Source organism: Phytoamicus setariae (assembly GCF_016722925.1).
GTDB classification, from domain to species: domain Bacteria; phylum Pseudomonadota; class Alphaproteobacteria; order Rhizobiales; family Rhizobiaceae; genus Rhizobium_E; species Rhizobium_E setariae.
In genome coordinates this window covers 282,966-340,636 of record NZ_JAEQNC010000005.1, presented here as the reverse complement: position 1 = coordinate 340,636, position 57,671 = coordinate 282,966, and the positions used below count along the sequence as shown (strand labels likewise).

Annotated in this window: 50 protein-coding genes, 1 tRNA gene and 1 pseudogene (2 of these 52 cut by a window edge); 29 read left to right on the top strand and 23 right to left on the bottom strand. The window is 57.5% G+C overall.

All coding sequences use genetic code 11. From position 1 onward, the window contains the following. The 3 genes in view from JJB09_RS11455 to JJB09_RS11445 are tightly spaced (at most 18 nt apart) and all read left to right on the top strand, a layout consistent with a single transcriptional unit that may run on beyond the window. Positions 1–317: the final stretch of a DUF3108 domain-containing protein gene (locus tag JJB09_RS11455; protein ID WP_201657704.1), read on the top strand. The gene continues 454 nt to the left of window position 1, outside the view; only the last 317 of its 771 coding nucleotides appear in the window; its start codon lies beyond the left edge, outside the window; its stop codon occupies positions 315–317. Between the two features lie 18 nt (positions 318–335). Continuing rightward, positions 336–1,220: an aromatic amino acid exporter YddG gene (yddG, locus tag JJB09_RS11450; RefSeq protein ID WP_201657702.1), complete on the top strand. Its 885-nt coding sequence runs from the start codon at positions 336–338 to the stop codon at positions 1,218–1,220. A gap of 7 nt (positions 1,221–1,227) precedes the next feature. Then, positions 1,228–2,286, top strand: coding sequence for a glutamate--tRNA ligase family protein (locus JJB09_RS11445; protein ID WP_246748672.1), 1,059 nt, complete (start codon positions 1,228–1,230; stop codon positions 2,284–2,286). Here JJB09_RS11445 and JJB09_RS11440 read toward each other — a convergent pair. After that, positions 2,245–3,141 (bottom strand): YihY/virulence factor BrkB family protein, encoded by an 897-nt coding sequence (locus JJB09_RS11440; RefSeq protein WP_201657700.1) that lies wholly within the window; start codon positions 3,139–3,141, stop codon positions 2,245–2,247. The two genes, JJB09_RS11445 and JJB09_RS11440, sit on opposite strands and share 42 nt — an antisense overlap. Positions 3,142–3,218: 77 nt before the next feature. On the opposite strand from JJB09_RS11440, the gene JJB09_RS11435 reads away from it, so the two are divergent. From JJB09_RS11435 to JJB09_RS11400, 8 genes are all read left to right on the top strand, one after another. Further along, positions 3,219–4,052 (top strand): SDR family oxidoreductase, encoded by an 834-nt coding sequence (locus tag JJB09_RS11435; protein ID WP_201657698.1) that lies wholly within the window; start codon positions 3,219–3,221, stop codon positions 4,050–4,052. A gap of 16 nt (positions 4,053–4,068) precedes the next feature. Next, positions 4,069–4,266 carry a twin transmembrane helix small protein gene (locus JJB09_RS11430; RefSeq protein ID WP_201657696.1) on the top strand — a complete coding sequence of 66 codons (198 nt, stop codon included), beginning with the start codon at positions 4,069–4,071 and terminating at the stop codon, positions 4,264–4,266. Further along, complete coding sequence (locus JJB09_RS11425) at positions 4,266–4,844, top strand: cob(I)yrinic acid a,c-diamide adenosyltransferase (RefSeq protein ID WP_201657694.1); 579 nt, start codon at positions 4,266–4,268, stop codon at positions 4,842–4,844. Before JJB09_RS11430 ends, JJB09_RS11425 begins: the two co-directional genes overlap by 1 nt. Before the next feature lie 33 nt (positions 4,845–4,877). Then, entirely contained in the window at positions 4,878–5,645 is a 768-nt protein-coding gene (locus tag JJB09_RS11420) for a rhomboid family intramembrane serine protease (protein ID WP_201657692.1), read from the top strand. Positions 5,646–5,847: 202 nt separating this feature from the next. Then, positions 5,848–6,594: an electron transfer flavoprotein subunit beta/FixA family protein gene (locus JJB09_RS11415; protein WP_201657690.1), complete on the top strand. Its 747-nt coding sequence runs from the start codon at positions 5,848–5,850 to the stop codon at positions 6,592–6,594. Between the two features lie 24 nt (positions 6,595–6,618). Further along, a complete protein-coding gene (locus JJB09_RS11410; protein WP_201657688.1) occupies positions 6,619–7,548 on the top strand; it encodes an electron transfer flavoprotein subunit alpha/FixB family protein in 930 nt (309 codons plus the stop codon). Positions 7,549–7,721: 173 nt separating this feature from the next. Then, positions 7,722–8,603, top strand: coding sequence for a 3-hydroxybutyryl-CoA dehydrogenase (locus tag JJB09_RS11405; protein WP_201657686.1), 882 nt, complete (start codon positions 7,722–7,724; stop codon positions 8,601–8,603). A 133-nt stretch (positions 8,604–8,736) separates the two neighbouring features. Continuing rightward, the gene (locus JJB09_RS11400; protein WP_201657684.1) at positions 8,737–9,759 is read left to right on the top strand and encodes an aldose epimerase family protein; all 1,023 of its coding nucleotides are present in this window, start codon (positions 8,737–8,739) and stop codon (positions 9,757–9,759) included. Positions 9,760–9,863: 104 nt separating this feature from the next. On the opposite strand, the gene JJB09_RS11395 is transcribed toward JJB09_RS11400, so the two are convergent. Next, positions 9,864–10,880, bottom strand: coding sequence for a fumarylacetoacetate hydrolase family protein (locus JJB09_RS11395; protein WP_201657682.1), 1,017 nt, complete (start codon positions 10,878–10,880; stop codon positions 9,864–9,866). Positions 10,881–11,144: 264 nt separating this feature from the next. Further along, complete coding sequence (locus tag JJB09_RS11390) at positions 11,145–12,374, bottom strand: AI-2E family transporter (RefSeq protein WP_201657680.1); 1,230 nt, start codon at positions 12,372–12,374, stop codon at positions 11,145–11,147. 307 nt (positions 12,375–12,681) lie between these two features. Here JJB09_RS11390 and JJB09_RS11385 point away from each other — a divergent pair, with 307 nt between their 5' ends. Next, on the top strand, positions 12,682–13,500 hold the full coding sequence (locus JJB09_RS11385; protein WP_201657678.1) for a chromate resistance protein ChrB domain-containing protein: 819 nt from the start codon (positions 12,682–12,684) through the stop codon (positions 13,498–13,500). Position 13,501: 1 nt separating this feature from the next. Beyond that, positions 13,502–14,914 carry a chromate efflux transporter gene (gene chrA / locus JJB09_RS11380; protein WP_425523708.1) on the top strand — a complete coding sequence of 471 codons (1,413 nt, stop codon included), beginning with the start codon at positions 13,502–13,504 and terminating at the stop codon, positions 14,912–14,914. A 15-nt stretch (positions 14,915–14,929) separates the two neighbouring features. On the opposite strand, the gene JJB09_RS11375 is transcribed toward chrA, so the two are convergent. After that, a complete protein-coding gene (locus tag JJB09_RS11375) occupies positions 14,930–17,560 on the bottom strand; it encodes a DNA translocase FtsK (protein ID WP_201657676.1) in 2,631 nt (876 codons plus the stop codon). Between the two features lie 363 nt (positions 17,561–17,923). On the opposite strand from JJB09_RS11375, the gene JJB09_RS11370 reads away from it, so the two are divergent. The 4 genes from JJB09_RS11370 to JJB09_RS11355 all read left to right on the top strand — a co-directional run bounded on the left by JJB09_RS11370 (position 17,924) and on the right by JJB09_RS11355 (position 21,998). Continuing rightward, on the top strand, positions 17,924–18,538 hold the full coding sequence (locus JJB09_RS11370; protein WP_246748671.1) for a helix-turn-helix transcriptional regulator: 615 nt from the start codon (positions 17,924–17,926) through the stop codon (positions 18,536–18,538). A gap of 219 nt (positions 18,539–18,757) precedes the next feature. Next, positions 18,758–19,948, top strand: a complete 1,191-nt coding sequence (locus JJB09_RS11365) for a nitrilase-related carbon-nitrogen hydrolase (RefSeq protein ID WP_201657672.1) — start codon at positions 18,758–18,760, stop codon at positions 19,946–19,948. Positions 19,949–20,056: 108 nt separating this feature from the next. Next, positions 20,057–20,551 carry a hypothetical protein gene (locus JJB09_RS11360; protein WP_201657670.1) on the top strand — a complete coding sequence of 165 codons (495 nt, stop codon included), beginning with the start codon at positions 20,057–20,059 and terminating at the stop codon, positions 20,549–20,551. A 61-nt stretch (positions 20,552–20,612) separates the two neighbouring features. Next, positions 20,613–21,998 (top strand): APC family permease, encoded by a 1,386-nt coding sequence (locus JJB09_RS11355; RefSeq protein WP_201657666.1) that lies wholly within the window; start codon positions 20,613–20,615, stop codon positions 21,996–21,998. A gap of 108 nt (positions 21,999–22,106) precedes the next feature. Here the strand turns inward: JJB09_RS11355 and JJB09_RS11350 are convergent, their stop codons facing one another. Next, on the bottom strand, positions 22,107–22,778 hold the full coding sequence (locus JJB09_RS11350) for a DedA family protein (RefSeq protein WP_246748670.1): 672 nt from the start codon (positions 22,776–22,778) through the stop codon (positions 22,107–22,109). 353 nt (positions 22,779–23,131) lie between these two features. On the opposite strand from JJB09_RS11350, the gene JJB09_RS11345 reads away from it, so the two are divergent. Together JJB09_RS11345 and JJB09_RS11340 are read left to right on the top strand one after the other, a co-directional pair. Continuing rightward, the gene (locus JJB09_RS11345; protein WP_201657663.1) at positions 23,132–24,865 is read left to right on the top strand and encodes an adenylate/guanylate cyclase domain-containing protein; all 1,734 of its coding nucleotides are present in this window, start codon (positions 23,132–23,134) and stop codon (positions 24,863–24,865) included. A gap of 428 nt (positions 24,866–25,293) precedes the next feature. Further along, complete coding sequence (locus tag JJB09_RS11340) at positions 25,294–26,616, top strand: DUF1214 domain-containing protein (RefSeq protein WP_201657660.1); 1,323 nt, start codon at positions 25,294–25,296, stop codon at positions 26,614–26,616. A gap of 331 nt (positions 26,617–26,947) precedes the next feature. Here the strand turns inward: JJB09_RS11340 and JJB09_RS11335 are convergent, their stop codons facing one another. The 3 genes and pseudogenes from JJB09_RS11335 to JJB09_RS11325 form a co-directional block, all read right to left on the bottom strand. Further along, the gene (locus JJB09_RS11335; RefSeq protein WP_201657657.1) at positions 26,948–27,409 is read right to left on the bottom strand and encodes a calcium-binding protein; all 462 of its coding nucleotides are present in this window, start codon (positions 27,407–27,409) and stop codon (positions 26,948–26,950) included. A gap of 88 nt (positions 27,410–27,497) precedes the next feature. Next, a pseudogene (locus JJB09_RS27115) lies at positions 27,498–27,698 on the bottom strand (BRO-N domain-containing protein); the annotation flags it as partial. A gap of 170 nt (positions 27,699–27,868) precedes the next feature. After that, complete coding sequence (locus tag JJB09_RS11325; protein ID WP_201657943.1) at positions 27,869–28,246, bottom strand: Rha family transcriptional regulator; 378 nt, start codon at positions 28,244–28,246, stop codon at positions 27,869–27,871. Positions 28,247–28,481: 235 nt separating this feature from the next. Between JJB09_RS11325 and JJB09_RS11320 the strand changes: the two genes are divergently transcribed. From JJB09_RS11320 to JJB09_RS11305, 4 genes are all read left to right on the top strand, one after another. Further along, a complete protein-coding gene (locus JJB09_RS11320; protein WP_201657654.1) occupies positions 28,482–28,985 on the top strand; it encodes a hypothetical protein in 504 nt (167 codons plus the stop codon). After that, positions 28,969–29,688, top strand: a complete 720-nt coding sequence (locus JJB09_RS11315) for a hypothetical protein (protein WP_201657651.1) — start codon at positions 28,969–28,971, stop codon at positions 29,686–29,688. Before JJB09_RS11320 ends, JJB09_RS11315 begins: the two co-directional genes overlap by 17 nt. A 1,192-nt stretch (positions 29,689–30,880) precedes the next feature. Continuing rightward, positions 30,881–32,416 carry a site-specific DNA-methyltransferase gene (locus JJB09_RS11310; RefSeq protein WP_201657648.1) on the top strand — a complete coding sequence of 512 codons (1,536 nt, stop codon included), beginning with the start codon at positions 30,881–30,883 and terminating at the stop codon, positions 32,414–32,416. Next, positions 32,416–35,067, top strand: coding sequence for a DEAD/DEAH box helicase (locus tag JJB09_RS11305; RefSeq protein ID WP_201657645.1), 2,652 nt, complete (start codon positions 32,416–32,418; stop codon positions 35,065–35,067). Before JJB09_RS11310 ends, JJB09_RS11305 begins: the two co-directional genes overlap by 1 nt. Before the next feature lie 154 nt (positions 35,068–35,221). Here the strand turns inward: JJB09_RS11305 and JJB09_RS11300 are convergent, their stop codons facing one another. Continuing rightward, on the bottom strand, positions 35,222–36,502 hold the full coding sequence (locus tag JJB09_RS11300; protein WP_201657643.1) for a hypothetical protein: 1,281 nt from the start codon (positions 36,500–36,502) through the stop codon (positions 35,222–35,224). Positions 36,503–37,264: 762 nt separating this feature from the next. Here JJB09_RS11300 and JJB09_RS11295 point away from each other — a divergent pair. Next, positions 37,265–39,793 (top strand): tetratricopeptide repeat protein, encoded by a 2,529-nt coding sequence (locus JJB09_RS11295; RefSeq protein WP_201657640.1) that lies wholly within the window; start codon positions 37,265–37,267, stop codon positions 39,791–39,793. A gap of 193 nt (positions 39,794–39,986) precedes the next feature. Next, positions 39,987–40,226, top strand: a complete 240-nt coding sequence (locus JJB09_RS11290; protein ID WP_201657637.1) for a hypothetical protein — start codon at positions 39,987–39,989, stop codon at positions 40,224–40,226. Here JJB09_RS11290 and JJB09_RS11285 read toward each other — a convergent pair. The 11 genes from JJB09_RS11285 to JJB09_RS11235 all read right to left on the bottom strand — a co-directional run bounded on the left by JJB09_RS11285 (position 40,223) and on the right by JJB09_RS11235 (position 51,633). Then, on the bottom strand, positions 40,223–41,695 hold the full coding sequence (locus JJB09_RS11285; protein WP_201657634.1) for a hypothetical protein: 1,473 nt from the start codon (positions 41,693–41,695) through the stop codon (positions 40,223–40,225). The genes JJB09_RS11290 and JJB09_RS11285 overlap by 4 nt on opposite strands. Further along, complete coding sequence (locus JJB09_RS11280) at positions 41,688–42,617, bottom strand: HTH domain-containing protein (protein ID WP_201657631.1); 930 nt, start codon at positions 42,615–42,617, stop codon at positions 41,688–41,690. The genes JJB09_RS11285 and JJB09_RS11280 overlap by 8 nt, the downstream gene beginning before the upstream one ends. Before the next feature lie 290 nt (positions 42,618–42,907). Continuing rightward, positions 42,908–43,531, bottom strand: coding sequence for a recombinase family protein (locus tag JJB09_RS11275; protein WP_201657628.1), 624 nt, complete (start codon positions 43,529–43,531; stop codon positions 42,908–42,910). Positions 43,532–43,714: 183 nt separating this feature from the next. Further along, positions 43,715–44,959 (bottom strand): DnaB-like helicase C-terminal domain-containing protein, encoded by a 1,245-nt coding sequence (locus JJB09_RS11270; protein WP_201657625.1) that lies wholly within the window; start codon positions 44,957–44,959, stop codon positions 43,715–43,717. Beyond that, positions 44,956–45,543 (bottom strand): hypothetical protein, encoded by a 588-nt coding sequence (locus JJB09_RS11265; RefSeq protein ID WP_201657622.1) that lies wholly within the window; start codon positions 45,541–45,543, stop codon positions 44,956–44,958. Before JJB09_RS11265 ends, JJB09_RS11270 begins: the two co-directional genes overlap by 4 nt. After that, positions 45,544–47,013: a hypothetical protein gene (locus JJB09_RS11260; RefSeq protein ID WP_201657619.1), complete on the bottom strand. Its 1,470-nt coding sequence runs from the start codon at positions 47,011–47,013 to the stop codon at positions 45,544–45,546. It abuts the gene before it with no gap. A gap of 392 nt (positions 47,014–47,405) precedes the next feature. Further along, positions 47,406–47,720, bottom strand: coding sequence for a HigA family addiction module antitoxin (locus tag JJB09_RS11255; RefSeq protein WP_201657616.1), 315 nt, complete (start codon positions 47,718–47,720; stop codon positions 47,406–47,408). Between the two features lie 251 nt (positions 47,721–47,971). After that, positions 47,972–48,442 carry a PH domain-containing protein gene (locus JJB09_RS11250; protein WP_201657613.1) on the bottom strand — a complete coding sequence of 157 codons (471 nt, stop codon included), beginning with the start codon at positions 48,440–48,442 and terminating at the stop codon, positions 47,972–47,974. 589 nt (positions 48,443–49,031) lie between these two features. After that, a complete protein-coding gene (locus JJB09_RS11245; RefSeq protein ID WP_201657610.1) occupies positions 49,032–49,784 on the bottom strand; it encodes a site-specific integrase in 753 nt (250 codons plus the stop codon). Further along, positions 49,765–51,498, bottom strand: a complete 1,734-nt coding sequence (locus JJB09_RS11240; protein ID WP_201657607.1) for a site-specific integrase — start codon at positions 51,496–51,498, stop codon at positions 49,765–49,767. The genes JJB09_RS11245 and JJB09_RS11240 overlap by 20 nt, the downstream gene beginning before the upstream one ends. Positions 51,499–51,557: 59 nt before the next feature. Next, positions 51,558–51,633, bottom strand: a tRNA-Ala gene (locus JJB09_RS11235). A gap of 178 nt (positions 51,634–51,811) precedes the next feature. On the opposite strand from JJB09_RS11235, the gene JJB09_RS11230 reads away from it, so the two are divergent. Both JJB09_RS11230 and JJB09_RS11225 read left to right on the top strand, forming a co-directional pair. Further along, a complete protein-coding gene (locus JJB09_RS11230; RefSeq protein ID WP_201657604.1) occupies positions 51,812–53,212 on the top strand; it encodes a phosphomannomutase in 1,401 nt (466 codons plus the stop codon). Positions 53,213–53,283: 71 nt separating this feature from the next. Continuing rightward, complete coding sequence (locus JJB09_RS11225) at positions 53,284–53,727, top strand: GNAT family N-acetyltransferase (RefSeq protein ID WP_201657601.1); 444 nt, start codon at positions 53,284–53,286, stop codon at positions 53,725–53,727. Here the strand turns inward: JJB09_RS11225 and ung are convergent, their stop codons facing one another. Further along, entirely contained in the window at positions 53,728–54,420 is a 693-nt protein-coding gene (gene ung / locus JJB09_RS11220) for a uracil-DNA glycosylase (protein ID WP_201657598.1), read from the bottom strand. It lies immediately after the preceding gene. A gap of 167 nt (positions 54,421–54,587) precedes the next feature. Here ung and JJB09_RS11215 point away from each other — a divergent pair, with 167 nt between their 5' ends. Beyond that, positions 54,588–55,799, top strand: a complete 1,212-nt coding sequence (locus JJB09_RS11215; protein WP_201657594.1) for a mandelate racemase/muconate lactonizing enzyme family protein — start codon at positions 54,588–54,590, stop codon at positions 55,797–55,799. 188 nt (positions 55,800–55,987) lie between these two features. Next, positions 55,988–56,293, top strand: coding sequence for a TFIIB-type zinc ribbon-containing protein (locus JJB09_RS11210; RefSeq protein WP_201657591.1), 306 nt, complete (start codon positions 55,988–55,990; stop codon positions 56,291–56,293). A gap of 68 nt (positions 56,294–56,361) precedes the next feature. Here the strand turns inward: JJB09_RS11210 and JJB09_RS11205 are convergent, their stop codons facing one another. Both JJB09_RS11205 and JJB09_RS11200 read right to left on the bottom strand, forming a co-directional pair. Continuing rightward, complete coding sequence (locus JJB09_RS11205; RefSeq protein ID WP_201657588.1) at positions 56,362–57,288, bottom strand: DMT family transporter; 927 nt, start codon at positions 57,286–57,288, stop codon at positions 56,362–56,364. A 108-nt stretch (positions 57,289–57,396) separates the two neighbouring features. Next, positions 57,397–57,671, bottom strand: partial view of a LysR family transcriptional regulator gene (locus tag JJB09_RS11200; protein ID WP_201657585.1) — the 3' end only. It continues 640 nt past the right edge of the window; only the last 275 of its 915 coding nucleotides appear in the window; its start codon lies off the right edge, out of view; the stop codon is at positions 57,397–57,399.

The following is a 57,671-nucleotide window of genomic DNA, read 5'->3' as shown; positions in this document are numbered from 1 at the left end:
CCGATCGCGACCCCTGCCGAGCCATTATCCCGGTTTATGACGGGGAAGCTCGACTGAACCTGAAGCTGGCGCACAAGCGCGAGCAGAAATTCCAGACGGAAGGCTTCAAGGGCGAGGCCATCGTCTGCAGCCTCCGCTATGAACCGAAGGCCGGCTACCGCAGGGGCCACGGCGATATCGAGTACATCCGCAAACTCACCAACATGGAAATCTGGTTTGCGAAATCAGGACCGATGAATGTATATGCTCCGGTGTTTCTATCGGTGCCGACGAAATATGGAACGCTGACGATAAGGGCGACCCGTTTCGAAGGATGATTTCCCAGGGGGTGGCTTGTGAACCTGCGCGCAACGTTGATCGGCTTTTCGGCTATCCTGATGTGGTCGCTACTGGCCCTGTTCACTGCAGCCTCTGGCGCGATGCCGCCGTTTCAGCTTACTGCCATCTGCTTTGCCATAGGTTCGCTGCCCGGCATTGCAGTGTTCATTGCGCGGCCTGAACGCCTGAAACTTCTCAAGCAGCCTCCGGCGGCCTGGGCGACCGGCGTTATCGGACTGTTCGGCTACCACTTTCTCTATTTTACCGCGCTTCGTAACGCGCCGCCCGCCGAGGCGGGCATCATTGCCTATCTCTGGCCGTTGCTGATCGTGCTTGGCTCGGCGATGCTGCCTGGAGAGCGGCTGCGGCTCGTGCACATCGTCGGAGCCCTGATCGGCTTTGCCGGTGCAGTGTTGATCATTTCCGGTCGCGATGGCGGCGGCGAGCAGTTCGGCGATACCCAGCGCTATGTCGGGTATGCGGCAGCGTTTGCCTGCGCCTTCACCTGGTCGGGCTACTCGCTGCTGAGCCGCCGGTTCGGCAATGTGCCGACCGATGCCGTAACCGGCTTCTGCCTGGCGACGTCGGTACTTTCGGCCATCAGCCACCTTGTGCTGGAAACGACGGTTTGGCCTGCCGCTTCCTCGGAATGGCTGGCGATCGTCGGCCTGGGCGTCTTTCCGGTCGGGTTGGCCTTCTATGCCTGGGATCATGGCGTCAAGAAAGGCAACATCCAGATACTGGGTGTCGCGAGCTATGCCGCGCCGGTCCTGTCGACGCTTGCGCTGATCGCGGCGGGCTTTGCAACGCTTTCCTGGCAGATCCTGCTTGCCTGTGTCCTGGTCACTGGCGGCGCTCTGCTTGCCGTGTCCGGGCGGTTGTTCAAGACCAAGGCTGCTTAGCGCTGTCATGGTTGCGGTTTTCCGATTCGCACCCAGCCCGAACGGCGAGTTGCATCTCGGACACGCACTGTCCGCCTGCCTGAATTTCGACATGGCACGCGAATCGAACGGCCGATTTCTGCTGCGCATCGAAGATATCGATCCGTCCCGTTGCCGGCCGGAATATGAAATGCAGATCTACGAGGATCTGCATTGGCTGGGGCTGGATTGGGAAGAGCCGGTGCGCAGGCAATCCGAGCATGTGGATTTCTATCGTACCGGCCTCGACGCCCTGAAGGCCCTTGGGCTTGTCTATCCTGCGTTTTTGTCGCGTGCCGACGTCAAAGCGCGCGTCATGGCATCGGAGGCGGATGGCGAGGTCTGGCCACGCGATCCGGATGGCACGCCGCATTATCCGCTGGAGGAGCGGGGGCTCGATCCGGAGATCGCCGCAAGGCGGATAGCAGCGGGTGACCGGCATATGTGGCGGCTGGATATGGAGAAGGCGCTATTGGCGCTTGGGGATACCCCCCTCTGGCCTACCGGCCATCTCCCCCCCAGGGGGGGAGATCGGACTGGGAACCTCACTCGGACATATCAGGAGCCAAGCGTATTATTCTCCCTGTCGCAGGGCAGGGAGGGCGCCGCGGGTCAATCTCTCCCCTTGAGGGGGAGATGGCCGGTAGGCCAGAGGGGGGTAAATTCCGCGCTGCTTTCATGGCTCGAAACCGGCAGTGGCGCGCCCGAGAAGATGGACGGCGCCCCCTCGGTCTGGGGCGACGTGGTGCTTTGGCGATGGGATGCGCCTTCGAGCTATCACCTGTCCGTAGTGCTCGACGATGCGCTACAAGCTGTCACCCATGTGGTGCGGGGCCTGGATCTCATGCCTGCGACGCCGGTGCATCGCTTGCTGCAGACCCTGCTCGGGTTGCCGGCGCCGGAATACCACCACCATCGCCTGCTCAAGGACGAGGATGGCGAGAAACTGGCCAAGAGCCGCCACTCTACCGGACTGCGAGCCTTGCGCGAGCAGGGCATTTCAGCCTCAGACATCCGCCGACGGATCGGCCTGGTTACTGGTGCGTGACATCGATCGGCTGATCAGGCGGCGTACCCTGAACTTTATCAGTGCCGCGTTGAATTCGGCCCCGAGGATGAAGATCACCCCGGTCATGTAGAGAAAGACCAGCGCGATCATGATCGAGGCAAGACCAGCATAGGTCGCGGCATAGTTGGCGAATGTGCTGAGATAGTAGCCGAAGATGTAGGCGGCGGCGAACCAGGCGATCATCGTCAGGGTGATGCCCGGCATGACGTCGAGAAACGAACGCCTGCCGGCCGGAAGCCAGAGATGGGCGACGAAGAGGGTAATTACGATCGTCGACAATGCGCCCCAGAGGCTCCAGTTGTCGAGCAACAGCAGCAGGTCGGTCGCCCAGGGGATCCATTTCCCGGCATAGCGTACGGCCAGTGGTGCGGCCACGAGGAACGTCGAAAGCGCCACCAGTGCCAGAACCGCGGCGAGCACATAGAACAGGCTGAGCGTGCGGGTGACATACCAGCGGCGCGGATCGTAGACGCGGTAGGCGCGGTTGAGCGAGATCCGCAGCGCTTCAACGCCATTGGAGGCAAAATAGAACGCGGCGAGTACCGAGACCGTCAGCAGTCCGCCCCGGGGAATGGTCAGGACCTGTACGACCTCCTTCGAGATCGGCTTGGCGATGATCTCAGGCAGGTTGTCGAAGATCAGGTGGACGGCTGTCGTAGAGAACTGGTCCGCGCCGAGAAACGTCGCGAGCGTCGTGCCGAAGATCAGGAACGGAAAAATCGCCAGCAGTGCCGAAAGCGCGACATGGCTCGCCATTGCCCAGCCATCGTCTTCGGTGAAATGCCACACCGCATCGAAAGCCACCTTCCACAGCATCCGTATAAACGCCGGCATTCCATCCCCAGACTGTTGTTGTCGCACCGCAGCGAATATGGGAAACAACAGGCACTTTGTACAGGAAGCAGAACCAAATGAGCGAAAATCCGTCGATCATCGTGACCGGAGCCTCGTCGGGCATCGGGGCATATAGTGCCCGTGCGCTCAAGGCAGACGGCTGGCGCGTTTTCGCCACGGTCCGGAATGAGCATGACCGGATGGCGCTCGAAGCCGATGGCATCGAAACCTTCATCATGGACTATACCGACGCCTCCACGATCCACGCGCTGCTTGCCGATGTTCTGGAACGTACTGGCGGGCGGCTCGATGCACTCTACAACAACGGCGCCTATGGCCAGCCGGGAGCGGTGGAGGACCTGACGACCGACGTGCTGCGCGCCCAGTTTGAAGCCAACTTCTTCGGTTGGCACGAACTGACACGCGCCATCGTTCCGGTTATGCGCCGGCAGGGTCACGGCCGCATTGTCCAATGTTCATCCATCCTCGGACTTGTGCCCTATCGATGGCGCGGCGCCTACAATGCATCGAAATTCGCGCTTGAAGGATTGACGATCACCATGGCGATGGAACTCAAGGGATCCGGCATCAAGGTAAGCCTGATCGAGCCGGGGCCGATTCGCTCGAAATTCATGGCCAATTCCCTTGCCGCCGCCGAAGCCAATATCGACGTCGAGAATTCGGTGCACCACGCGGAGTACCAGCGGCAATTGAAACGCCTGCGCGGAGAAACCGCAGGGGTGAAGGGCAAGCTCGGCCCGGAAGCTGTCTATGAAGTGCTCAAGCACGCCTTGACGTCGCGGCGGCCCAAACCCCATTATGTCGTCACCACGCCGGCCAAGCGCGGCGTGTTGTTGAAGCGGCTGCTGCCGGCCGGGCTGTTCTACAAAATCCTGGGAAGCCTCGGGTAGCATCGGAATTGATTTTATGAGTACCGTTACCTATTTCGCCGCCATCGTCGTCATGTTTCTGGTTGTCATCGTGCTGGGACGCGGGCTTTACAATATGCTCAAGGGCGGCAGCGGCAACACGTCCAACAAGCTGATGCAACTCCGTATCCTGTTGCAGGCCGTCGCCGTGGCACTGATCATGCTGACGCTGTGGCTGACGGGCGGTGGGCGCTGATGGTCAAGCTCAACAAGATCTATACTCGCACCGGCGACGATGGCTCCACCGGCCTTGCTGCGGGCCCCCGCCGCAAGAAAAGCGATCTGCGGGTCGAAGCCTTCGGAGCGGTCGACGAAGCCAATGCGGCCATCGGGCTCGCGCAGCTGCACGCAGCTGGCGATCCGGACCTTGCCTCTATCCTGACCCGCATCCAGAACGATCTTTTCGATCTCGGCGCCGATCTCGCCACCCCCGATACTGGCGAGGCGATCGCCTGGGAACCGCTGAGAATCGTCGCGTCGCAGGTCACATGGCTCGAAGCCGAGATCGACAGGCTGAATGCAGACCTCAAGCCGCTGACGTCCTTCATCCTGCCGGGCGGGACCGCACTTTCGTCATACCTTCACCTGGCCCGCACCATTGTGCGCCGCGCCGAGCGACTTATGGTCGCACTCGGTGGTATGCAAGACGAGATTGTCAGCGCCGATTCGCTGAAATACGCCAACCGCCTTTCCGACTTGTTGTTCGTTGCCGCGCGGCACGCCAATGGCAAAGGCGAAGCGGAAGTGCTCTGGGTGCCAGGCAAGAACAGATAGGCCGAGGACAGATAAGCGAGGCAGGCAAGCGCGATGTTCATTCCACTCTATGACGTCAATGCGCTCAAGCACGTGCGGCTGGCCTATGTGACGCTCGGCCTGATCGTCGTCAACTTCGCCGTCTGGCTGGTGACTGATGTCGGGGCGAGCGAGGCGTTTTCCTCCAACGCCTCGCTTGGGCTCGGCTATATCCCGGCCTTGTTTTTCGACAACGCGCGGCTGGACCCGTCGCTGGTCATCGTACCCGAAGGCTGGACCTACATCACCTATGCGTTCCTGCACGGCAATTTCTGGCATGTCGCCAGCAACATGCTGTTTTTGTGGGTGTTCGGCGACAATGTCGAAGATGCTATGGGGCATTTTCGCTTCCTGCTCTTTTATCTCCTGTGCGCTGCGGCTGCTGCCTGGTTCCATGGCTTCCTGCTGCCGCAATCGCAGGGACCGTTGATCGGGGCGTCAGGCGCGATTTCCGGAGTCGTCGCGTCGTACTTCCTGCTGCACCCGAAAGTCTGGGTGTGGGTCCTGGTGTTGTGGAGAATTCCACTGCTGCTGCCGGCTTTCGTGCCGCTGGCGTTCTGGATACTCCAGCAGGTTTACATGCTTTTCATCGATGGCGATGGCGAAGTGTCATGGGCCGCACATGTCGGCGGCATCGTGGCGGGCCTGGCGCTGACACCCATCCTCAAGCGCTGGAGCGTGCCGTTGTTCGACCGTAGGATCGTCAGCCCGAAAGGAATCGAGGTTGAACAGGCGCAAACGCGGCCACCACAGCAGGAGCCGCCCCGTTGGGGCAGGGGATAAAATCGATTTGACTGACCGTGTCTGTATTGACGCACACGGAAGTCGTGGATATTCCCGTTGCGACATATGAGCAGGGAGGGGGCTTTGTCGACAAAAAGCCTGTCAAATGGCGAAAACGCCCCTGAAACTGCCGCCAACAGACAATCAGGAAATGCCTGAATTGCCGCATCTTCGCCGGCTATGACCAACAGGAAGGGCCTCAATGAAAATTCTCGTAACCGTCAAGCGTGTTGTTGACTACAACGTGAAGATCCGGGTGAAGTCGGATGGCACGGGTGTCGAACTCGCCAATGTCAAAATGTCGATGAACCCGTTCGACGAGATTTCGGTCGAGGAAGCGCTTCGCCTGAAGGAAGCCGGCAAGGCATCGGAAGTGGTCGTCGTCTCCGTTGGCCCGGCGAAAGCCGAAGAAACGCTGCGCACGGCGCTGGCCATGGGCGCGGACCGTGCCATTCTCGTCGAGACTGACGAACTGGTCGAGCCGCTGGCGGTGGCCAAGATCGTCAAGGGTGTCGTCGACGCCGAACAGCCGGGCCTGGTCATCGTCGGCAAGCAGGCGATCGATGACGATTCCAACCAGACCGGCCAGATGCTGTCGGCGCTGCTCGGCTGGGCACAGGGCACGTTTGCCTCCAAGATCGAGATCGGCGATGGCACGGCAAATGTCACCCGCGAAGTCGATGGCGGCCTGCAGACCATCGCTGTCAAGCTGCCGGCCGTGGTGACGTCGGATCTTCGCCTCAACGAGCCGCGCTATGCCTCGCTGCCCAACATCATGAAGGCCAAGAAGAAGCCGCTCGACAAGAAGACGCCAGCCGATTTCGGCGTCGACGTGACGCCGCGCCTCAAGGTTATCAAGACCGAGGAACCGTCGGGTCGCAAGGCCGGCGTCAAGGTCAAGAGCGTGGCCGAACTGGTTGAAAACCTCAAGACCGCTGGCGTTCTGTAAGAGACCGGGAAAGGAACTCATTCAATGGCTATTCTTCTTGTTGCCGATCACGACAACTCCGCCCTTTCCGACCAGACATCCAAGGTGCTGACTGCAGCCCAGCAGATCGGCGGCGACGTGCATGTGCTGGTGGCCGGTTCGGGCGCCAAGGCCGTGGCTGATGCCGCAGCCAAGCTCTCTGGTGTGTCCAAGGTTCTGCTCGCCGACAGCGCCGAATACGGTCACGGCCTGGCCGAACCGCTGGCAGCGCTGATCGTCGGCCTCGCCGGCTCCTACGACACGATCATCACCGCAGCCACCGCCTCGGGCAAGAACGTCTTCCCGCGCGTTGCAGCGCTGCTCGACGTCGCACAGGTCTCCGAGATCACCGACGTGGTGTCATCCGACACCTTCAAGCGGCCGATCTATGCCGGCAACGCCATCCAGACGGTGCAGTCGACCGATGCCAAGAAGGTCATCACCGTGCGCACGGCAAGCTTTGCCGCCGCCGCTGAGGGTGGTTCGGCTGGCGTCGAAACGGTGGCATCTGCCGCCAATCCCGGTCTCTCCAGCCATGTCGGCGATGCGCTGTCGTCGTCTGATCGTCCGGAACTGACGTCTGCCAAGATCATCATCTCGGGCGGCCGCGCACTCGGTTCGGCGGAAAAGTTCCAGGAAGTCATCCTTCCCGTCGCCGACAAGCTCGGCGCCGCCGTAGGTGCCTCGCGCGCTGCCGTCGATGCCGGCTATGCGCCGAACGACTGGCAGGTCGGCCAGACCGGCAAGGTTGTCGCCCCGCAGCTCTACATCGCTTGCGGCATCTCGGGTGCCATCCAGCATCTCGCCGGCATGAAGGACTCCAAGGTCATCGTGGCGATCAACAAGGACGAGGAAGCGCCGATCTTCCAGGTCGCCGATTTCGGCCTCGTCGCAGACCTTTTCGACGCTCTGCCGGAACTCGAAAAAGCGCTTTGATCCGCGCGGGTTAACCAGTCTTTTCGCAATTGCGAAAAAGAACTGGATATCATGTCTGATCGGCAGTATCACTTGGCCGGGCTTGCGAAATGTCAAGTCCGGCCATTATTATATGCTGGAGCGGGCGTTTTGCTCCAAATGACACGAAATTCGAGAATTGAACGGGAAACACGATGGGCAGCGAAATCAAGAATGTTGGAGTGATCGGGGCAGGCCAGATGGGCTGTGGCATTGCTCAGGTTTCGGCCGCTTCCGGCTATCGCGTCCAGCTCTATGATCTGTCCCCCGAGCGCATCGAGGCAGCACTTGCCACCGTCAATGGCAATCTCGCCCGCCAGGTCGCAAGCGGCAAGATGACAGAGGACGAGCGCAAGGCCGCATTGGCGCTGATTTCTGGTTCTGCCGATGTCAACGATCTCGCATCTGCCGACCTCGTCATCGAGGCGGCGACCGAGGACGAGTCGGTCAAGCGCAAGATCTATGCTTCGATCTGTCCAGTTCTGAAGCCCGAAGCGATCCTGGCGACCAATACCTCGTCGCTGTCGATCACGCGCCTTGCTTCGGCAACCGATCGCCCCGAGCGTTTCATGGGCATCCACTTCATGAACCCGGTTCCGGTGATGAAACTGGTTGAGCTCGTGCGCGGCATCGCCACCGATGAAAAGACCTTCACCTCGGCCAAGGACTTCGTCACCAAGCTTGATAAGACCATTACGGTGGCCGAAGATTTCCCGGCGTTCATCGTCAACCGTATCCTGCTGCCAATGATCAACGAAGCGATCTACACGCTCTATGAAGGCGTCGGATCCGTCGATGCGATCGATACGGCAATGAAGCTCGGCGCCAACCATCCGATGGGTCCGCTGCAACTGGCCGACTTCATCGGCCTCGACACCTGCCTGTCTATCATGCAGGTGCTGCATGACGGCCTGGCCGACAGCAAGTATCGTCCATGCCCGCTGCTGGTGAAATACGTCGAAGCCGGCTGGCTGGGACGCAAGTCCGGCCGTGGTTTCTACGATTATCGCGGCCCGGTCCCGGTCCCGACTCGCTAAGTCGTTCGACGATCTGTGTTCTTGGCGCCTCTCCAATCTGTTGGGGAGGCGCCTTTGTTTTTGTTGCAGCCTGGTGAAAAATCATACAATTTGCCGCCTCGGCTGGGAAAGCGTGTGAAGCGGGAGATCAAGCATGACCAACAGCGATGTTTTCGGCACCGGCAGCAATGGTGAAACGGTTCGCCGCGTTGTGCTTACCGGAGGCGGGCTGACGGCGCATGTGCTGACATGGGGCGCGATCATCCAGGATCTTCGGCTCGAGGGGCATGATGCTCCCTTGGTCCTCGGCTTCGATGCCATGAGTGATTATCTTGCACATTCGCCCTATTTCGGCGCCACGCCGGGGCGCAATTCCAATCGCATCGCCGATGGGCGGTTTGCGATAGACGGCACGACCTATAAGCTCGAATGCAACGAAAAGGGTGTCACCCATCTGCATGGCGGCTCTGACGGCATCGCCCGGCAGAACTGGGATATTGTCGAGCTGGGCGAAAGCCATGTGGTGCTGCGCATCGTCGACCGTGACGGGCGCGCTGGCTATCCCGGAAACTGCACGATCACCTGTACCTACTCGTTGGGAAAGAGCGGTGTCCTTTCGGTCGTCTATGAAAGCACGACCGACAAGCCGACCATCGCCAATGTCTGCCAACACAGCTATTTCATCCTCGATGATACCGGCGATACATCCCGGCATGAAATGCAGATTGCGGCCGATCGCTACCTGCCGACGGATGCGCGCCAGATTCCTGCCGGCGGGCCGCGCGCGGTCGACGGCACACCCTTCGATTTCAGGCAGATGAAATCCGTCGTCCAGCAACAGGACGGCGAACAGGTGCTCTACGACCACAATTTCTGCCTGTCAGACCAGCGTGTCGTCAAGCGTGAAGTCGCCCATGTGCACAGCACCGCCTCCGGCGTCAATCTTCAGGTGGCGACCACCGAACCGGGGTTGCAGTATTATGCCGCCTTCAAACTGGACGTTCCCGTGCCGGGGCTTGGCGGCCGCACCTATGGTCCCTTTGCCGGCCTTTGCCTGGAGACCCAGATCTGGCCGGACGCGATCAACCAGTCAGGCTTTCCAGACGCCGTCTTGCGTCCGGGTGAGGTGCTGCGGCAGGAGACGGATTATATCTTTTCAAAAGGCGTGAACGCTTAGAGGCAATCGAACCCGCAGCGCTGGGTGCCCAGCGCAGGCGAGGGGCGAGAAACTGCAGATGCCGATGCTAGACCGCAATTTCCCGCACTGTGACACCGCAAGGCTCATGCTTGGGTAACGGCTTCGACTTTCTGTTCGATCGCACCGAATATCGAATGACCGGCCTTGTCCTTCATCTCGATACGGACGACATCGCCGACCGCGAGAAACGGCGTCGTCGACGTGCCGTTGGACAGGGCCTCGACCGTGCGCATCTCTGCGATGCAGGAATAGCCCACTCCACCACCACCGACGGTCTTGCCGGGTCCGCCTTCGAAGCGGTTGGAGACCGTACCCGAGCCGATGATGGTTCCGGCCGAAAGTCGCCGTGTGCGGGCTGCGTGAGCTACAAGCTGGCCGAAATCGAAGGTCATGTCGGTTGCGGCGTTGGCGCGGCCGAAGGGCTTGCCGTTGAGATCGACGCGCAGCGGAAGGTCGAGCTTGCCGTCCTTCCAGGCGTCACCGAGTTCGTCGAGCGTCACCGCTACTGGTGAGAAGGCCGAGGAGGGTTTTGCCTGAAAGAAACCGAAGCCCTTGGCGATTTCGGCGACAGAGAGAGCCCGCAGGCTGACGTCGTTGACCAGCATGACCAGTTTGATGGCGTTGCGGGCTTCTTCGACCGATGCACCCATCGGGACGTCTCCGACGATGACGGCAACTTCACCTTCCATGTCCAGGCCAAGGTCGCTGTTGATAAGCGGGATGGCGTCGCGTGGCGCCAGGAAGGTGTCGGAGCCACCCTGATACATCAGCGGATCGGTCCAGAAATCTTTCGGCATGTCCATGTTGCGCGACTTCCGCATCAACTCGACATGGTGGACATAGGCTGATGCATCCGCCCACTGATAGGCGCGCGGCAAAGGCGAGGCAGCATCGTGCTCATGAAAGCGCATGGTCGGCTGTGCCCCGGTTTCGATACCCTCGGCAACGCGCTGAAGCCGGGGGGCGGCGTATTCCCAGTCGTCGAGTGCGGCTTGCAGGGTGCGTGCGATGTGGCCGACATCCGAGCAACGAGTGAGGTCCCTGGAGACGACGACCAAGCGGCCGTCACGCGTCGAATCTTTCAATGTGGCAAGTTTCATGAGCGAGTGTTTCCATCATTGCGAGTGCATTGACGCCGGTATTCCGGTCGCAAAGGGATGGTGACGGAATTATGACGGCTTGTCACTCACTTCCGGTCGGCCGTTCCGTTTTTGAACCGGCAACCGGATCCTAGTGACTGCAATGGTTCGCCAGACATTGGTGCCGAACTGAACAAAAGGGACAAACTGCTGCAGTCAGCGGCGGTGCAGCTGAGGTTCAGTTTGCCAGGGTGGCGCCGGGGCGACAGCTCGGCGCGCAGGATTTCATGATGCTCTAGGACTTGCCGAGGTTCGGATTTCTGATGTGACCGGTTCGGGCAGCGGCTCCGGGCGGCTCGCCTGCACCGGCGCAGAAACGGATGACGCCAGCGGCTGGGAGATTTCGTGCAGCCATTCGCGCCAAATTGCCACAAGCAGCGCCATCAGCACGGGGCCGACGAACAGGCCGAGGAAGCCCATTGTTTTCACCCCGCCGATCAGGCCGAAGAATGTCGGCAGGAAAGGCAGCTTGATCGGCCCGCCGACCAGCTTCGGCCGCAACGTCTTGTCGACGATGAACAGTTCGGTCGAGCCCCAAGTGAGAAGCGCTATGCCCTCGATCGTCGATCCGCTGGCAACCAGGTAGATGGATACCAGGGTAAAGCTGAGGGGCGCGCCACCGGGTATGAGGGCCATCACGGCGGTGATGACGCCAAGCGTCACAGGCGACGGGACGCCGGCGAGCCAGTAGGCGACGCCGAGCACGATGCCCTCGCCAATGGCGATGATGGTCATGCCGGTCACGGTGGAACTGATCGTCAGCGGCACGATCCGAGACACGCGCTCCCACCGGGCGGGCAGCACCCGCTCGCCGATACGGTCGAGCTGCAGGACCAGATCCTCGCCGTTGCGATAGACGAAGAACAGCGTGATCAGCATGAACAGCAGGGTGAGGAACGACTGGAAGGCAGAAGCCCCGATGACCACAAGGCCCCTGTAGATGTTGCCGATATTGGAGCCGCTGACCAGTTGGACGAGCTCACCCAAGCCGCCGGGACGGCTGAGATAGCGCGTCCAATGCTCGGCAAGTTCGCTGCCGACAACCGGAATGCCGGAAAGCCAAGCGGGAACAGGCGCTCCGGATCCATTTGCCTCTATTGCCCAGGCTGCCCAGATCTTCACTTCCTTGACCGCGTAGACGGCGGCAATAGAAATCGGCACGACGATAAATGAAACGACCAGCAGAATCGCTATCGTCGCACCCAAGGTGCGACTGCCTCCGATGGAGTTGAGCAGCCTCCGGTAGAGCGGCCAGCTTGCAAAGCCGATCACCAGCGCTGCAAGCACCGGAACGATAAAGCCATGAAAGAAGTAAACGCCGGCAAGCAGCACGAACACCAGCAGCCAGCGCGCAACTGATATCGGTCCGACCAGCGCCAGGCGGTCATGGCGGGTACTGCCGAAAAGGTTCCGCTCCACAACGGGTTCGTCACGCTCGCGATTGGTCGAATGCATGCCTTCCCTCATCAAGCGGATATCCGCCCTTTGGTCTCGAATGGTGTTTACGGCCTAACCTATTTTTACGGCAGGCCCTAGCAAAATCTCGACGCAGTTCTTGGACGTAAGGGTACATCTCTGCTGGTTGCAGCAATATGTCGACCCGGCAGTGCGATCGATGCGCAACGCGCAATCGAAGCGAGTCGCTTCTTCTTCTTGACAGTCGAAGCCATCATTGGCATGAAATGACCATGGGGCCGCGATCGCCCCACGAGGCGTCAGCCTAAGTATCGCGTCCACTCAACCGGCAAACGGAGGACGCGCCATGCCATCCCCACAGGAAATATCCGTCGAAAAACTGGCTCGCCTTGTTGGCACGCCGAATTGCCCGGTCCTCATCGATGTGCGGACCGAAGAAGATTTCGCCCTAGATCCGCGTCTCATTCCAGGTTCTGTCCGCCGCGATCATCGAGAGCTGGGCTGGATCGATGATCTTGCTGCTGATGCGACCATCCTCATCTGCCAGAAGGGCAAGAAGATCAGCCATGGCGTTGCGGCCTGGCTCAGAAACCGCAATGTGCCGGCAGATGTGCTGGAAGGGGGCGTTGAAGCATGGCGGATGTCGGGTTTGCCGCTGGTCCCTGTTTCGACAGTGCCGCGAAGAGATGCGCAGGGCCGGACCGTCTGGGTTACGAGAGCCCGGCCGAAAATCGACCGCATCGCCTGTCCCTGGCTGATCCGACGCTTCATCGATCCAGGCGCGGTTTTCCTTTTCGTGCCAGCCCCTGAGGTCGAGGCGGTCGCTGCCGAATTCGACGCCATGCCATTCGATATCGAGGGGGACGTCCAGTGGAGCCACAAGGGCGAACTGTGCACTTTCGATGTGATGGTCGAGGCGTTTGGCCTGACATCCGAACCGCTCCTGCGGCTTGCGACAATTGTCCGGGCAGCCGACACTGCCCGCCTCGATCTTGCGCCGGAAGCCGCTGGCCTGCTGGCTGCCTCATTGGGGCTGTCGCGTATGTATTCGGACGATCTCGAGCAGTTGGAGGCGGGATTGTTGCTCTACGACGCCTTTTACCGCTGGTGCCGTGACGCGACGGGAGAAACCCACAACTGGCCGTCAGCCAAGCGGCAAGCCTGAAATGACAAGCATCATGGAGACGGAAACAGCAGGAACAACGGACGAAGTCGTGCGGCATGAAGGGCATGGCGTCTCGTTCGGCGAGGCGTTTCGGGTCTGGCTTCGGGTTGCCGCGCTCAGTTTTGGCGGGCCGGCGGGACAGATCGCGGTCATGCACCGGATCGTCGTCGATGAAAAACGCTGGATCGGCGAGCACCGGTTCCTGCACGCGCTGAACTACTGCATGCTGCTGCCCGGCCCCGAGGCGCAGCAGCTTGCAACCTATCTCGGCTGGCTGATGCACCGGACGGCGGGCGGACTGATGGCGGGTTGCCTGTTCGTGCTGCCGGGTTTTCTGTCGATCCTCGCTCTCAGTTACATCTATGTGATCTTCGGCGACGTTGCCGCCATCGAGGGCCTGTTCTTCGGGCTCAAGGCGGCGGTTCTGGCGGTGGTCGTCCAGGCGGTGTTCCGCATCGGCTCGCGGGCGCTGAAGAATGGGCTGATGATCGGCATCGCTGCGGTGGCGTTCATCGCGATCTTCTTCTTCCGCATACCATTTCCTCTGATTATCCTCGGCGCTGGCGTCCTTGGCTATATCGGCGGCAGGATGGGCTCGCCGCTGTTCCGGATGGGCGGTGGCCATAAAGCTGGATCCGGGCCAGTCCTGACGGATAAGGATTCGCGTCTGGGAGAGGCAGTCCCTGCGCATGCGTGGCCCAATCTCGCCTGGTCGCTGAAAATCTCCGGCGTTTTTCTCGTGCTGTGGCTGGTTCCGCTGGTCGGGCTTTTCGTGCTGCTCGGCCCGGACAATGTCTTCACAGGGATCGGACTGTTTTTCAGCAAGATGGCGGTGGTGACGTTCGGCGGCGCTTATGCGGTCCTGTCTTACGTCGCCCAGCAGGCGGTCGAGCACTATCATTGGCTCAAGCCCGGCGAGATGCTTGATGGTCTCGGCATGGCCGAGACGACGCCGGGGCCATTGATTCAGGTGGTTCAGTTCGTCGGCTTCATGGGTGCGTGGCGCGAACCGGGAGCACTCAACCCGCTTGTCGCAGCGACCCTTGCGGCGCTTCTGACCACATGGGTCACTTACGTCCCGTGCTTCCTGTGGATCTTCCTCGGCGCGCCCTTCATCGAAAAGCTGAGAGGCAATGCGGCCCTGACCGGGGCGATGTCGGCGATCACGGCCGCCGTCGTCGGGGTGATCCTCAATCTTGCCATCTGGTTTGCCATCCACACGCTGTTTGGCGAAGTCCGGCCTTGGCAATCCGGACCGGTCTCGATGGATGTGCCGGTGCCGGGATCGGTGGTTTGGCCCGCCGTCGCGCTGGCCTGTGCCGCGGCGCTTTCGATCTTCCGCTTCAAGGCTTCGGTGATCGTGACGCTTATGGCCTGTGCGGCCGCCGGAATGGTCTGGCGGCTCGCTTTCTGACTTGGAGTCGGGCGATCAGTCGTCGCCCGACACGCTCGTCTCGACCGGCGTATCCTGATGGTTGCCCCGGATGATCTCGCGCTTGCCGACATGGTTGGCGGCGCCGACGAGACCTTCCTTTTCCATCCGCTCGACAAGTGAGGCGGCCTTGTTGTAGCCAATTCCGAGGCGACGCTGGATATAGGACGTCGAGCACTTCTTGTCGCGCAGCACCACCTTGACGGCTTTGTCGAAGAGATCGTTGCCGTCTTCGCTGGCCATGTCGCTCTTGTCAAACACGGCTGTATCCTGCTCCTCGGCCGCATCCTCTTCCTCGTCGGTGGTGACCGTTTCGAGATATTCCGGCCGCCCCTGCGTCTTGAGGTGGGCGACGACCTTTTCGACTTCCTCGTCGGACACGAAGGGGCCATGGACGCGGGAAATACGCCCGCCGCCGGCCATGTGCAGCATGTCGCCCTGACCGAGCAGTTGTTCGGCGCCCTGTTCGCCAAGGATCGTGCGGCTGTCGATCTTCGACGTCACCTGGAAGGAGATGCGGGTGGGGAAGTTCGCCTTGATCGTGCCGGTGATGACATCGACCGAGGGGCGCTGGGTGGCCATGATCAGGTGGATACCGGCGGCACGCGCCATCTGGGCCAGCCGCTGGATCGTGCCTTCGATTTCCTTGCCGGCAACCATCATCAGGTCGGCCATCTCGTCGACGATGACGACGATATAGGGCATCGGTGCGAGATCCATATCCTGGCTCTCGTGGATCGGCTCGCCGGTTCCCTTCTCAAAACCGGTCTGGACGACGGCGGTGATCGTCTCGCCCTGTTCGCGGGCCACGGCTGCGCGGGCATTGTAGCCATCGATGTTGCGGACGCTGAGCCGCGACATCTTGCGGTAGCGGTCTTCCATTTCGCGCACGGCCCACTTCAGAGCCATGACCGCCTTCTTCGGATCGGTCACCACGGGAGTCAGCAGGTGTGGAATGCCGTCATAAACGGACAGTTCCAGCATCTTCGGATCGACCATGATCAGGCGGCATTCTTCCGGCGTAAAGCGGTAGAGCAGCGACAGGATCATCGTGTTGATGGCTACCGACTTGCCCGAGCCGGTGGTGCCGGCAACCAAAAGATGCGGCATCTTGGCGAGTTCGGCGATGACAGGTTCACCACCGATGGTCTTGCCGAGGCAGAGCGGCAGCTTGTAGCTGTTGCGGGAGAAATCCTTGGAATCGATCATTTCGCTGAAATAGACCGTTTCGCGGGTAGCGTTGGGCAGTTCGATACCGATGACGTTGCGGCCGGGGATGACGGCGACGCGGGCCGATAGCGCCGACATCGAGCGGGCGATATCGTCGGACAGGCCGATGACGCGTGACGACTTGACGCCCGGAGCGGGCTCGAATTCATAGAGCGTGACGACGGGGCCGGGGCGGACATGGATGATCTCGCCGCGAACGCCGAAATCCTCTAGCACGCTTTCCAGAAGGCCAGCATTGCGCTCGAGCTGCTCCTGCGTCATCACCACGCCGACAGTTGCCGGTGCGTCCTGCAGCAGCGCGCGCGGCGGAAACTCGTACTCGCCATGCGCCGCCTTTTCGTATTTGGCGGGCTCGATCTTGAAGGGCTTGGAGATTGCCACGCCTGTCACTTCCGCAACAGACGCCTGTGGCTTTTCTACCGGCGCTTCAACCGCCCGCACGGTCGGTGCGGCCTCGGGCACCTCGATGGTGGTGACAGGCAGGGGTTCGGTCTGGACTGCGGCCGGCTGCGGTGCCGGTCGCTGGCTCCAAGGCCAGGCCGGTGCACGCAATGAGGCTGGCGGCACCGACGTGACGGGCATGGCCGTTGCGACGGACGGCGTGACCGCGGGTACCGTTGGTTCCGCCTTGGCCGCTTCCTTCGGCGTAGCGCATTCGATGACCTTGTACATCGAGATTGCGGAGGATGCCGGACGCTGGATGGGCTGGGGGACGACTTCCGCGGCCATGGTCGAGGCGATCTCGCGCAGCACCGTCGGCTGATCGAGCTCGACCGGAGGCGCAAATGCCATCGATTCCCAGAATGCGAAATCCGACAGCTGCGACAGCGCAGAGCGGGCCGGCTCGGCCTGGACGGCAACCGGCTCGACAATCGGGTCAACAGTCGGTTCGGCCTTTACCACCTTCTCGGGCCTGCTGGCATTCAGTCTCAGCACTGGCACGTCCGGGATTGCGGCCTTGGTGTCCATCCTGCCCTGCAGCACCATCATCGTGGAAAATCGATCCGCCGAAGGCTCGGCAGCTTCCTGGCTTGCGGTACGGATGCGCGGTGCCCTGGCAGGCGCCTCGTAAAGCTGATCGACCGACGGACCCTCCACTTGCGGCTCGGCTGCCGGCGTTTCGGCATCGGAGATAGGGTTTTCTGGAGACTGCGTTTCCGGCACGGTCTGCATTTCCGAGATGGCGCGCTCCGGCGTACGGGTGAAACGAACGTTCGATGCCAGGAAGAAATGGCTCTCCCAGTTGACGTCATCGGGTTGGCAGGCGCGTTCGCCCAATGCTCTCAGGCGCTGCAATGCGACACCCTCCTTGTATGCTTTTTCTTGTTCGGTCGAGCGCAGGCTCTGCTCTTCGTTTCCAAAGGCGGCGGGATTAAAATTCGTTCGGGGAATACGCATGATACCTTCAAGCACCGGAGGGACGACTTGCTACCCAATCGAATAGGAAATGAAGGTTAACAATCCCTTTTCAAGACCATGAAAATGCGAGCCTCAAAGACCCAGAAATCACCATAAAAAACTGTATATTCAATGAGATAACTTTATTTAAAGGATTTCTTGGGGATGACGATTCAAGCCAGGAGCGTCGCGGATGCGCAGCCCGGCAAAATAGGCCTTGTGCGACGAAATTTTGTGTGGCCACGCCCAGCGAAAGGCTTTAGCATGGCCTCTCACTATCACATTTTGCCATTCACAGGCGGCCGGATGCAGTTCGATCGGACGGGTTTCGGAAATCAATTCTTATCGCTGGTGGCGTCAGCCATGCCGCTGACCGGTTGCTGCTTCTATCGCGTCGAAGGCGGACGGCATGTGGTGGATCATCAATTGTCCAGCCTGTCGCCCTATTGGCTGGAGCGCTATTACCATCATTTCTGGCGTTTTGATCCCCTGCATCCCGAGCGCATGAGCCAATCTCGCGCCCGCCTGCAACTGCTGACGCGCGATTCTGTTCGTCGCGATGTCAGCGCGCGGGAGTATTTCGAACAGTTCCTCGTGCCGCAAAAGACGGTGCATCAGACAGAATTGTACTTCCGCAGGGGATCGCAGATCGTCGCGGGGGCTTCCCTGCTGCGCAACGAATCCACCGGAGCGTTCACCACCGACAATCTCTCTTTCCTCGACAAGCTTGTCGAATTTGTCGAAGGCAGCGTCTTCGAACCGGCCGAGGCGGAGGATGCCTGGCAGGACGCAGCAGGCCTGACGCCACGCGAACATGAAATTGCGATGCTGATCGGCGCGGCGATCTGCAACAAGGAAATCTGCCGACGGTTGAACATCGAGCTGCCGACCGTGAAGACGCATGTGAGCCGCATTCTGAGCAAGACGGGCGTGCGAAGCCGCGCCGAGCTGATCAGAAAGCTCCACAACCGGCACTAGATGCCTGGTTCAGGTTGCAATGGGCGGCTGCTTTTGTCGTACTTCAGTATGATAGCCCACCCCCGAAATGTCTGAATAGTCTACGGGACATTCGAGGGGGAGTGGGTGCCAACGTTTCGGGGCGTGCCAAGGCATCGCGTCGAGGCGGGGAGCACGATATTGCCTGCCCCCTTTCCGTGTTTGCCGCATCGGCGGTTTTTGGCATCTGGAAGGCAGAGCATGAGCAAGCGTTCGGACTATGTAGCGCCCTACATGGCGATCGGTCTCTCGACCATCGTCACCGGCATCGCGGAGCGGCGGCACATCCGTCACAATCTCGAGACGATCGAAGAGGCCATACACGCCTCGATTTCGATCTGTTCGATCAATGCCCCGGTGCGGATCGTGGCGCTGGCCGAGGGCGCGCTGACCGGTTTCACCGACGAGATCTTCGACGTGCCGCACGTGACCGCGGCAAAGGAAATGTTCATCGATCTGCCGGGCGAGGAGACCGAAGCCCTCGGCAAGCTCGCCCGCCACTACGACACTTACATCATCGGCCAATGCAAGGCGCGCTGGCCCGATGTGATGAAGGACCGGTTCTTCAACACGCTGTTCGTCATCGACCGCAAGGGCGAAGTCGTCCACCGAGCCGCCAAGAACCATATCTGGTGCCGTGAACGCAGCTGCACCCCGCATGACGTCTACGATCGCTGGGTCGAGATGTTCGGCGACGGCATCGAGGCCTTCTATCCGGTGCTGCGCACCGATGACATCGGCAATATCGGCACGATCTGCTGTTCGGACGGGGAATATCCCGAGGCGGTGCGGGCGCTAGCCTTCAATGGCGCCGAGATCATCTACCGCCCGTCGGAAGCCATGCCGATGACGGGTTCGTCCTATCCGGGCGGCGGAAGCTGGATGATTCAGAACCGTGCACACGCCGATTTCAACAGCGCCTACATGCTGTGCCCGAATATCGGCCCGGTCTACCTGTCCCCGAGTTCCAAGCACCCGATCGATATCGCCGGCGGCAACGGCCACATCGTCGATTACCGGGGCAACATCATCTCGTATTCGGCAAGCGGTGCCAACACGATGGTGGCCGGCCTGATCGATGTGGAGGCACTGCGCCAGTTCCGCACCATGAACCTGAATTCCAACTGGATGAAGGACCTGCGCACCGAGCTGTTTGCCCGCATGTACGAAAAGCCGATCCATCCGCGCAATCTCTGGCTCGATCGCGACCCTGATCGTCATGCTGCCGTGGACGATATCTACCGCGCCAACATCGGCAGGCTGGTCGAACGCGGTTCATGGACCTTGCCGGCGCATGAGGTGCCGGGCGCGCGCTACATCCCGTCATCGCCGGAAGGCGAAGACGACTGGAACGAGGCCAAGGCGATGTGGCGGCCCTGGCACAACAGCTAGATGTAACCGGCGTCTGGCCCGATACCGTCCCGGCAAGAATAATACGGGGTTTGGGAACGGTACGGGTCTGGCGTCATCCTTGAATGGAATTCAACTGGGAGACTACCAATGCATACTTTGCGTATTTCCACTGTTTCAAAACTTGCCAGAAAGGCCGCAGCACCAATTCTCGTGGGCTTGCTGTCCTTCGGCGGCATGACTGCCACGGCGGCCGCCAATGACGCCGCCAAGGTCGACAGCGTTGTCGGCACCTGGTTCGTCAAGGCGCCCGATGCGCCGTTCACCCATCACATGTTCGTCTTCAACGCTGACGGCACCATGCAGCAGGCCAATCCCGACGCCGGCAATCCCGACAACAGCGACAGCGACGGCAAGGGCATCTGGGCCCGCAAGGATGGCAAGATCCTCGGCAAATTCGTCGAAGTCACCGCGGACCGGAAGACTGCCAAATTCGTCAGCTGGGGTGAGATCACCTATGAGATCGATGTTGCCGGCGATGCGCTCACCGGCACGGCAACCGCCCGTTTCTACGATGAAAACAACAAGCTGCTGCGCGGACCTTTCCCTACCCCTCTGGACGGTAAACGGGTAACGCTTCCCTGAGGGCAGCGCAGGAATCTGCGTCAACACACTTTTCTTCAGTCAATGATGGACACCCAACACCATGTCTTCATCCAGTCTTGCGCCCAAACGCTCCTTGGGGGCCTTTGATATCTTCTTTCTGGTCGTGGCCGCCGCCGCGCCGCTTGCCGCCATTGTCGGCAACGGCGCCCTCGGCGTGCTCTTGGGCAATGGTGTCGGGATGCCCGGCTCCTATCTGGTTGCCGGGCTTGTCCTGATCCTGTTTGCCGTGGGGTTCGTGCGCATGAGCCCGCATGTCCAGCACGGCGGAGCGTTCTATGCCTATGTCCGGCACGGACTGGGGCGGTATGCCGGCGGTGCTGCGGCCTTCGTCGCCATCATCGTCTATGTGATGATGGTCGTCGGCAGTGCTGCCGGGTTCGGCTTCTTTGCCAGCCTGTTCTTCGCGGAAAATCTCGGTCTCGATATCTCCTGGAAGATCTGGGCGGCCGTTTCGCTGGTGATCGTCGCACTGATCGGCTATCGCGAAATCACCATGGGCGCGCGTTTGCTCGCCGTGATGTTGATCCTCGAAGTGCTGATTCTGGTCGTGCTGGCGATGACGGTGTTTTCGCCGGGCAGTGCGGCCACCGTCACGCTGACTTCGTTTGCGCCGTCGAACATTTTCAGCGGCTCTTTCGGTATCGGCCTGATGTTCGCATTCGTGTCGTTCCTGGGTTTTGAATCCGCGGCGATCTACAGCGAGGAAGCCAAGGGTGGCCATCGCACGGTCAGCAGGGCGCTGATTGCCGCCGTCATCTTCATCGCGGTGTTCTATGCCATCGCCATGTGGAGCATCGTGCTTGCATTCGGCGACGACAAGGTGGTCGCAGCTGCTGCCGAAAACCCAGGCACGCTGGTGTTCCGGGCGTTTGCGCAATACACGCATCCGGCATTCACCGTTGCCGCCGAGCTCCTGATGGCAACCAGCGCGCTGGCCGCAACGATTGCACTGCACAATGCGGCATCGCGCTACCTCTTCGCACTGGGTCGCGAAGGCATGCTGCCGAAGACCTTGAGCAAGCTGCATCCGCAACTGCAATCGCCCCACGTGGCCAGCATTTCGGTCACCGTGGCCACTTCGGTTCTGGTCACCGTGTTTGCGCTTTGCGATGCCGATCCGTTGATGACGGTGCTTTCCAGCACCTTCGGCCTGGCGGCATTGGGGATCATCCTGTTGCAGGCAGCGACATCGCTGTCGATGGTTGCTTTCACCTGGAAAAGCCGCAGCAAGAGCGACGCCTGGGCAGGAAACCTTCTGATCGCGATACTCGCCACGATCGGACTGGCCGTCGCCGCAGTGCTTGTCATCGTCAACTATTCCACGCTGACCGGCAGCCTGGGCGTGCTTGACTACGCGCCCTGGCTGGTGCCTCTGGCGGCTGTGGTGGGCATCTTCGTCGCATCCCGGGGCAAATTGGCGGCGTAGATCGCGCTACAACCTCGGTGAGCACAGGTTTCGGGGCGGGTTTCCACACGGGAACTCCGCCCCGAACAGCGTTGGCCGCCCAATGATTTGATGTCGAAATCCGGATTCCTAATGCGGGTTTTCGCCCAAGCCAGAGTGGGCTCCATGGGCATCCAGAGCCGTGATTGCCCTGCGCTCCAGTTCCTTCTCATGGCGACGGATGAAAAGAGCGCCGACCAGAATGACGATTGCTGCTGTGAAAAGCAGCACAAGCCCGATCGGCCCCGCAAACCGGTGAATCTGCTCACCGAGCAGGTAGGCACCGAAGCCATAGGCGCTTGCCCAGAGAATGCCGCCGCCGGTGTTCATGACGAGAAAGTGATTCCATGCCATGTTGTTGGCGCCGGCCAGCAGCGCGGCGAAAGTTCTGAGGAAGGCGATGAATCTGCCGAAGAAGACGATTTTGCCCCCGTGCTCCATGAACAGGTATTCGCCAATCCTCAGTCGCATTGGCGTGAGCTTCACCAGGTAGCCGTAGCGTTCGAGCAATGTGTGACCGACCGTGCGACCTATCAGGTATCCGATATTGTCGCCGATTATGGCGGCAAGTGCGGCGACGCCGACCACCGCAAAAATACTGAATTGATGTGTCGAGCCGGCGTACAAGGCCGATGCGATCAAGGCGCTTTCGCCGGGCAACGGCACGCCGATGCTTTCGAACATCAGTATAATGAACAGCGTAGGCAGCCCGTAGGAGGCGATCAGATCGTGCAGCCAGGGATGGGTTAATAATTCAAACAAATCCGTGATGATCCTGTCTGAGCTGGGAAGTACGCAACGTGCTGTTCTTGCAAGCAAGCATCCAATTCATTTCAAACTAAAAAATTGCAATGTCCGAGCACCAGATGCAACACGGTTTTGCCAATAACAGAGCTTTCCGGCGTGTATGCGTTTTTCTGGAGCGGCGTTGAGCCGGAGGCGCGCCGGAAGAAAGATTGGCGGAGTTACGGTCCACCGAACCGGTATCCCGCAGTGTACTCCGCAATTCGCGGCCATCCCAGATGACCGTGCGGCGCTGGTTCAAGGAATGACACGGCCCTTTCGTGCTGCTTGAGAGCGCGGTAATATTATCCGGCATTCATACGGAGATCGCGATGGCGAAGCGACACGTCGAACGACGGCTGGCGGCAATTATGGCAACCGATGTCGTCGGGTATTCGCGTCTGATGGAGGCCGACGAAACGCGCACCGTTCGCTCAGTTAGGCATCTGCAATCTTCGATCTTGGGTCCGAAAGTTGCAGCGCGCGGAGGGCGAATAGTCAAGTTGATGGGGGACGGCTCCCTCGTCGTCTTCAACTCCGTGGTAGACGCGGTGGATTGCGCGATATCGCTTCAATCGAGGCTCGAGACCCGCCGGAAAAATCAGCGGGTTGATTTCCCTCTAATCCTCAGAATTGGCATCAATCTCGCCGATGTCGTGATTGAGGGGGAAGATCTGCTGGGGGACGGTGTGAATATCGCTGCCCGCCTGGAGGCAGCAGCGGAACCTGGCGGCGTTTGTATTTCTGATCTGGTTCATCGACAGCTCAACACGGGTCGTCGTTCGGATTTTTTGGATGGTGGCGAGATATCGCTCAAGAACATTGCCCATCCCCTTCATGTGTGGCACTGGAGGGATGCACCGGCAATCAGGCCATCTGCGGGTTCGCTGGCAAGGCCGACCTCGATAGCCATACTGCCCTTCGAGTATTTGGGGGGATCACCGGACCAGGCCATACTCAGCGACGGAATTACCGAGGACGTCATTTCCGGACTTGCGCGATTTCGTTCGCTCACCGTTATCGATGCGAGATCGTCGTTCCGCTTTCGCGATAAGCATTCCGACCTAGATGAGATTGGCAGGAAGCTGGGTGTGACATATCTCGTCGTAGGCAGCCTTCGCCGTGCCGGCGAACGGATCAGAATTGTCGCACAGCTCATTGAAGCGGCCAGCGGAATGCACCTCTGGTCGGAACGCTACGACCGCGAGGTCCAGGATATGTTCGCGATCCAGGACGAAGTGACCCAGATGATTGTTTCTACCCTCGTGGGACAGATCGAAAACGCGGATGTTCGTCAGGCGTTGCGCAAGCCGACGACAAGCCTCGTAGCTTACGAATTTTATCTGCTCGGGCTTGCTCATATTCGAAGTTATGGCGAAGACGACAATCAGCACGCCCTCACCATGTTCAGCGCCGCGATCGAGAGAGATCCGCATTTCGGACTAGCACATGCCCATCTTGCATTGGCGAAAATTGCGCTCAACGGCTACGCCAATTCACCATCTGATGTCCTTGATGAAGCGTTGGCCCTTGCGCGTAAGGCGGTAGCGCTTGACGAAGGCGAAGGTGGTTGCCAGCGATTGCTGGCACTCATCCACGTCAACCGACGCGAGTTTGAATTGGCGGAACGACACTATCGCCGGGCCTATCAGATCAATCCCAACGACGCGAATACCTTGGTGCAGATGGGCGGTCTGCTGGCCCGGCGCGGCAAACTCGATGAAGCGATGGAATGGATCGATGAAGGGTTCCGACTGAACCCGTTTCCGCCGCCATGGTACAGTGCCGCACTCGGAAACGCCCTCTACCTTGTTGGCCGCTACGAGGATGCCGCTGCTGCGTTAGAGGAACTGCCAAGCCCGGGCCCCTTCACGTACGCGCGCCTGGTCGCTTGTTACGCACAGGTAGGTGACACGATTGCGACCGAGAGGGCAAGGGCGCAGTTGCTTGAGCTGTGTCGCAATTTCTCGACGGATGATTTCATCCGGCGAGGACTGCTCCTAGAGCGCCCGGAGCAACTAGATCTGTTTCGCCAGGGACTCCTGAAGGCAGGACTCCCACCGTGAAAGCTGGTGGCCGCGAGAACGAGACAACTACCCACTCAGGAACGATCGCTCATGGCGGGCGCAAAGCGGCCGTTGCAGCTTTTTGTGTCCTCTGGGGCGACTAAGAAAATTTCATAAATCAGCCACTTGTGGGGATCAAGTGAGGGAAACCAACAGAAAAATACAACAATTTCAACGTATTGTAACCCTGGATACCACGGGAAGTTTTTTGAAGCCGGGTGCAAAATTTCCCGGCGCGTCTGGCCGCGAGCGTCGGGAAGGATCCCCGTTGGTGGATTTCGGCCCTCATTTGAGTCGTCGGAACGCGCAATCGGCACCTTCACGAGCACATCGCCCACAGTGGCCATGTTACTTAATGTTACCGTTACGAATCTTCCTTTAGCGCGCGCGATAGCACATCCTTGCGCTACGACGGAGGACTAAAGATCATGAATCTATTGCGTTACGTGTTCATCTTTCTGCTTGCTTCGGCAATGTCGTCGGCTACCACCGTTTCAAGAGCTGGCCCCGCGAGCGATGAAGAAGTCAGCCAAGCCTACATCTATCTTCTTGGCCGCCTTCTTGTGACGCGGCAGCAGCAACTGGATTTTCAGGAGGGCTTCAAATGGAACGAGCTGATCCACCGCAAGCCCGGCGCAGTTGACTGGCCAAACCCAAATCTTGACGTTGCGTATTCAGAGGCCTGGGTCGCTGTCGACGAGACCAGTTGCGCCATCGTGACGGTTCCGGAAATCAAGGATCGTTATTACACAGTGCAGTTCCTGAACGGCTGGGGTGAAACGTTCGCCAACATCAACGAGCGGCTCTTTCCAAATCATCCATCCGGCGATTACGCTGTCTGCCTTCGCGGCGCTAACGTTGCGTTGCCGGATGGTATGCGGCGGATTGATCTCCCCGTTGCCGCGTCCCGCGTGCTTGCTCGTGTCGCTTTGGGCGACGATCCCGATCGAGCGGTCGCACTTCAGCACGAGTTCAAGCTCAAGCCGACAGGTAGCCCCAAGCTGCCGGAAATCCCGAAGACGCCGATATTTGACCTGGGACAACTGCCCGGTGTCGAAGCATTTGATGCGGCGACAATCGCCCTCGACAGCGCGCCTGACATCAATGTCGGACTTGAAGAGCTGCAGACGCGGGTTCGCTCGATCGCTGTCGCTGTCAAAGATAGTGCCGAAGAACGCAAGCGTGTGGACGGCGTCATCAAAGCACACGCCTTCCCCGAAATCGCGAAGGCTGGGACAATTATCGGCCATGGCGTTATTCACAATGGCTGGGCACGCCCCAGTGTCGTCGGCGAATACGGCATGGACTATCTGACTCGGACGCTGGTCAACAATGGCGGCATCTGGGCCAACATCAAGCCGGAAGTGCTTTACTACCGTGGTGGTGTTGACGCTGAGGGTGCCGAGCTCAGTGGAGATCACAGCTACACACTGACATTTCCCAAGGATGCGCTGCCGGCACGCTTCGCGCATTACTTTTGGTCGGTAATTGCGGTCGATAACACACGCTTCCGCGTTCTGCCCAATCCGTTGAATCGCTACCTGCTTAACGAACAAACGCATCCGCAGTACGGGGCCGATGGTTCGCTCACGTTGTACTTTGCCACGGAGAAGCCGGCGGACGCTCCAGACGGCAACTGGTTGCCCATACCGAAGGGCCAGAAATTCCGCCTAACCTTCCGGTTCTACGGGCCGATCGACGGGGTAGCCAACGGCACCTATTGGCCGCCGGCATTGGTGAAGAGGAACTGAGGTTCAGCAAGGGATAGGAACTTGCCATTGTGGTTGTTTGGTCCGGCATTGTTCATCGCGTTCTGTTTCGTTGGCATGTTGCTGACGTCCAACGCCGTCCGGCAGTCATCGGTCAGCTCTTGGTGGGCCGGTGAGTTGGGTCACATCCCGCAGTACGTTCTTGTGGGACTTAACCGAAGAAGCTGGCCACGTCCCGGCTGTTAGCGACGACTGTGTTGTTCTTGATGGTGACGAGGCGGGTATGGCACGATTGTGTTCTACGACATGGATACGGGCACGGTGTTGGCATAAGTCAGAAAGCGCCTACGGCATGGCCCGCGCCAAAACATGCTTAGATCAGGCCGTCAATTAACGGCCCATGAATTTCAGTTTCCACTACACCATCATCGAACCTCAGGAGTTCGATGTTTTTGAACATTACATTTTGGTCGCCGCGCGTGAGGGTCCAAGTGCCATCGAGTTGCTCGACCTGCCACTCGGCAAGAACCCCATCTAGCACCAAGAGGTCATCGCCCGCGCCGCCGTTGATAAAATCGTTGCCCGCCTTCGCGATTATGAGGTCATCCCCAGCGCCACCGAAGAGAAAGTCGTCGCCTTCGCTACCGTCAAGCCGATCAGCCCCTGCATTTCCACGCAGGGTGTCGTTGCCTTCACCGCCAAATATGCGGTCATTCCCGCCCGCGCCTGCGAGTGTATCGTTTCCGCCTTCACCACGGATTATGTTGTCGCGCACGTCTCCGCGAAATACATCGTCGCCTTCATCGCCAGTGAACTTGATAGGCTTCTTCGCCATGTCGATCTCCCATATTGATCAGAGGTTCGCGTGTGTTTGGCGTTAAGTCAACTGTGTCAGAGATCCATTCCAGCGCCACGTCCTCGCTCATCTCGCCAGTGACAACCTTCTCTTTACCGAGGATGTAGCCGCCGTCCCTTCGGATAGTCGGGAGGACCACTTCACTGACCCAGTCTTGGAACTGTGCTGCTTCTGGCTTGTCGCTGCGCATGATGAGCCGGTAGAGGGCGCACTCGTGCATGGCCAACAGACCGGGGCCGTCTTTACCCACACCGTGGATGTGGGTAATGCAATGGTCCTTCACGGTCTCCTGGAGGCGGCTGGTGTAGACTTCGGTGTAGCCGTTCTTCACCCGCACTTAGACGTTCAAGGCGAAGCAGACATCGCGGACGATGAACCACGGCTGGCCATCGATCAAGATGACGCAGATGGAGTTGGAGAGGAAGGAGAAGGTGGTGATTAGAGGCGCAGCCAATCGCTTCCGGCCTCGTCAGCGGCCAGCCTCAAGGCCTCCGCGAAGGTGATCGGGATGGCTGGTGTAGAGGCCGAGACAGGCAGCGCCTTCAGGGTCGCCTCCATCGCATCGTACTGGTCGATGCATTTCAGCTTGAACTGGAGCGCCTTCTTACCGTTGAAGCCCATCGTCAGAAGAGCGAAGCCATCACGGGTCATATCGAACATGCGGTACGAACGGCCACCTTCGACGGCCTGATAGGAGCAGACTTGAAAATTCAATTCTGCCTCGGGAGCTTCTTTGATCAGGGCGTCGATGTCCTGAAGGACGTTGAAGTGTTCCTTGCCGAAGTAGGCCGCTAATTCCGAAGGTGCCTTCTTAATAAGGCGGTGGCAATTCTATCCATAGGTCAGTGCGATGAGCCTCTCCCCGAACCCCTGAACGCTGCCGAAACGGATCGCTGCCGATGGCCTGTCGTCAGCTTGGTACGCAATGGCCCGCCGCGCCGCCCAATTTCCTTTGGACAAGCGCCCTAATCAGCCCCGGTTGTATTGACGAATGTGACAACTTAGGCATTGACTTGTTAAGTATTGACTATCGGATATCTTAGAGGTTTTCATGGCTGATCAAGCAAAGATAAAGTTGAAGGTTGGCTCCATCGAGCTTGAATATGAGGGTGATCCCGCCTTCCTCAAAGAAGGACTTGAGTCGCTTCTGATAACAATGACCGACCTCGCGAAGGTTGCCCCTCCAGAAGAGAATATCTCCGTAGATGATGAAGACAGTTCGGACCAGAGCGGCGCTGGAAATTCTGGGGGCCTGCAGCTATCGACCAACTCCATTGCCGCTCACCTTGACGTTAAGTCAGGACCGGAGTTGGTCATTAGCGCTCTCGCTCATCTGCAACTCGCAAAGAGCGTGTCCGGTGCAAGCCGTAAGCAAATGCTCTTTGAGATGCAGTCGGCGACGAGCTACTACGACAAGAACATGAGCAAGAACCTGACTTCTGCCATTTCAAGTCTCGTCAAGGCGAAGAAGGTCAACCAGCTTGGCGCAGACAAATATGCATTGAGCGCAAGCGAACTGAAAAACCTAGAGGCGAAGCTTGCTAACGCTGGATGAGTTGAAAAAATGGCTTCAGCGGGGCCTAACGCGTCTCGATAAGCTGTTGCTAGTACTCGCGACTCAAGACAAGCCGCAACAGGTCGCGGATATTGTCGCTGTCGCCGAATCGGTTGGCTTCAGAGAGCCTAAGAGCTGGAATATCTCAACCATCTTGTCCGGTTCGAAGGGGCTTGCGGTCCGAACGACCGGCTGGGAACTGACCGAAACCGGCAAGCTTCACCTACGTCATTTGGGGGTAGCGACCATCAGCCCCGCAGCAATGCAGGTTGCGGTTGACTTGCGGAAGCATCTTGCCAACATCACGGACCACCAAACTCGAGACTTCGTAGAAGAGGCCATTAAATGCCATGAGGCGGGCCTCTACCGCTCTGCCATCGTGATGGGATGGCTCGGTGCCATGGATGTATTGCACAAGCATGTTCACGCTCACCACCTCACGGCGTTCAATGCTGAGGCTTTGCGGGTCGACTCGCGGTGGAAGGCTGCTGTTACAACGGACGATCTTGGCGCGATGAAAGAAAGCAACTTCCTAGACCGTTGCGAGAACATTTCTATCCTTGGCAGCAACGTGAAGAAGGAACTCAAGGGCTGCTTAGACATTCGGAACGGCTGCGGGCACCCAAACTCCCTAAGAGTCAGCGCTAACAAGTCGGCTGCACACCTCGAAACGCTTCTTCTTAACGTCTTCGATAAGTTCTGATGCGCCTACCGGAGCGTTGGAATCGGAGAGGTAGTTGAGGTTATAGAGATCAAGTGTTGGCAGGCCGCGAGCCGTCAGGCGGTGTGCTTATGTTAGCTCGTCCTCAAGATTGGTCTGAAACGCTGGTCTAGTTTGGTCTGAGTCATCGCTCTGCAATTCGTCTATCGGCTTGATTTTATTGCATAGTTAGATATATGGAATTTAGTGGTGGAGCTAAGGAGGATCGAACCCCTTCTAAATTGTGCAATAAAATCAACATCGATTTTCGAAATGTTGAAATCGATGTTGAAACGTTTAGCCTCCGTCATTCCTCGCGCCGCTATGCGTCGCGGCGTCGTTGAGATTGAAACTGTGATGCAGGGGCTATCGAATGCAAGCGCGCTCTACGGCAAAAGCCAAGAGAGGTGGGCAATCCGTTTCACTTCCTGAGATCGAGATTGGTTCTTGGAGCGGCGAGTTCGTGGGCCTTCCACGCGGAAGCACGGGACACGTCGTTCAGCCCGGTCCGCCTCGTATGTCGGTAGAATTCACCTACCTCATCGTTGGTGCTAGCGTTGTGTCGCTCAATTCAAAATTTCGTTGGCCTGCTATTGCCACTTTCTGGGTGCCGACGCCGATGAAGACCGACATTACTGACGCTGGGTTCTTGTTTCGAACAGAACGCTCCCCAACCCTCAATCTCTGCTTTGAAGGTGACACGTCTGCAATTTTCTGATTTGTGCTGGCACTTTCGAGAAAAGCGGCTGCGGGATTTCCATTTCACAGTCGAGCCAGAGGTTGATAACCATTGGCCGTTGCATAGCTGGGGAACTGGGTTCGAGCTTTAACTTGTAACAGCGCTACTTGCCATGAACTTGCCGGATGTTTTGCCGCTATTCATTGGTGCCTCACTTTTTTGAAACTGGGTGCAAAATGATGAGGCAAAACGAATATGCGCGGTATCTTACCATGGTGCAGCGAACGGGCAACGCGGCACCGTTGGAAGGCGGGTCGTGCAAAGCCCTAAAATCATTGGCGTCTAATGCGGCCGGTATAGGCCGTCAGAATGGTCGCGGTCAGAGCAAGCCTCGTTCAACGAAGTCCTTACAGAAGCAATGGCGCTCGACGCAACTGGCCTTGTCAAATATACCATTGACCATTGACGTAAATCGGCTAGGCATCGTTTCTGCGAATTGGGGGCTATGCTTATCGAATGCCGACGCTGCGATGGTTGACAAGGGACGATGATATCAGGGCTGGCGAGAGCGTGCCCTATAGGCTACTGGAGGAAGTCCCCGACCTCGGCTGCGGCGACCGCGACACTGGCAACATGCTCATTCGGGGCGACAATCTAGATGCCTTGAAGGCACTGCTGCCCTTCTATGCCGGTCAGGTGAAGTGCATCTTTATTGATCCACCCTACAATACGCGGTCGGCATTCGAACACTACGACGACAATCTTGAGCATTCGCAGTGGCTGGCCATGATGTGGCCTCGCCTCGAACTGTTGCGTGAGTTGTTGTCAGAGGACGGTTCCATCTGGGTCAGCATTGACGACAACGAGGGCCACTACCTCAAGGTTGTGATGGACGAGGTGTTCGGGCGGAGGAATTTCGTCACCACTGTAATCTGGCATAAGATGTTTTCGGTGAAGAACTCGGCGCAGTATTTCTCCGAAGATCATGATTATGTTTCGGTTTTTGCGCGTAACAAAGACGTCTGGCGTCCGAATGAGCTTCCGCGATCTGAGAAGCAGGACGCTATGTATAAGAACCCGGATAACGATCCTCGCGGACTTTGGACCTCCGGCGACTTCTCTGCTCGAAATTTCTATGGAGCGGGGACCTACGCCATCACCAACCCAGCGGGACGGGTGATTGCGGGCCCCCCGCCGGGCATGTATTGGCGTTTCTCGAAGGAGAAGCTAGCTGAACTAGACGCGGACAATCGCATCTGGTGGGGTAAAGATGGAAACGGCGTGCCTCGATTGAAGCGGTTTCTATCCGAAGTGAAGGGTGGTCGGGTGCCGCAGACCATCTGGCAGCACGCAGAGGTCGGCCACACCCAAGAGGCAAAAAAGGAGGTCGTAGCGTTGGATGCTAACGACGTTTTCACCACCCCAAAGCCGGAGCGCCTGCTGCAGAGGGTGCTGACCATCGCCACCAATCCCGGCGACCTCGTACTCGATAGCTTTCTTGGCTCGGGCACAACTGCCGCCGTGGCGCAGAAGATGGGGCGGCGTTACATCGGCATCGAAATGGGCGACCACGCCGAGACCCATTGCCAGCCGCGTTTGCAGAAAGTCGTGGATGGTGAACAGGGCGGCATTTCCGAGGCGGCGAACTGGAAGGGTGGCGGCGGTTTCCGTTTCTATCGTCTCGGCGCATCGGTATTCGACGAGACCGGTCAAATACGCCCCGACATCGAGTTCCCAGTGCTTGCGGCGCATGTATGGTTTTCGGAGGTCCGGTTCCCATGGTCGAAGCCTGATCCGCTGTCTCCAGTGCTCGGCGTTCATGATGGCCGTGCCTATGGGCTGCTCTACAACGGCATCTTGGGCGACAAGTCGGTCAGCGGCGGCAACGTGCTGACGAGGAAGACGCTGGCCGTGATCCGGGATGCGCTGCCCGAGGGCTTCGCTGGTCCCATCACAGTCTATGGCGAACGCTCCGCGCTGTCTGATGTTTCGCTGCTGCACGAACAGATCACCTTCAAACAGACCCCCTATGACGTAAAGGCGCGGGCGTGATGCAACTCAAGACTTATCAGGGCCAGACGCTCGGCACTCTGCGACGGTTCCTCGAAAAGGCCCGCGTGGAAGGCCCTAGCGCGGCCTATGATGGCATTGTCGCTGAACCGGAGATGGCGAAGCGGCTGAAAGGCTTCGCAGGTTCCTACAAGGCTCTGAATGGTTTGGACGAGACGCCCTATGTTTGCCTCCGGTTGCCGACTGGCGGGGGCAAGACCGTGCTCGCAGCCCACGCTGTCAACATTGCCAAGGAAACGTGGATCGAACGCGACTTCCCGTTGGTGCTGTGGCTGGTGCCGACGACCACGATCCGCAAACAGACTGTAGACGCGCTCAAGAACCCGCGACATCCCTATCGTGCAGCGCTGGACGATGCCTTTGCCGGTCGCGTCCGCGTCTTCGACATCGGCAATTTCACCCAACTCCTGCCGCATGACCTGCGCTCGAATTGCTGCGTCGTCGTCGCCACGATCCAGACGCTACGCGTCAAGGACACCGAGGGGCGCAAGGTCTATTCCCACCACGAGATGCTGGAGCCACATTTCACCGGCGTGCCGGACAAGATGCCAGGGCTGGAGACCATCGAAGACGGCAGGGGCGCGGGCACAATCAAGTTCTCGTTCGCTAACTTGATGCACCTGCACCGCCCGCTGATGATCGTTGACGAGGCGCACAAGGCCGTGACCGGGTTGTCGCGGGAGATGCAAAGCCGCGTAAACCCGACTGCGATCATCGAGTTCACCGCGACCCCGCGCACCAACTCAAACATTCTGCATTCTGTCTCCGCTCAGGAATTGAAAGACGAGCAGATGATCAAGCTGCCGGTCATGCTCTCGGAGCATCAGACTTGGCAGGCTGCCGTAACCGGCGCGATCTCAAAACGTTCCGAGCTTGCCGAGGATGCGCGTCGGGAACGTGACTACATCCGCCCCATTGTCCTATTTCAGGCCCAGAACAAGGACGAGGAGGTCACTGTCGCTGTGCTCAAGCAGCACCTGATTGACGTGGAAGGCATCGCAGCTCATCGGATCGCCGTTGCCACAGGCGACCAACGAGAACTCGACGGCATCAACCTATTCGACCCTGCTTGCGAGATTGATTTCATCATCACCGTAGAGGCACTAAAAGAGGGCTGGGATTGCTCCTTCGCCTATGTGTTCTGCTCGGTCGCCAACATCCACAGTACGACTGATGCGGAGCAGCTTCTCGGGCGCGTGCTGCGGATGCCCTATGCCAAGCAGAGGTCTATCCCCTCGCTCAACCGGGCCTATGCCAGCCTGACCTCGAAATCCTTCTCCGAAGCCGCCTATGCCCTGAAAGACCGGTTGGTTGCCATGGGCTTCGAGGAAGGCGAGGCCGAGGATAACATCCTGCCCGAGCAAATTGCCCTCACCGAGGGCCTATTCGGCCATGCCCGCCGTCCGCAGCCAAGTGTTACAGTGTCGCTAGACGCCGATCCCGCCGCCGTGAAGGAACTGGAAGCCGCCGCGCCGTCGAAGGTTCGCATCACTGCCGGAGCTGACGGCAGGGCAATAGTCAAAATCACGGGCTTTCTTAGCCCTGCTGAGAAAGAGAAGCTGATCGCCGCCTTGCCCGAAACGGAAGTCGGCGGCTTTTCCGACCGGGTTTCCAGCTACGAGGCGGAGCATCTGCATCAAGCCTCGCCTGCCGAGCGGGGCGAGACCTTCACTGTCCCGGCGCTGATGACGTGGGTGCAGGGCGAGCTTGAACTGGCCGACACTGACATTCTCATGGAGTACCACGACTGGTCGCTCGCCGGTCATTCTCCGAAGCTGGAGCCGAAGGACTTCTCCGTTCAGGAGACGGCAGACACGTTCGAGATCGACATCGACCAGCAACGACTGTTTGTGAAACACGCCAATCAGAGCGCCCAGCTCCTACTTGACATCCCCGTCGAGGGTTGGAGCGAACAGACGCTCGTGCTGTTTCTCGACCGGCAGGTCCGCGACAAGTTCATCGGCCAGGGCGAGCTTGTCCGTTGGCTGACAGACCTCGTGAATTACCTTACCGGCCCGCGTAACATCCCGTTATCGGCGTTGATGCAGTGCAAGTATCCGCTGGCCCGTATGGTCAAGGATCGTATCGCCTATATTCGGTCCAAGGAGCGCAAGGGCGTCTATCAACGCTCGCTGTTTGCGCCGGAGGCCAAGCCGGAAATCTCCTTCGACAATGGCTTCGTGTTCGCCAATGACATGTTCGCCGGGGTCCGCACCTATCGTGGCTCCTATCGGTTCTCGAAGCACTTCACCGGCTGGGATCAGGTTGCTGCTTTCGACGGGGCCGATGAGGGCGAGGAGTTGAACTGCGCCAAGCTACTGGACAGCCTGACCGAGGCGAAGCACTGGATCAGGAACGTACCTAGGCACCCGAATGCATTCTGGTTGCCGACGGCTTCGGGCAAGTTCTATCCCGACTTCGTGGCCGAACTCGCCGGTGGGCGCATCCTCGTAGTCGAATACAAAGGTGCGCATCTGACGGACGCAGCCGACACGGACGAGAAACGCGCGATCGGCACCCTTTGGGAGAAGGCCAGCGGCGGCAAGGGACTTTTCCTGATGGCCGAGAAGCAGGTGGACGGGAAGGACGTGCGGGGGCAACTAAAGAGTAAGCTGGGAGCCGCCAGCGACTAAAGTGTTTCGCCCACGGGCGGCGAACGTAATTTTGCAACCGGTTGCAAAATGGCTCAAATCCGTGCGTCATCCGCCTTGCAATCGTCGCAGCGGTCGCTCGCAATGCCGCGATGGCGTCTACCTCGACTTGGATGTTTTACTGTTAGCGGCCGGTTCAATCGTCCCAGTAATTTCGCTTCTCAGGTGGATCACCTTCCGGATCGTGCAGTTCATCAGTTTCAGGAAATAGATTTTGCTGAACAAGATTTGTGGTCAACATTTCTGGGTCGTTCTGCGCTTCCAGATAACGAAGCCTAACTTTTGCCCATTCCATCATTCGCGAGAGTACCGGGTTAGAGGTTTCCAAGGCGGCTGACGCGGCCTCAATCGTTACTTTCAGGTCTTTCGCCTCGCGCTGGTGTTTTGCTAAGGCCCTCAAAAAAGACAGGCGTTTGCCCTCTCGTTGCTGCCGTTTCTGGTGCAGTTCACGCCTGTGCGCGAGATGTCGACGGCGGCGCTCTTGTTCTTCGCGTTCCTCGCGTCGCGCTTTGTCATACGCTAGATGGAAAAGCACTCCGTCGCAAATGCCATCCAGCATAGACTCAACGGATTGAGTCTTTCCGTCTGCCCAGCGCTTCCGGGCACCATCGGCCCAGTTGGCAATTTCAAATGTAAGCTTGCCGGAGTGGATGTAGTCGTACTCTGGCCAAAAACGCTCATTGTCGAGCCACTGACCCCGCTTTCGCGCCAATTCCCACCTCGTGTCGAACTCCTGCTTCTTTCTGAGTTCAGTGGGAGTTGGAACGTGCTTCGCTCTCCTTCGGTCCTCAGTTATCTCAATTCGGATGTCATCAGGCTCGATGCTCGCTATTATTCCTCTATCGCCCTGCTTGAGGTGAACGCCTCTTTGTTCGAGACCGAGCGCAAAGTGGTGCAGAAACGCTATCAAGCGGGTACGGGTAGAATGTTGGATACGAATGCCTGCGACCGAGATTTCTCCGATCTCATCTGGCGTAGTGTTCCGTAACTCCACAGCAATGCCTGAAACGGAAATATGAGGTCGCTTGACCGGATCGAAGGTAACCGGTTGCCTAGGCGAGCTACGCGCCTCAGCCTGCGAAGAGGCCGGGACGTCGTGCCGTGCCGATTTTGATTTTCGCACGACGGCGGCTGCAGTTTGTATGGCAAGTTCGACATACGGGTTGATTGCAGGCTTGGTACCGCCGATGTGCACTGTCTCAAGCGCCGGATTGTCTATTTTCCATAACGGCGTTTTGGTAACGGACTGGCCGGCTTCCAGCCTTGCCCAATATCCCCGTCCGGGAACTGGAATTTGGTGACGTTCGCAGGTTTTTGCTAGCCCTCGATCCGAGATTTCGAATTGCTCCGCCAGTTTCAAGATCGGGCTTGACCAGACCAAATCGTAAAGCTCACGTCGGGTGAAAGTCCGCTTCATTTCTCAATTCGCGCGATGAAAGTCGTCGTGCATCATGACCATTTGCGTGGATGACGAGTCAAGTGAGTGTTCGCTTGGAATACGGACGACAACCAGCGCCGTGCAGTTTGACCAGTTGAAGCCATGGTGTGGTCCGTGAGAAACTCCGATGGAGGCAAGACGGCATCGCTTGCGCGGCAACATTATCATTCCGCTCAGTATCTTCTACACGGCCAAATTAACGTCCTTCGGCCTTGGCTTTGGCCTGCCCTTGGGCTTGTCGGCGGCGGCGAACCTCATCGTTCTTGGGTGCGACGGCAGCCAACGCGTCCAACATCATGCCGTTGATTGCGGACAACATTCGCCCGGTGAAGTCGTCAGCGGGGGGCAGCCAGCATCCATGCGGTGGAAAATGCAATAGAAAACTATGGTCGGCCCGGAGGGAAGGCAACCACATTATTTTTATCAAACAAAATCAATAATATCTATTTCATTGTTGGAACTAATGTTGGAACCCCTGACTAGAAAAACCACGTCTAAAAAGGCTACGGGACGGCAATCCATTCTGGAGGAAATTCTCAGCCATAGGTCACTCTCTCCCCATTTCAGCGACTGCCTACCAGTTGGGAAAGCTTGAAACGCCAGATGTCGCACGCCCATGGATTTTTAAGGTTTGGCTCAAGCGCCCAAAGCAACAAGCTGTGCACCGCGAAAAACAACCCTTTTGGGTTGCGTGAAGTCCCTCTATTGCTGGTGGGCACCAACTGCCTTTGAGGTGTTACATTGTCTAGCTACCAGCGTATCGCGCTATTCATATTCTTCGATGCCATCGAGAAAGATTTAGTGTCTCATGTTCGATCGGTCGCCAACATCGCTGGCGAGAGGTTTCTTACTGCCCAAGAACGTGAGAAAGCTACTCTGCGGGCCGAGCGAAGTGATGAAGTAGGCACCGCTGTCCGAGACGATTATGATCTACTCTACCATCTTGATTTGGGCGACAAATTATCGATCGTCCAACGCCTAAAAATTCACTTTGACGAGACCCTACGCAAGCATCTGGGCTCCAAAATCAGTTCGCTTCAAGCCGCAGTACCAGTCAGAAACTCAGTCATGCACGGTCGTCCACTTACTGTGGCAGAACATGGCACCGCGTTCGCCCTGGCCAACGATTTGGTGAAAAGCAAAGGCTTTTGGCCAATTCTGCATAAGGTCTTAACATCCTACAACCGTGATCCAGAGGAAATCACACGGAAGGCTGTCACTTTTCTAGAGGATCCAGGTGATGCTGTAATATTTCATAATCTTCCATTACCAGACTATGATGACACTGGCTTTGTCCCTAGACCACAACTTGAACAAGAGCTTAAGAAGAAATTACTTAGTCGCCACCCTGTCGTAACAGTACTTGGTGACGGCGGGAACGGCAAAACTGCTCTAACTCTTCAAGCTCTCTATAGTCTGATTAATTCCGGCGAACATGATTTTGACGCTGTCGTGTGGGTATCAGCCAAATCCTCGAAACTAACCGTGGGTGAAATACAGCGAATAGAGCACGCGATAACTACTTCCATGGGCCTTTTTGAGGAAGTCGTTGGCGTTTTTGAAGAAAATATATCTGACCCAATGTCAAGGGTTCGAGACCTACTTCAAAACAACAAAATCTTGCTGGCGATTGATAACCTAGAAACCGTTCTAGATGATACCATACGTGATTTCGTTTCAGACATTCCAGGCCAAAGTAAAGTTATCCTAACATCAAGAATTCCTGTAGGCGGCGACCTCACTGTTAATGTGGCGCCTCTTTCCGATAGCGAAGCGGAAATATATCTCAGGGCGCTAATAAAATCGTACAGCATCAAACAACTAGCTAATCTTAAGCCAGACGAACTCCGCCACTACTCTAGCCGACTAGAGAAACGGCCGTTGTTGCTGAAATGGTTTTGTCTAGGAGTTATGGCAGGGCTCCCCGCAAGCAAGATTGTAAGCAACCCGGAGATGGCACTTAGATTTTGCCTGGAGAACGTTTTCGATGCACTTTCCCCGGACGCCAGCGCTGCGCTTTCTCTCATGTCTATATTGCCCCGCTCTGTTTCTCTGGGGGTTCTTCAACATGTCACCGACGTTGACATTCGAAAGCTGGAGATCGGTCTCGCTGAGTTATTAAAATTTTCAATTGTGGAGGCTGAAAACCAAACCAGCTACGAAACAAACTATCGAATTAAGCCCTTTGCCAGAGCCTATATCTCCCGCGTACTGCGCTTAACCATAGAAACGCAGGCTGCTGTTATAAGAAAGTTCCGCAATCTTAGCTTCGCCTACCAGGCGGAGCGGGGTGCAGAAGGCCGAGAACGATATAGCGTTCGAAATTACATAGTCCGGTCGATTTCAGAGGCGATAGCGGCCCAACGGTTGCGTGTAGCAATTAAGCATTCGCACGCCGATGACTTTCAAGCAGCGCAGGAAATCATCGACGACTTAAAAATTTCGAACCACGAGTATTTTGAGGTATTCCGCTCTGAGGCCTTCATACGCTATCGTCAGCAAGATTTTCCGGGCGCATCGCAATCTTATGAAACAGCAATAGAGTTATCTCCGGATACTCCGCAATTATACTTTTATTATGGCGGCTTCTTGCTTAGAGCTTACGGAGACTGCCCGGGAGCAATAGCTCAACTCTCCAAAGCACTTATGCTAGATCCAGAGTCGGTAGACGTAAGGCGCGAGTTAGCTCGGGCGAAAATGTACCATTTCGACTTCAACGGTGCAGAGGCCATCCTGTCAGAAGAACTCAAAAAGCCGTTGTCCAGCATGCGGACACAACTGATCTTCGCCGACTTACAAGTCCAGAATTTTCAACGTATGATAGCAAATTGCGATGCAACAGGCATCGATGCTGACCTGGAAGACCCATGCGAGAGGTTCGCCAGTTTCCTTTCTTCAGTGGATCTCAGAATTGTTGATCTCAAGATGCTTGAGCATTTACGTAGGGCGCGCGCAACTGTAACTGCCATACTTTCTGGTCGAAACGTATCCTCTGCAAAGGATCTTTGTTCGGCCTTAGACGACCTAATCGCTCAAATCAGTGATGGTCACGGGGCGAGAAAATTAATGGGTACCCTCAAGGAAAAGGGACGCAAACCTACATTCGGATTTCTTTTAGACGCGTCAAACCGAGAATACTTCCTCGCCAGATCGACCATCGACGATGTTATTTGGAACGCGTTGCTAGCTGGCCGAACAGTGTCGTTCGATAGCGAAATGGACGACCAGAAGCGCGTGCGAGCTGTCAACGTTGTACTAATGTCTGGTTGACGCGTGGCTGATGTGGATCTGCGGCGGGGGCCGGTGAGGTCGTCGCGCCGGGGCTGCGGTCGTGGACTTTCATCCTTTTGTAACCTAAAACAGCCAGATTGTTACGATAGGTAACGTGGTCACTACCGGCGAGCCCATAGTACGATCAATGTTCAAATTTTCGCCATGCCAAAATGGGAATGGACTTCTTCACATGACGCTCAATGTTTTGAAATCGACAACGGTAGGCAAGCCGGTGAAAGAACTTCAGTTCCAATACAAAAACTGGCGCGGGGAGACCTCTCTTAGAACTATTATACCGATTGAAATTTGGTACGGCAAAACTGAATGGCACCCACTAGAACAGTGGTTCATTAAAGCGATCGATCTTGAAAAGGGCGAAGAACGCGATTTCGCCCTTGTCGACATCAAGTTTTTTGATGGTACCAACTAAGAGAACGCCGACAAAGCAACAATCATCGTCCCAATCTTTTTGGCATGTTCGGCCATTCCGCTAACAGCCTGTAGGCCTTTTTCTGCCTTTTCGAGAATACCTACAACGCCGCCGAGTGTAAGCTTATCGGTTTGAGCTCTAGCATCAGTTACAGCGGCGCGAACCTCGCCCTTTATTTCATCCGAGAGAGGAACCGCGTCTATCTCGGTGACGACACCATCAAGAACTTTCCAGGCATCTTGAATTTGAGCTTGTGTCAACGAAACTTGCATATCGCCTTCGTTAACCGCCTTCCCAGATTGCGAGATTGCGCCCTGCACTGTCCCATGATTGACGAAATTGTTGTTAGTCACGTTGCCTCCACTTAGGCCAAAAAGCCCTGCCTCTTGCTCTATCGAAATACGTTTGAAGTCACTGTAGATTTTGGTGCCTGCCGCAGATGCCTCCATCCGTGCTCTTTTCTTCATATCATTTGATGCGAACTCATAATGTTCAATCGCGATTTTCTCGTAAGTGGCGAGCTTTGCTGCCTGCGCAATTATGTGATCCAGCACATGCGCGCCAACGGTCGGATCATCTTCATCATGAAACCAATCTACGGTAATCCCTTCCAGTCCATCATAATAGTTTTCCCGCAATCCTATTGCCAGACCAAGCCGGGCCTCAATATCTTGATCGTTGCTGCCCTGAACAATGACTTCGTGTCGTTGCGTTGATAGAGAGCTATCTTCTGCATACAGTCGATATACGTATGACCGAACATTCGGCGGCTGTATGGCAAGGTCATTGACATTAATGCCTATATCGCCAATCCCCAGACTTGGGTTTTCCGCTGCGGCCCACACCGAGTACTGCGACACGATAGGTTCGTGATGCATTCCGAGGGCTTTCACAATCTCAGCGTTTGAATGTCGCGGATCGAAAACGTTTTCGGGCGAGCGATCGAGGCCGACGAGCACCAATGCCAGCTTGAGCGGAACTGGTTCCGCTGTCTCGATATTGACCCTGAGATTGGATAGGTCGAGTTGCCGGGGATTAGTAGTTTGCAACGCGGACAGCGCAATCATTTCGGCAGTGCATGCGCCGTGATGTGAAATAAGCTTCTGAGCAGCGCTGCCGTCGAACTTGAAAATAGTCGCGATCGCAGCAGCAAGAACCTGCGGTTCGTCTGGATAGTCTGATATGGCCCGAAGAACAGCATTCCGACTAACTTCTTTGCGTCCGACGTAGGTTAATGCTGCCAACGCCCAGCGTCGTACTTTCTCGTCTGAGAGGGCAGAACTGAGAACGCCGAGGATTGCGATCTCCATACCAATGCGATCATCCTGTTGCAGAACCACGCCATTTCTAAACATTTTGCAAAGTTGCTGAAGTGCGTGTTTACTTCGGACAACGGAACCGCTCTCAATTTCTGACTTGAGATAGCTAGCTTGAAAGGAATGTAACGTCCTACGACGGCGCTCAGCCATGCATTGCAGCTCTTGGGAAATAGTACGACAATATCGTCTGCGACCATGGATCGAAATCTTCCCAATTATTGGGTGGCGAGCTCATATCCAGCCAACACAGGTCATTCAAAGACAATCTTGCGGCTGTGGGCTCGAACCAATCAGGAGCGCGAACTTCAACGAAGGCCAACATACTATGCTTATGGGCGATATCAGGCTGCCAAGCAAAAAAGCGAAGTAAATGCTCGAAAGTTGCCCGTGCTGAGAAAGCCTCTGGAAGAGGAATATCCAAATCAACCGCCGCCGCGAAAAGCGCGCTATCCGGAACTCCAAGGCTGGTCGTATCAAAAAGAGTGTGATTTGTCTCTGACACGAGCGTGGAGAACGCAATAGACCTTTTGTGAGCAAAGTTATCGCGGTCGTCCCTATATCTTCCGACGCGATAAGAAAGCACTTTTCCCGGACGCGTGAGAGCGGAAACCGCCCACAGAAGCACGTCGTCATCATCTTGGCGCTTGGGGTCAATGTAACGATAGGAACCTGAGCGCGCGATCTTTTCCACTAAATCGGCGTCCGCGAATTTGCCCTTTTGAAGCAACCCAGTTGCATAGTGGTAACTAACGGACAAAGCTGGCCCAAGAAAAAGATCGCGCGTTCGCCTGCGCGCTACTATTGGCTGCCGGTATTCGGCCGGAATGGACACATCTGTTAGAAATTCCCGAAGAAAAAACTGTCCTGGCCTTGTACGAAAGAACAGGCTATGTTCTCGGCGCTGCAAAATGTCTTCGCTCAAACGAGCTTGAAGAGTTTTATGCTGCGTTTTTCCAAATAGATGATGCGGTGCTATTTCCAACGAATAGGCGTGCTTCAAGATCGCCTGAGCCGACAAAGGGCGACGGGCCATGCGCAAGACTTCTTCTGCGATTTGCAGATAGGAGCTCACCTTTCGCCACCTCAACGTCCACTGGTTGCAATCTGAAGAGGCTCAGTTTTAAGTCCATCCACTTGGAAGTCAATCGATTTAATGTTCTGTACACCAGTCCCAAAGGCACGCTTCGGCCTCCTGTTCGATGGCAGTTGTTCGAGCAGCCCGCTGTGATAGCGGCATGAAAGCTATTTGGCAGTTTCCCGGATCCCTGAAGCCGCACCGATGCAGTCGCGATTTGAACAGGATTGCTGAGAACAAGAACCTTGGCGCTCATTCATTCCAAAATTTTGAACCCGGTTGCAAATTTAACTAATGGCCTCTTGTGCAGCTCGCTTCGCAATTTTTGCGACGGTTGCGCGTGACGCACCTGTAGCATTCTGGATTTGGGAATAGGATAAGCCAGCCCTCAGCATTGCGGCCATGGTGTCGTTTCGCTTTGTGTCTTCGACGCGACCACGGTATCGGCCTTCTGCCTTGGCTTTGGCCTGCCCTTGAGCCTGTCTGCGGCGGCGGTCCTCATAGTCCTTGCGGGCGACGGCAGCCAGCACGTCCAGCATCATGCCATTGATTGCGGAAAACATTCGCCCGCTGAAATCGTCAGCCGGGGCGGCCAGCATCCATGATGTGGGGAGATCAAGAGCAACGACGCGAACCTGTCTGGCGTCCAACTCCATGCGGAGCTTATGCCAGTCATCGGCCGAGAGGCGAGACAAGCGGTCGACCTGTTCGATTAGAAGCAAATCGCCGGGGCGCGCATCTGCCAGCAGGCGGAAGAGTTCCGGGCGGGCGAGCTTTGCGCCGCTTTCATTCTCAACATAGGTTGCCGCTATTATCAGGCCGCGTTCTGCGGCAAACGCTTCGAGCTGAGCACGAGCGCGACTGGCATCTTGTTCGTCAGTCGACGCACGAAGATAGAGGCGTACCAGCATTCAAAAACCCCCTTCAGTTCATTTAGGATGGTTCATTTATATCCGGTTCATTTTGAATGGTCAACAGACGTTTATTTAACCAGTTTAGACATGGTTCATCGGAAGCATACCCAAAGTGAACTACTATCTTTCCGCTACCGTGCCACGAAATATGAACCCGGTCCTAATTTTAGAAATATCCGGTCACAACATCCAATCATCCTGAGGTGAATGATCAAGCTCCACCGCCGGAAGCTCACTGAAATCAAAAGGTTGGAAAAGAAAATTGGTTCGGATCGCGCCGAGGCGACCCTCGCGGTTCTTGATCACTTCGTAGTTGCGGGTCGTGGTCTCATCGGGGGAGGCCCCTTCCGAGATCGCGATAACGATGGACGAAATCTGGCCGACGACGTCGGTGCCGCCGATGTTGCGCAGATCGCCGGGCGAGCCCTTGCCCTGTTCGCGGTTGAACTGCACCGATTGGTGAACCGGGATATTGCGGGCAATCGCCAACTGCTGGACCTCAAGTCCGACCTGAGACAGAAGCTCGAAATTCTTGGCGTTCCGCATCTGCTTGGCAGGCTGCATTAGGTACTGGGCATCGATCAACACAACGTCCGGCGCGTGCTCCTGAATGAGCGCGTCCACGATATCGACGGACTTGGTCAGGTTGCCGGAGACGAGAATGAAATCAGGCCGGGCAATCGAAAGCTGGATTGCCTCTTGAATGAGCTGTTCGCCCCAGAACGACAGTGTGCCGCGCTTGATCAGGTCCGGGTTGACGCCTGCACGCATACCGATCAGACGCCGAGCCATACCGACCGCGCCCATTTCCATCGACACGAGCATGACCTTGAACCCGGCGTCATTGGCAGCAAGCGCGGCCTTTGCCATCGTGTACGATTTACCGACGTTCGGGCGGGCGACCCACGTCACCACCTCGCCCGGCATCGCGCCGCCGGTCAGCGTGTCTAGTCCATCCCAGCCCAGCGTGACCCCGGCAAGGCCCCCAGCACCCAGATCGCGGGCAAGGGCATATTCGTTCATCGCCATTTCGGCGGCGACTGGCAGTGTGAACACGTCGTTGCTGGCGGAAAACCGGCTCGTAGAGGAGTGCATGGCCGCGACAAGGCGGGTCAGGTTCTCGACGTCGGAACGGACAAGCGCCCCTTGGAAGTCCTGCACATGCTCGCGTACGCCGTTGAAGATGGCACGATCCACGACGCGCTGCATGTAGTAGGCGGGAGGAGCATTCGAGGGCAGGAGGGAAAACCCGTTCTGCCGCATGATATCGAGGCCGGGCAAACCGCCGTAGGTCGAGTAGAACCGGCGGACGAAGTCGTAGGCTGGGCGCTCGGCGTCAAGGAACAGTTCGGGCCGCAGATTTCGAACGAAATTGCGTCCGCCGGACTGGATGATGGAGGAGAGGAGCTGTAGGCCGTCGCTCATGCCTTGACCTCCAACGTGCGCAGGTTTGCCCCGTCAAGGAAGGGCTGTTCCCACCAATCGGCAAGACGGGGAGATAGCTTGTGTGGGTTGCAAATCTGGAGCACGTTGGACTTGTTTGCGCCGACACGGTCGGTCAGCAAGTCCTGTATCTGCCGACGTTGATAGCCGGAGAAATCCCGCTCGGTCGGCTTGGTCGCGGCATAGTAGAAGTCCAGAACGAAAAGCGCCTGTGGCGTCATGAGGTCTTCGAAGCCGTCATAGTCGCGGGTCTCGACCATGCGGATCAACCGACCCAGATGCACCACCTTGCAGCCGAGGCCGCGAATGTGCAGCACGCGGGCGGTGAGTTGCGTTGTCAGGAGGGCCTTGTTGCTCCGCAGGTCCAAGGCCCACGTCACGCCGCCGCTCTTGAGGCTGGTGTATCCGGGGTCAGTCAGCCAATCGGAGATTTGCTTGCCGACGTCCTCGCCGAGGGTCGATAGCGACATGTCATGAACGGAGACCGGGATACCGGCGCGAATGAGCGACTGGCGGCGGGCTTCGCTGATCTGTTGCTTGTGGCTTTCGGGAATGTCGTCGGTCATTTATGCGCCCCACTCCGGGATACTGGAAAAATCGGGTACTTCGTCAGGCCCAAGGGCGGGCAGGGGGGTGGCTTCGCGGGCGGCGCGGATCGCCTCCATATCGGCGAGGCGCTTGGCTTCACGGGCGGCTGGGGAGTTTGGGTGAGGCGTGTTGCCTCCCATGCGCTTGGCGCGATCCTCCACTAGCCGGGCCTTCTGCCACGCGTCGTTGGCCCGGCGCTCGGCGGATTTGTTTTCCTCGCGCATCTTGGCGGCGGCGCGGCCCTCGGCGATCTTCATGCGGGCCTCTTCCGGCGTCAGTCCGCCCTTGAGGGTCAGCCGGGCGAACTCCTGCTGTTCGTGCCCTTTTAGCGACCGTATCCAGCTTTCGGACAGGTCGGAGGCATACGCCTTGAGGAAGTGCTCTTTCTGCGACAGGAAGAACGACAGGACCGGGAATTCCGGGCGGTTGGTCTTCATCCACGAAAAACGGTGCGCGAGGATTTGCGTCCAGTTGACGACGGCCCAGCGAACGAAGGCGTGCAGCTCTTCGGGGGAGCCGGTCCACTTCGAAATCAGGCCGTTCTTCACCATGCCGAAATCCTTTTCGGTCCATGTGATGAACGTCGCGCCGGGGTAGTCAGTGAATGCCTCGGCGAAGGCGGCGCGGAACGTCGCTTCAATTGCACCCGGTTTCAAAACCTGCTGGGCCTTGACGAGCTTGTCATTGGTGCGGCGGAGAGCATCGGCGACCAGCGTGTCAACCGAGGAAGGGGGGACGGGCGCAACCGGGGGGATCGAAGAATTTTGCGGGGAGGCGGGCTCCACACTTTCCCAACCTTCCGCCAAATCCAAATCCAAGTCGCCGGAGCTAACCGCTCGACCCGGCAGGGGCGAGCTATAAAACAGTTCTGAGGATTGTTCTATATATAGTTCTTTATTGTCTACGCGTTCACGCGCAGAGGGTCTACGCATAGACGCATAGAGGGTCTGCGCGTCCACGCTTATACCTTCGTCCCACCCAACCTCGCTAGAAGTGTGGGCGGCAGCTTGCTTTTCCTTTAGGTGCTTCGGCACGGGGAGCATGTCTGCACTCGGTTCCCATTCAAAATTGATTTCGATCTTGAGGCCAAGTGTATGCATTTCCGTTCGATCCACGAAGATAACCCCACGGGCCTCCAGTGAGGCGAGAACACGCCGGGCTGCGGATTGCGAGCACCCAAGGCCATAGCCACGGCTATCACCTTCACATAGATTTCGGACAAAGAAGTAGTCAGAACGTTCGCTAAACTTCCACTGCACAAGACGGTCATGCAGGAGGCGAACCATGCGGAATTCTTCGGGAGGAAGCGGTATCCACTTCCTATCTATCATACGGGAGGTATTGGCTTGTTCCAGAAGGTCTGGATTGTCCACTCCAGCTTCCTTGAACTTATTATGTCGCGCACGTTCAAACGACGCGACCACAGCGTTGCCTGCTGGGCTTGACATGGTGTTCTCATTTGAGGGGGGCGTTCTCGCCCGATTGAAAGATTGCATAATGGGTGCCGGGGTTTGTTGGAACGTCGGCGATGCATACCCGGCAAGGATGCACTGCCGACGTCCAGCAGACTAGTTGTAAGTCAATCGCGGGCGCGAACCGCGATGCCTGTATAATATCCCAATGAGAGTGGGTGTCAATATAATTGCAATCTAGAGTGTTGACGAAAACTCTGTCGATTGCTTGAAAATCAAGACGTTATCCGAATGTAGTCGGCAAAGACGTTGAGCAATGTGCCAACCAGAAGTGTAAGCCTGCAATCAGTCTGCTGGCAGCGCAGGCTGTTTTGCGAGCCAGTTCAGGTGACCTTGCAACCGGTTTCAAATGTGGAGAAATTTCGGTGCTAAGCTAGGGGAGCTTGCGGACTCAGGTCCGTGCTTTCCGGATCCGCCAACCAAGAGTCATGTGCAGCTTGGAGCTTGAGCCACAGTTCCGCGCCGCCACCAAGAATTACCCCCAGTTTGGTTGCGACAGGAAGTGTTATGGAGCAGCGTTCGCCAAGGATATCATTAAGGTGACGTCGGGGGATGCCGAACAGACGGGCGATCTCAGCCTTGGAATGGGCGACATCGGGCAGAACATCATTCAGAACCGCGCCTGGGTGAGAGGGGCGGCGTTTAAGAGGATATTCAACTGTGCATTCCGTGCAATCGGTCATAGCTCGATATCTCCCGATCTACCTCAGCGAACGCGCTGAACTAGCTTAGCCCGACATTCACTTCAGGACAATGCGTTGCGCCCCCAGCGAATGATGATCGGGGAAATCGGATAGCAGTGTAGATCAGTCCATAGGAAGATCGGCCGCACTCGCCTGTGAAGCGCATAGGGCTAACATCACGGTGGCAACGACTGTTCTCATAGGATGCCTTGCATTCACCTGCAAAATTCCGGGTTGAGTTAAGCTGCTTGTCAAACCGAAGCAAGAAAAGCCTTCCGGAACCTTTCCGCCCTCTTAGAATTCACGTGTCGAATGCGGTAGGCTTCTGACCGCGTTTCTATAATGATATCGCACCATCCGAAAATCTTGCCCAAAATCGAGCGGTCGATCTTCACGTTGTCCACCGCCTTAACCGGGACGACGTCATCGTCCTTCACGAACCAGCGGCCCTTCTGTGCTGTAAACAGCTTGGTGCCATTTGTGAAAATGATCTTGGTCCGGTTCAAGACTGCTTTCTTGTACCAGAGAAAAATCAATATCAGCAGAAGGCCCGCGCCTAGGGTCGGTATGCTGATTAGCACTGTCCAAAAAATGGCATTGAGCCAGAAGAACACGCTATAGGCTCCTGAGATTTCTACATTACTCGTTTCACCCCCAGCGGCGCGACGCGCAGACTGATCTGCAAGATCGCCAACGGCTTCCTCGGTATTCACAACTGACATGCTGTCCCCAATAGGCACTTGCGGTACGCCCCCGCGAATTGCCCTCTTGATCTTGGTGATCGGGGAGTTGGAAAATCGTGTACACACGATCCCTACGGCCTTTAGTTCGGAGAACCTGTTGCATACGCCGCAGGCTCCCCGACCATAGGTCAAGGAGTCGGTATCGTTCAGGTCGATACCCTTACCGTGTACATGAGGTTTCCACGCCCCAGCGCATCGCGTAATGCGCCACATGTGTCTTCGCGCGCTGATACATTTCTGTCAACGAAAACAATCGTGCGATGGTGAAATTGCGTACGAGCCCACTTCCGATTTCGCCAAATGGTGAAACCGGGTGCAAAAATTGCTGATACGCGAAATTGGCAAATTTCTCCCGGTGTCACGCGGGGAAAGCCAAAGCAGGAAGACCGACTAAACTCTTGTACGGCTTCCGATATGATCCCTAACAGGCAAAAACCAAAGGTCGTTAAGCGTTACGGGAAAGACTGGGATGAGCTAGGCGTTTCTCCCGCGTGTAACGGACGGCATCTCTCGTGGCGTAACGGGCAAAGTGGGATTTCTACCCACATCAGTAATTTTGCACCCGGTTTCACTTTTTCATCAGAGGGTCTAGATCCAACTCAGGATACCCGATTTTGCCAATCGCTTCGGCAAGCGTTGAAACTCCCGCTCCCTGTCCATATCTCTCTTCGATACCGCTGCCGCTAGGCCACCCACCAATTGCTCTGACCGCATCAATCGAAAGCTTGGCTTCTCTGGTCGCATCGCGAAAATTATGGCGAAAGGAATGGAAGGAAACACCCTCGCTGACTTTGACATCGTTTTTCAGCCAATAGCTGAAGCGTTTTTGAAACCGGTCAACGGCTTGCTTTTGACTTTCGCCGGACAGATCAGAGAATAGGCGTGCGTCCTTCGGCATCGTGGTCTTGAACAGCGCAAGAAAACCTAATTCTTTCAAAACTGGGTGCACGGGGATGACGCGGGCGGCATCTCTTGTTTTCACGCTGCGGTCATTGGTCTCGCTTAGTGCAAAAACCAAGACACCGTCGATAGTCCGAATATCCTGATGGGTTAGCCCGATAATCTCGCCCAGCCGCATCCCAGAAAACAAGGCGATGACCGGCAACCAAAATCGTCCAGTGCTGTCCTTACTCCATTCGGGTAACAGCGAGATGAGACGGTTAAGCTCCTCCATTTTGAAGGGATGCTTTCCATTTCGTGACTTACGGATTTCAGGTGTTTGATGCATGGCGGGGTTGCTATCACGCAACCCTTTCTGAACGGTAAAACCGAAGAATACTGATAGGCTCTGAACGGTTGTCTCAACCGTCGTTGGAAACAACAGGCGTCTCCTCAGTTTGCGGCCGCATTGCAAGTCCGACGAGAACAGGAATATCCAGTTCGGGGTAAGCGACTTGTTCCATCCATTCTGCCAATTTTGATATGCGCGCGCCTTCGCCATAGTGGTTTTCGATTGAAGACCCTCTCGTCCATCCGCCGAGCCGGCGGATTGCATCGCCAGAAAGGCTGGCGTTCGTCATCGCGTCCCTAAATAGGTGCCGAAACGAATGAAAGGTGACGCGTGGGCGGACACGGACTTCTTTCTTCAGCCATCGGCTATAAGCTTTTTGGAACCGATCTACCGCATTTTCTTGGTTACTTCCCGGAAGGTCGGCAAAGAGGCGATCACCGGGACGGCACGCATCTACCAGCCGCCCAAAGCCTAGCGAAAGCAATGTCGAATGAAGGGGCACGACGCGTGTAGAGGCTTCTGTCTTGAGTTTGCGCTCTTCAGTTTCCTCCAAGGCGATACACATTACGCCGGCTCTTACCTGAATGTCTTCTCGCCTCAGCCAGATAATTTCGCCCAGTCGCATACCGGTAAACATGGCAACAAGTGGCAACCAAAACCGGCCCGTCGTGTGTCCCTCTGCCCATGTGGGCAGCAACGTCAGCAGTCGTCCTAATTCATCCGAATTGTACACCCCCCGTCGTTGTCCGCCGTCCTTCGACTTTTTGAACAGCTTAGCGGCGGGATTAACGTCCAATAGGCCCGCATCCACTGCATAACCCAAAACAGTTGTCACGCGACGAACATATCCCGAGATCGACAAAAGCGAGAGCTTGGCGTTACCGTCTTGGTTGGCTTTTTCGGCTACATCTGCCAACGTTAGCCCTTTGAATTTTTTGTATTTATTGTGGTTTGAAGGCAGAGATGCAATTAGGTCCCTGATACGTGCACAATGCTCGCGTGTGATATCGCGGATAAACGTCTGCGGACCCAGAATTTCAAGCATCGCGGCAAAAGTGATTTTGTATTTCTGATGTGTCTTTGGTGTCAGGCTGGCTCTAACTGCGTCCACCTCGAAGCGGGCGATCAACTCGTCTAGTCGCACACCCTTATCGGTTGAAATCTTTGGCTTGCTGCTTGCCAAGGAAATGCCCGCGAAAAGGGTGTCGTGAGTGTCCGCCGAATAATTTCGCTTCGCGCGATCAATCCGCCTCCGAAGCACCTCCTCATCGACGCGACCGAGAAGTTCAGCCAGCTCGAACCATCTTTGCTCACCTTCGCGAATAGGCAATTTGTGTTTGAGCAAAACGGGTGTGACGCGATGACCGTAGAATTCACCGCGCTCCATTTCGTTGGTTACTTCCGACAAATCCAGCTCCAAGATATGAATATCGTCCGCGCTTGCCGGCTCCGGATGGTTCTTTGAAAGCTCCTCGAAAAATTCAAAGCGAGCGACATCCTCAAGCGTGCGTCTGGAGACCTGCGCAGGACCATCGTCGGTCGGCGGGGAAATGCCGATACGTGCGTCGTCGAACTGCTTGTCGTACTTGATGGTGAGTTCGCGTGCTCGTCCTTCGGCGACTTTGCGCAGGGGCGTCTTCAGCGGGATACTGATTTGCTGCCTTCCGCCGAAATGAGAACTGACATCTGATGGAATGCGTTTGACAAAGAAATAGCTGTCTTTGAGCTTCCGAAGACCAGTGACTTTTGCCATAAATAACCGCAGGAAATTGAAGAATGTTGAAACCGATGTTGAAACCAGCATCGGAAATTAATGCAGCAATAGCAAATAATTACAGGAAATTCAAATGGCTCTGGAGATGATGGTGGAGCTAAGGAGGATCGAACTCCTGGCCTCTACATTGCGAACGTAGCGCTCTCCCAGCTGAGCTATAGCCCCAAGGATCAGGTCGAAACCGGACAACAAATAGATAACACGTCCCTCGCAAAGTTCAATTGGCGCCTCGCCAAATGGGCCTGCCGACGTCCGAATTTACCACGCTTGCGGGGTTTGTTTTGCATCGGCGGGCGATTCGGATAATGCTTTGGCGGCAACAAGAATCTGCAGGGAGCGCGTTTTGGCGGCGGCATTTGGAACTTCAGGACTTCGCGGACCGGCGACGGATTTCACCCAGAGCCTCTGCGCGGCGTATATCATTGCTTTCCTCGAGCGCTGCGAGAGCCAGACGGAGGAGCGGACGGCTTATATTGCCGCTGACCTTCGCGATTCCAGCCCACGCATCGCCGCACAGTGTCTTGCTGCCGTCACCGCGCTGGGTTGGACGCCTGTCTGGGCGGGCAATGTCCCGACTCCGGCGGTCGCCGCCTATGCCATGGCGCGACAGGCGCCGGCGATCATGATCACCGGCAGCCACATTCCCGAAACTTATAACGGCATCAAGTTCTACCGGCCCGACGGAGAGTTCCTCAAGGAAGACGAGGCCCCGGTTCGCGAACGGGCCGAAGCGATCATGGCCGAAGGGCGCGCCGTTTCGGCGGTCGATCCCGGCCAGCCGCTGGCCGCCGTTGCCGAGGACTACGTCAACCGCTATGTCGCGGCCTTTGGCAACTCGGCGCTTTCCGGCCTTAAGATCGGTATCGACCTGCATTCAGCGGTTGGGCGCGACCTCACGGTGCGGATTTTTGAAGGCCTTGGGGCGGAGGTGATTGCCTTCCGGCGGGTCGAGACATTCGTTGCAGTCGATACCGAAGCGCTTGATGCCGAGGATATTGCCCGTGCCCGCAAGCTGATCGAGGAGAAGGGGCTCGATGCCGTGATCTCGACCGATGGCGACGGTGACCGTCCGCTTGTCATCGACGATCAGGGCCGCCAGATCAACGGTGACGTGCTGGGCATGCTCACTGCCAAAGCCCTGGACGCCAGGACCGTGGTGACCCCGCTTTCCTCGACCAGTGCTGTCGAGCAATCCGGCTGGTTTGCCCATGTCGAGCGCACCCGCATCGGCTCGCCCTATGTGGTGGCGGCGATGGCCAAGGCATCAAACCGCCCGGTTGTTGGCTTCGAGGCTAATGGCGGCTTCCTGCTCGAGGATGATGTCAAGCTCGCCCATGGCGCCTTGAGGCGATTACCGACCCGCGATGCCGTGCTGCCGGCGCTGGCCTGCCTTGTGCTTGCGAAGAAGGAAGGCCTGAGCCTTTCGTCACTGGCGGCCACCTTGCCGCCGCGCTTCATGAAGGCGGATCGCGTCAAGGACGTCGCTCCGGACAAGGGAAAGGTGTTTCTCGAAAAACTGGAGACATCGACCGACTTCCGTGCCGGGTTCGACGTCCGCATCATGTCGCCGGTCGAGATTGCCACGCTGGACGGTGTGCGAATGACGCTGCCCAACGGCGACACAGTGCATTTCCGCCAGTCGGGCAATGCACCGGAAATGCGAATCTATGTCGAGACCGGAGCCGCGGCAACGACCGAAGCGTTGCTCTCCGAGCTGATGGCAAAGCTGAAGGCACAGTTCTGAAGGGTGTCGCTTACGCCTGTGCGGTGGCTTCGGGTCTACCGCACCGGCAAAGCTTATCGGGGGAGGGATGAATGATCGCTGAAATTCGCAATGCGCAACCGGGCGATTTCGCCGACTGGCTGCCGCTTTGGGAGGGCTATCTCGAATTCTACAAGGTGACGATCGAGCCGCACATCACTGCAACGACATGGGCGCGCATCCTCGATCCAATGAACCTGCTGACGTCGCGGGTGGCGCTGGTCGGCGGCAACATGGTCGGCTTTGCCAATCACCACACGCACCTGACGACCTGGGATACGCGACCCGTCTGCTATCTGGAGGACTTGTTCGTCAGCCCATCGGGGCGAGGCATGGGCATCGGCCGGCAATTGATCGATGACATGATCGCGATGGGCAAGCAGAAGGACTGGGCGTCGGTCTACTGGATCACGGCTGAAGACAACACGACGGCTCAAGGCCTCTACGATACCTACAACAAGCGCGATGCCTTTATCCGCTATAGCGTTGTCCTCTGATCAGACTTCGGCAGGCAGTTGCCAGTCGATCGGTTGGAGACCCTGCGCTTCCAGAAACTCGTTGGCCTTGGAAAAGTGCCTGGAGCCGAAGAAGCCGTTATAGGCCGATAGCGGCGAGGGGTGCGGCGCTTTCAGTACCAGATGTTTCTTCTGGTCGACGAAGGCTGCCTTCTTCTGGGCGTAAGATCCCCAAAGCATGAAAACCGCTGGACTGGGCTGCTCGTTGACGCGGGCGATCACCGCGTCGGTGAATTTTTCCCAGCCACGGCCCTGATGGGAGGCCGCGAGCGAACGCTCGACCGTCAGAACGCTGTTGAGCAGCAGCACGCCCTGTCTGGCCCAATGTTCGAGAAAGCCGTGGCGGGCGGGGGCGATGCCGAGGTCGGCCTGCATTTCCTTGTAGATGTTGACCAGCGATGGCGGGATCTTCACGCCAGGCTGAACCGAAAAGCAGAGGCCGTGTGCCTGGCCTTCTCCGTGGTATGGGTCCTGTCCGAGAATGACCACTTTCACTTCGCCGAGCCGGGTTAGATCGAGCGCACGGAAATATTCGGCTCCCCTGGGGAAGATCACTTTTCCCGCCTGCTTCTCCGCTTGCAGGAACTGCTTGAGGGACTCCATGTAGGGGCTAGAGAATTCAGACGCCAACGCCTGCTTCCAGCCGTCTTCCAGCTTGATGGCGGTATCTGTCATGGTTCGGTCTCCTTTGTCGGGATCGAAACCGAAGCTTGATCGGATCGCAAGGGGGATTTGATCTTGTGCACAGGACCGGTCAAATTCCGTCGCGATTGCGACGCCAATACGCGCGCATTCCCGGCGCAATATGGGTATGAATTATCAGGAGTTTCAGAGGGGATAACATGAAAATTACCGATGTGAAGACCTGGGTCGTCGGCAATCCGCCGCCGGGTGCGGGCGGGCGCTACTTCATCTTCGTCAAGCTCACCACCGATGGCAATGTCGTCGGCTACGGCGAGGCCTACAATGCCACCTTCGATCCCCATCTGACGGCCAGGCTGATCGAGGATTGCGCGGCCCGCTATCTCGTCGGCCGTGATCCCCACGACATCGAGACCTTCTTCCGCAATGCTTACTCCTCGGGGTTTTCGCAACGACCCGACGTCACCATGATGGGTTGCGTTTCGGCGCTGGAAATGGCGTGCTGGGACATTATCGGCAAGGAGGCGGGCAAGCCGGTCTACAAGCTGCTCGGAGGACAGGTACATGAGGTGCTGCGCACCTACACCTATCTTTACCCGAAGACTGGAAGCGTCGTGCCGGCCGAGATCGAGGGCAAGAACGTTTACAACGATCCCGACATGGCCGCCGCCTGTGCGCTTGAATATCTCAAGGAGGGCTTCAATGCGGTCAAGTTCGATCCGGCCGGTCCTTACACGATCTACGACGGCCACCAGCCACGTCTGATCGACATCGATCTTTCCGAACGCATGGTGAAAGCGGTGCGTGAGGCGGTTGGCACCAAGGCCGATATCCTGTTCGGCACGCATGGACAGTTTACCGCATCGGGTGCTTTGCGCATGGCACGTGCGCTCGAAAAATACGATCCGCTGTGGTTCGAGGAGCCGGTGCCGCCCGATATGCCCGAGGTGATGGCACAGGTCGCGCGGGGAACGTCGATCCCGATCTCGACGGGGGAGCGACTGACGACAAAGTGGGAATTTGCCAGGGTCATCGAGCACCGCGCTGCGTCCATCCTGCAGCCGGACCTCGGCCGCTCGGGCGGCATTCTGGAGACCAAGAAGATCGCGGCGATGGCGGAAGCCTTCCACATCCAGATCGCGCCGCATTGCTATTGCGGCCCGATCGTCGCGGCTGCGAATATCCAGTTGGCGGTGACGCTGCCGAACTTCCTCATCCTTGAGGCGATCAAGCAGTTCGACGGCTTCCACGAAACGCTGTTGAACAAGAAGATCGAATGGCAGGACGGCCATGTCATTCCGTCGAAAGAGCCAGGGCTGGGCGTCGAACTCAACGAGGCGGTCTGCGATGCCCACCCATGGACCGGCTCGCAACTGCATCTCGGCATGGTGCCGGAGCCGGTGAGGGGATAGCACGGCGTCGGAAAAATGGGTGGATCATTGCCTTGAAATCGGCGGGGTTCAAACGTAAATAGGCAATTGCGGACCGGGCCCCTCTGGTTGTTGCGCGATGCAACAGCGATGTCGGACCGCTTAACAGGGGCCCGTGCAGCAAACGAAAGTCGCGGCCCCAAATCTGTTTTTCGTTTGGAGGTCCACAGATGAATTCCCCCCATGCCGGTTTGGTTTGCCCGTCCTGCCGTGTCTCGCTCGTCATGAGCGAGCGTCAGGGCGTCGAGATCGATTACTGCCCGCAATGCCGCGGCGTTTGGCTCGATCGAGGCGAACTCGACAAGATCATCGAGCGCAACGGCAAGGAGATGGCGACCTATCAGCAGCCTGTTCCGCAGCCGCAACAGCCGCAACAGCCACAGTATCAGCAGAACCACAACAGCGGCTACGGCCAGCCCTATCCGCATGGCTACCAGAAGCGGAAGAAGTCGTTCTTCGAAGAACTGTTCGACTGATCGTCAACGGTTCGTAGCCACCCGGCACAGCCACATTACCGGAAGCCGCTCGTCACCGACGTGCGGCTTCATTGTTTTCTGTTTTCGTGCGCTGCCGGCGACGAGAGTGCGAAGAGGCCAGCGGCGATGATCAGGCCGGCGCCGGCAATCGTCGTGAGATAGGGGATTTCGCCGAAGAACATAAAACCCCAGAGCGGCGCCCAGAGCATGCCGGTGTATTCGAAGGACGTGACCACGCTTGCCTTGGCGATCCGGTAGGCCTGCGTCAGCAGGGTCATGCCGATCGCGGCAATGACGCCGCATGAGCCGATCAACAGGAGGTCAGTGGTGTCAGGCCAGACCCAGGGCCGGATGAGGAACTCGATGGATTTGTGGTCCGCCTGGTGGATGCCGGTCAGATGGAAGAAGCCGGCGATAGTCAGCGCGCCGAGCAGGTAGATGGCGTTCTGGTAAAACGCCATGACCGAGGCGGTGGTCGCGGTGCCCATCTTGCGCGCCATCAGCATGGCAAGCGCATAATTGAATGCCGAGAACAGCGAAAGCAGTGCGGCAGGCTCAAAAAGCCCTGCACCAGGTCGCAGCATGATGATGACGCCGACGAAGCCGATGAGCACCGCCGTGATCCGTCGCCAGCCGATCGTCTCGCCGAGCAATGGCACGGCAAGCGCCATGGTGAACAATGGCACGGTGAAATAGAGCGCCACCGCATCGGCGAGCGGCAGCGCTGGAAATGCCATATAATAGGTCGTGTAGGCCGCAAGCATCAGGGACGACCGTGCCATCAGCGAACCGAACTGGCGCGCGGCAAGCGCCGGCAGTCCCGCTTCGAAATGCACGAGCACCAGCAGGATCGGCGCCGAGACGAGACAACGGATCGATACGACCTGTGTCAGCGGATAGTCGCCGGAGACGGCCTTGATGATGGCGTCCTGCAATGAAAAGATAAGTATGCCAAGACAGAGATAAATGATCCCGAGCGTCGCGCGGTTCTGCAATTGAAGCTCCCGAGAGGTAAGGGGATCATCCTCTAGTAGGATTTTTGCCAATGTCTCCCTATTCGCGACATTGCCGGTACAATCACAGCAAGAAATGCCAGCAAATTCCTATCCTCGTTCCGCTTGTAGCGCACGATGGAGAAAGTCGATGAACAGGCTGACTTTCTGGGTTTTTGCGTGCCGGTCCAGCACGCAGGCGAAGAAATGGAAGGGCTCGGGGTCCAGAAGCGTGCCTTCGGGGCTGGCAAACAGGCGAACCAGCCGACCCTGCCTGATATGTTCGTCGGCGATGAAGGCGCCAAGGCGGCTTACTCCAAGCCCATCCAGCACCATGGAGGCGATGGCGTCGATGTCGTTGGCGACCAGCAACGGCTTGAAATCCG

Bases quoted from the DNA above. Each gene is read 5' to 3' on its own strand.
- JJB09_RS11420 (WP_201657692.1), top strand. From the start codon at position 4,878: ATGTTCATTCCACTCTATGACGTCAATGCGCTCAAGCACGTGCGGCTG.
- JJB09_RS11440 (WP_201657700.1), bottom strand. From the start codon at position 3,141: ATGCCGGCGTTTATACGGATGCTGTGGAAGGTGGCTTTCGATGCGGTG.
- JJB09_RS11300 (WP_201657643.1), bottom strand. From the start codon at position 36,502: ATGAAGCGGACTTTCACCCGACGTGAGCTTTACGATTTGGTCTGGTCA.
- JJB09_RS11250 (WP_201657613.1), bottom strand. From the start codon at position 48,442: ATGTCAGTTGTGAATACCGAGGAAGCCGTTGGCGATCTTGCAGATCAG.
- JJB09_RS11435 (WP_201657698.1), top strand. From the start codon at position 3,219: ATGAGCGAAAATCCGTCGATCATCGTGACCGGAGCCTCGTCGGGCATC.
- JJB09_RS11390 (WP_201657680.1), bottom strand. From the start codon at position 12,374: ATGCATTCGACCAATCGCGAGCGTGACGAACCCGTTGTGGAGCGGAAC.
- JJB09_RS11375 (WP_201657676.1), bottom strand. From the start codon at position 17,560: ATGCGTATTCCCCGAACGAATTTTAATCCCGCCGCCTTTGGAAACGAA.
- JJB09_RS11425 (WP_201657694.1), top strand. From the start codon at position 4,266: ATGGTCAAGCTCAACAAGATCTATACTCGCACCGGCGACGATGGCTCC.
- JJB09_RS11400 (WP_201657684.1), top strand. From the start codon at position 8,737: ATGACCAACAGCGATGTTTTCGGCACCGGCAGCAATGGTGAAACGGTT.
- JJB09_RS11410 (WP_201657688.1), top strand. From the start codon at position 6,619: ATGGCTATTCTTCTTGTTGCCGATCACGACAACTCCGCCCTTTCCGAC.
- JJB09_RS11210 (WP_201657591.1), top strand. From the start codon at position 55,988: ATGAATTCCCCCCATGCCGGTTTGGTTTGCCCGTCCTGCCGTGTCTCG.
- JJB09_RS11340 (WP_201657660.1), top strand. From the start codon at position 25,294: ATGAATCTATTGCGTTACGTGTTCATCTTTCTGCTTGCTTCGGCAATG.
- JJB09_RS11265 (WP_201657622.1), bottom strand. From the start codon at position 45,543: ATGACCGACGACATTCCCGAAAGCCACAAGCAACAGATCAGCGAAGCC.
- JJB09_RS11310 (WP_201657648.1), top strand. From the start codon at position 30,881: ATGCCGACGCTGCGATGGTTGACAAGGGACGATGATATCAGGGCTGGC.
- JJB09_RS11285 (WP_201657634.1), bottom strand. From the start codon at position 41,695: ATGGCTGAGCGCCGTCGTAGGACGTTACATTCCTTTCAAGCTAGCTAT.
- JJB09_RS11320 (WP_201657654.1), top strand. From the start codon at position 28,482: ATGGCTGATCAAGCAAAGATAAAGTTGAAGGTTGGCTCCATCGAGCTT.
- JJB09_RS11365 (WP_201657672.1), top strand. From the start codon at position 18,758: ATGAGCAAGCGTTCGGACTATGTAGCGCCCTACATGGCGATCGGTCTC.
- JJB09_RS11335 (WP_201657657.1), bottom strand. From the start codon at position 27,409: ATGGCGAAGAAGCCTATCAAGTTCACTGGCGATGAAGGCGACGATGTA.
- JJB09_RS11430 (WP_201657696.1), top strand. From the start codon at position 4,069: ATGAGTACCGTTACCTATTTCGCCGCCATCGTCGTCATGTTTCTGGTT.
- JJB09_RS11385 (WP_201657678.1), top strand. From the start codon at position 12,682: ATGCCATCCCCACAGGAAATATCCGTCGAAAAACTGGCTCGCCTTGTT.
- JJB09_RS11305 (WP_201657645.1), top strand. From the start codon at position 32,416: ATGCAACTCAAGACTTATCAGGGCCAGACGCTCGGCACTCTGCGACGG.
- chrA (WP_425523708.1), top strand. From the start codon at position 13,502: ATGACAAGCATCATGGAGACGGAAACAGCAGGAACAACGGACGAAGTC.
- JJB09_RS11405 (WP_201657686.1), top strand. From the start codon at position 7,722: ATGGGCAGCGAAATCAAGAATGTTGGAGTGATCGGGGCAGGCCAGATG.
- JJB09_RS11255 (WP_201657616.1), bottom strand. From the start codon at position 47,720: ATGACCGATTGCACGGAATGCACAGTTGAATATCCTCTTAAACGCCGC.
- JJB09_RS11445 (WP_246748672.1), top strand. From the start codon at position 1,228: ATGGTTGCGGTTTTCCGATTCGCACCCAGCCCGAACGGCGAGTTGCAT.
- JJB09_RS11215 (WP_201657594.1), top strand. From the start codon at position 54,588: ATGAAAATTACCGATGTGAAGACCTGGGTCGTCGGCAATCCGCCGCCG.
- JJB09_RS11370 (WP_246748671.1), top strand. From the start codon at position 17,924: ATGCCGCTGACCGGTTGCTGCTTCTATCGCGTCGAAGGCGGACGGCAT.
- ung (WP_201657598.1), bottom strand. From the start codon at position 54,420: ATGACAGATACCGCCATCAAGCTGGAAGACGGCTGGAAGCAGGCGTTG.
- JJB09_RS11345 (WP_201657663.1), top strand. From the start codon at position 23,132: ATGGCGAAGCGACACGTCGAACGACGGCTGGCGGCAATTATGGCAACC.
- JJB09_RS11225 (WP_201657601.1), top strand. From the start codon at position 53,284: ATGATCGCTGAAATTCGCAATGCGCAACCGGGCGATTTCGCCGACTGG.
- JJB09_RS11360 (WP_201657670.1), top strand. From the start codon at position 20,057: ATGCATACTTTGCGTATTTCCACTGTTTCAAAACTTGCCAGAAAGGCC.
- JJB09_RS11415 (WP_201657690.1), top strand. From the start codon at position 5,848: ATGAAAATTCTCGTAACCGTCAAGCGTGTTGTTGACTACAACGTGAAG.
- JJB09_RS11275 (WP_201657628.1), bottom strand. From the start codon at position 43,531: ATGCTGGTACGCCTCTATCTTCGTGCGTCGACTGACGAACAAGATGCC.
- JJB09_RS11395 (WP_201657682.1), bottom strand. From the start codon at position 10,880: ATGAAACTTGCCACATTGAAAGATTCGACGCGTGACGGCCGCTTGGTC.
- JJB09_RS11260 (WP_201657619.1), bottom strand. From the start codon at position 47,013: ATGTCAAGCCCAGCAGGCAACGCTGTGGTCGCGTCGTTTGAACGTGCG.
- JJB09_RS11290 (WP_201657637.1), top strand. From the start codon at position 39,987: ATGACGCTCAATGTTTTGAAATCGACAACGGTAGGCAAGCCGGTGAAA.
- JJB09_RS11355 (WP_201657666.1), top strand. From the start codon at position 20,613: ATGTCTTCATCCAGTCTTGCGCCCAAACGCTCCTTGGGGGCCTTTGAT.
- JJB09_RS11240 (WP_201657607.1), bottom strand. From the start codon at position 51,498: ATGCTGGTTTCAACATCGGTTTCAACATTCTTCAATTTCCTGCGGTTA.
- JJB09_RS11270 (WP_201657625.1), bottom strand. From the start codon at position 44,959: ATGAGCGACGGCCTACAGCTCCTCTCCTCCATCATCCAGTCCGGCGGA.